The organism is Paenibacillus polysaccharolyticus (assembly GCF_900102085.1).
GTDB classification, from domain to species: domain Bacteria; phylum Bacillota; class Bacilli; order Paenibacillales; family Paenibacillaceae; genus Paenibacillus; species Paenibacillus polysaccharolyticus.
In genome coordinates this window covers 1-57,671 of record NZ_FMVM01000022.1, presented here as the reverse complement: position 1 = coordinate 57,671, position 57,671 = coordinate 1, and the positions used below count along the sequence as shown (strand labels likewise).

At 45.3% G+C, this 57,671-nt stretch carries 45 protein-coding genes, 1 tRNA gene and 1 riboswitch (1 of these 47 running past the window's edge); of the genes, 10 read left to right on the top strand and 36 right to left on the bottom strand.

What is annotated here, in order from left to right; translation table 11 throughout:
• Window positions 1-730, bottom strand: the 5' portion of a protein-coding gene (locus tag BLQ13_RS24915; RefSeq protein WP_090924401.1) for a sensor histidine kinase. 1,064 nt of this gene lie to the left of the window's left edge; the window shows 730 of its 1,794 coding nt (coding positions 1-730); it begins with the start codon at window positions 728-730; the stop codon falls past the left edge of the window.
• A 516-nt stretch (window positions 731-1,246) separates the two neighbouring features.
• Between BLQ13_RS24915 and BLQ13_RS24910 the strand changes: the two genes are divergently transcribed.
• Complete coding sequence (locus BLQ13_RS24910) at window positions 1,247-2,662, top strand: hypothetical protein (protein ID WP_090924437.1); 1,416 nt, start codon at window positions 1,247-1,249, stop codon at window positions 2,660-2,662.
• Here the strand turns inward: BLQ13_RS24910 and BLQ13_RS24905 are convergent.
• The 4 genes from BLQ13_RS24905 to BLQ13_RS24890 all read right to left on the bottom strand — a co-directional run bounded on the left by BLQ13_RS24905 (window position 2,655) and on the right by BLQ13_RS24890 (window position 6,668).
• Window positions 2,655-3,266, bottom strand: a complete 612-nt coding sequence (locus BLQ13_RS24905) for a DUF4269 domain-containing protein (RefSeq protein WP_090924400.1) — start codon at window positions 3,264-3,266, stop codon at window positions 2,655-2,657. The two genes, BLQ13_RS24910 and BLQ13_RS24905, sit on opposite strands and share 8 nt — an antisense overlap.
• Window positions 3,263-3,475 (bottom strand): YwbE family protein, encoded by a 213-nt coding sequence (locus BLQ13_RS24900; protein WP_090924399.1) that lies wholly within the window; start codon window positions 3,473-3,475, stop codon window positions 3,263-3,265. Before BLQ13_RS24900 ends, BLQ13_RS24905 begins: the two co-directional genes overlap by 4 nt.
• Window positions 3,476-3,766: 291 nt before the next feature.
• Window positions 3,767-4,558 (bottom strand): polysaccharide deacetylase family protein, encoded by a 792-nt coding sequence (locus tag BLQ13_RS24895; protein ID WP_090924398.1) that lies wholly within the window; start codon window positions 4,556-4,558, stop codon window positions 3,767-3,769.
• Window positions 4,559-4,637: 79 nt separating this feature from the next.
• On the bottom strand, window positions 4,638-6,668 hold the full coding sequence (locus BLQ13_RS24890; RefSeq protein ID WP_090924397.1) for a Na+/H+ antiporter: 2,031 nt from the start codon (window positions 6,666-6,668) through the stop codon (window positions 4,638-4,640).
• A gap of 208 nt (window positions 6,669-6,876) precedes the next feature.
• Between BLQ13_RS24890 and BLQ13_RS24885 the strand changes: the two genes are divergently transcribed.
• The gene (locus BLQ13_RS24885; protein ID WP_090924396.1) at window positions 6,877-7,176 is read left to right on the top strand and encodes a hypothetical protein; all 300 of its coding nucleotides are present in this window, start codon (window positions 6,877-6,879) and stop codon (window positions 7,174-7,176) included.
• A gap of 101 nt (window positions 7,177-7,277) precedes the next feature.
• On the opposite strand, the gene BLQ13_RS24880 is transcribed toward BLQ13_RS24885, so the two are convergent.
• Window positions 7,278-7,760, bottom strand: a complete 483-nt coding sequence (locus BLQ13_RS24880; RefSeq protein ID WP_090924395.1) for a MarR family winged helix-turn-helix transcriptional regulator — start codon at window positions 7,758-7,760, stop codon at window positions 7,278-7,280.
• A 286-nt stretch (window positions 7,761-8,046) separates the two neighbouring features.
• Here BLQ13_RS24880 and BLQ13_RS24875 point away from each other — a divergent pair, with 286 nt between their 5' ends.
• Window positions 8,047-9,177, top strand: a complete 1,131-nt coding sequence (locus BLQ13_RS24875) for an FAD-dependent monooxygenase (protein ID WP_244159455.1) — start codon at window positions 8,047-8,049, stop codon at window positions 9,175-9,177.
• A gap of 106 nt (window positions 9,178-9,283) precedes the next feature.
• On the opposite strand, the gene BLQ13_RS24870 is transcribed toward BLQ13_RS24875, so the two are convergent.
• The 11 genes from BLQ13_RS24870 to BLQ13_RS24825 all read right to left on the bottom strand — a co-directional run bounded on the left by BLQ13_RS24870 (window position 9,284) and on the right by BLQ13_RS24825 (window position 27,383).
• On the bottom strand, window positions 9,284-11,863 hold the full coding sequence (locus BLQ13_RS24870; protein WP_090924394.1) for a beta-mannosidase: 2,580 nt from the start codon (window positions 11,861-11,863) through the stop codon (window positions 9,284-9,286).
• 20 nt (window positions 11,864-11,883) lie between these two features.
• On the bottom strand, window positions 11,884-13,485 hold the full coding sequence (locus BLQ13_RS24865; RefSeq protein ID WP_090924393.1) for a helix-turn-helix domain-containing protein: 1,602 nt from the start codon (window positions 13,483-13,485) through the stop codon (window positions 11,884-11,886).
• Complete coding sequence (locus BLQ13_RS24860; RefSeq protein WP_090924392.1) at window positions 13,482-15,299, bottom strand: sensor histidine kinase; 1,818 nt, start codon at window positions 15,297-15,299, stop codon at window positions 13,482-13,484. The genes BLQ13_RS24865 and BLQ13_RS24860 overlap by 4 nt, the downstream gene beginning before the upstream one ends.
• 30 nt (window positions 15,300-15,329) lie before the next feature.
• Window positions 15,330-16,205: a carbohydrate ABC transporter permease gene (locus BLQ13_RS24855; protein ID WP_090924391.1), complete on the bottom strand. Its 876-nt coding sequence runs from the start codon at window positions 16,203-16,205 to the stop codon at window positions 15,330-15,332.
• 15 nt (window positions 16,206-16,220) lie between these two features.
• Window positions 16,221-17,102 (bottom strand): carbohydrate ABC transporter permease, encoded by an 882-nt coding sequence (locus tag BLQ13_RS24850; RefSeq protein WP_090924390.1) that lies wholly within the window; start codon window positions 17,100-17,102, stop codon window positions 16,221-16,223.
• Between the two features lie 151 nt (window positions 17,103-17,253).
• Entirely contained in the window at window positions 17,254-18,567 is a 1,314-nt protein-coding gene (locus BLQ13_RS24845; protein WP_090924389.1) for an extracellular solute-binding protein, read from the bottom strand.
• A 294-nt stretch (window positions 18,568-18,861) separates the two neighbouring features.
• Window positions 18,862-20,958: an acyltransferase family protein gene (locus BLQ13_RS24840; protein WP_090924388.1), complete on the bottom strand. Its 2,097-nt coding sequence runs from the start codon at window positions 20,956-20,958 to the stop codon at window positions 18,862-18,864.
• 493 nt (window positions 20,959-21,451) lie between these two features.
• Window positions 21,452-22,168 (bottom strand): hypothetical protein, encoded by a 717-nt coding sequence (locus tag BLQ13_RS24835; protein ID WP_090924387.1) that lies wholly within the window; start codon window positions 22,166-22,168, stop codon window positions 21,452-21,454.
• Window positions 22,168-23,016 carry an ATP-binding cassette domain-containing protein gene (locus tag BLQ13_RS24830; RefSeq protein ID WP_244159458.1) on the bottom strand — a complete coding sequence of 283 codons (849 nt, stop codon included), beginning with the start codon at window positions 23,014-23,016 and terminating at the stop codon, window positions 22,168-22,170. The genes BLQ13_RS24835 and BLQ13_RS24830 overlap by 1 nt, the downstream gene beginning before the upstream one ends.
• A 23-nt stretch (window positions 23,017-23,039) precedes the next feature.
• A complete protein-coding gene (locus tag BLQ13_RS28605; RefSeq protein WP_167375840.1) occupies window positions 23,040-23,216 on the bottom strand; it encodes a hypothetical protein in 177 nt (58 codons plus the stop codon).
• Window positions 23,217-23,558: 342 nt separating this feature from the next.
• On the bottom strand, window positions 23,559-27,383 hold the full coding sequence (locus tag BLQ13_RS24825; protein WP_090924385.1) for an LAGLIDADG family homing endonuclease: 3,825 nt from the start codon (window positions 27,381-27,383) through the stop codon (window positions 23,559-23,561).
• Window positions 27,384-27,610: 227 nt separating this feature from the next.
• Here BLQ13_RS24825 and BLQ13_RS24820 point away from each other — a divergent pair, with 227 nt between their 5' ends.
• From BLQ13_RS24820 to BLQ13_RS24810, 3 genes are all read left to right on the top strand, one after another.
• Window positions 27,611-29,371, top strand: a complete 1,761-nt coding sequence (locus BLQ13_RS24820) for a DEAD/DEAH box helicase (RefSeq protein ID WP_090924384.1) — start codon at window positions 27,611-27,613, stop codon at window positions 29,369-29,371.
• A gap of 5 nt (window positions 29,372-29,376) precedes the next feature.
• Window positions 29,377-30,522, top strand: a complete 1,146-nt coding sequence (locus BLQ13_RS24815) for a YqhG family protein (RefSeq protein ID WP_090924383.1) — start codon at window positions 29,377-29,379, stop codon at window positions 30,520-30,522.
• Between the two features lie 129 nt (window positions 30,523-30,651).
• Window positions 30,652-31,605: a hypothetical protein gene (locus tag BLQ13_RS24810; RefSeq protein ID WP_090924382.1), complete on the top strand. Its 954-nt coding sequence runs from the start codon at window positions 30,652-30,654 to the stop codon at window positions 31,603-31,605.
• 116 nt (window positions 31,606-31,721) lie between these two features.
• Here BLQ13_RS24810 and BLQ13_RS24805 read toward each other — a convergent pair whose 3' ends face one another.
• Window positions 31,722-31,919 (bottom strand): YqzE family protein, encoded by a 198-nt coding sequence (locus BLQ13_RS24805; protein WP_090924381.1) that lies wholly within the window; start codon window positions 31,917-31,919, stop codon window positions 31,722-31,724.
• 193 nt (window positions 31,920-32,112) lie between these two features.
• Between BLQ13_RS24805 and BLQ13_RS24800 the strand changes: the two genes are divergently transcribed.
• Window positions 32,113-32,862 (top strand): N-acetylmuramoyl-L-alanine amidase family protein, encoded by a 750-nt coding sequence (locus BLQ13_RS24800; RefSeq protein ID WP_090924380.1) that lies wholly within the window; start codon window positions 32,113-32,115, stop codon window positions 32,860-32,862.
• Here the strand turns inward: BLQ13_RS24800 and BLQ13_RS24795 are convergent.
• From BLQ13_RS24795 to BLQ13_RS24725, 15 genes are all read right to left on the bottom strand, one after another.
• Entirely contained in the window at window positions 32,837-33,709 is an 873-nt protein-coding gene (locus BLQ13_RS24795; RefSeq protein ID WP_090924379.1) for a divergent polysaccharide deacetylase family protein, read from the bottom strand. The two genes, BLQ13_RS24800 and BLQ13_RS24795, sit on opposite strands and share 26 nt — an antisense overlap.
• Window positions 33,710-33,821: 112 nt before the next feature.
• On the bottom strand, window positions 33,822-34,628 hold the full coding sequence (locus BLQ13_RS24790; protein ID WP_090924378.1) for a Nif3-like dinuclear metal center hexameric protein: 807 nt from the start codon (window positions 34,626-34,628) through the stop codon (window positions 33,822-33,824).
• Between the two features lie 31 nt (window positions 34,629-34,659).
• Complete coding sequence (locus BLQ13_RS24785) at window positions 34,660-35,553, bottom strand: carbohydrate ABC transporter permease (protein ID WP_090924377.1); 894 nt, start codon at window positions 35,551-35,553, stop codon at window positions 34,660-34,662.
• A 12-nt stretch (window positions 35,554-35,565) separates the two neighbouring features.
• The gene (locus tag BLQ13_RS24780) at window positions 35,566-36,489 is read right to left on the bottom strand and encodes an ABC transporter permease (RefSeq protein WP_090924376.1); all 924 of its coding nucleotides are present in this window, start codon (window positions 36,487-36,489) and stop codon (window positions 35,566-35,568) included.
• Between the two features lie 81 nt (window positions 36,490-36,570).
• On the bottom strand, window positions 36,571-38,106 hold the full coding sequence (locus BLQ13_RS24775; RefSeq protein ID WP_090924375.1) for an ABC transporter substrate-binding protein: 1,536 nt from the start codon (window positions 38,104-38,106) through the stop codon (window positions 36,571-36,573).
• Window positions 38,107-38,303: 197 nt separating this feature from the next.
• Window positions 38,304-39,917 (bottom strand): helix-turn-helix domain-containing protein, encoded by a 1,614-nt coding sequence (locus BLQ13_RS24770; protein WP_090924374.1) that lies wholly within the window; start codon window positions 39,915-39,917, stop codon window positions 38,304-38,306.
• Window positions 39,914-41,695 (bottom strand): sensor histidine kinase, encoded by a 1,782-nt coding sequence (locus BLQ13_RS24765; RefSeq protein WP_244159454.1) that lies wholly within the window; start codon window positions 41,693-41,695, stop codon window positions 39,914-39,916. The genes BLQ13_RS24770 and BLQ13_RS24765 overlap by 4 nt, the downstream gene beginning before the upstream one ends.
• A 112-nt stretch (window positions 41,696-41,807) precedes the next feature.
• The gene (locus tag BLQ13_RS24760; protein ID WP_090924373.1) at window positions 41,808-42,623 is read right to left on the bottom strand and encodes an alpha/beta hydrolase; all 816 of its coding nucleotides are present in this window, start codon (window positions 42,621-42,623) and stop codon (window positions 41,808-41,810) included.
• Window positions 42,624-42,650: 27 nt separating this feature from the next.
• Window positions 42,651-44,120 carry a sucrose phosphorylase gene (gene gtfA, locus BLQ13_RS24755; protein ID WP_090924434.1) on the bottom strand — a complete coding sequence of 490 codons (1,470 nt, stop codon included), beginning with the start codon at window positions 44,118-44,120 and terminating at the stop codon, window positions 42,651-42,653.
• Window positions 44,110-45,087, bottom strand: coding sequence for a carbohydrate kinase family protein (locus BLQ13_RS24750; RefSeq protein ID WP_090924372.1), 978 nt, complete (start codon window positions 45,085-45,087; stop codon window positions 44,110-44,112). The genes gtfA and BLQ13_RS24750 overlap by 11 nt, the downstream gene beginning before the upstream one ends.
• Before the next feature lie 119 nt (window positions 45,088-45,206).
• A complete protein-coding gene (locus BLQ13_RS24745) occupies window positions 45,207-46,178 on the bottom strand; it encodes an alpha/beta hydrolase (protein ID WP_090924371.1) in 972 nt (323 codons plus the stop codon).
• A 192-nt stretch (window positions 46,179-46,370) separates the two neighbouring features.
• Window positions 46,371-47,363, bottom strand: coding sequence for a LacI family DNA-binding transcriptional regulator (locus BLQ13_RS24740; protein WP_090924370.1), 993 nt, complete (start codon window positions 47,361-47,363; stop codon window positions 46,371-46,373).
• Between the two features lie 86 nt (window positions 47,364-47,449).
• Entirely contained in the window at window positions 47,450-48,274 is an 825-nt protein-coding gene (locus BLQ13_RS24735) for a carbohydrate ABC transporter permease (protein ID WP_090924369.1), read from the bottom strand.
• Window positions 48,274-49,155, bottom strand: a complete 882-nt coding sequence (locus tag BLQ13_RS24730; protein WP_090924368.1) for a carbohydrate ABC transporter permease — start codon at window positions 49,153-49,155, stop codon at window positions 48,274-48,276. The genes BLQ13_RS24735 and BLQ13_RS24730 overlap by 1 nt, the downstream gene beginning before the upstream one ends.
• A 117-nt stretch (window positions 49,156-49,272) precedes the next feature.
• Window positions 49,273-50,619: an ABC transporter substrate-binding protein gene (locus BLQ13_RS24725; RefSeq protein WP_090924367.1), complete on the bottom strand. Its 1,347-nt coding sequence runs from the start codon at window positions 50,617-50,619 to the stop codon at window positions 49,273-49,275.
• Window positions 50,620-50,984: 365 nt separating this feature from the next.
• Here BLQ13_RS24725 and xynC point away from each other — a divergent pair, with 365 nt between their 5' ends.
• Complete coding sequence (xynC, locus tag BLQ13_RS24720; RefSeq protein ID WP_090924433.1) at window positions 50,985-52,670, top strand: glucuronoarabinoxylan endo-1,4-beta-xylanase XynC; 1,686 nt, start codon at window positions 50,985-50,987, stop codon at window positions 52,668-52,670.
• 187 nt (window positions 52,671-52,857) lie between these two features.
• Here the strand turns inward: xynC and BLQ13_RS24715 are convergent.
• Both BLQ13_RS24715 and pelA read right to left on the bottom strand, forming a co-directional pair.
• Window positions 52,858-52,942: transfer RNA gene (locus BLQ13_RS24715), tRNA-Leu, on the bottom strand.
• Between the two features lie 202 nt (window positions 52,943-53,144).
• Window positions 53,145-54,098: a pectate lyase gene (pelA, locus tag BLQ13_RS24710; RefSeq protein ID WP_244159453.1), complete on the bottom strand. Its 954-nt coding sequence runs from the start codon at window positions 54,096-54,098 to the stop codon at window positions 53,145-53,147.
• A 375-nt stretch (window positions 54,099-54,473) separates the two neighbouring features.
• A riboswitch (cyclic di-AMP (ydaO/yuaA leader) is annotated at window positions 54,474-54,605 on the top strand.
• Window positions 54,606-54,610: 5 nt separating this feature from the next.
• Here pelA and BLQ13_RS24705 point away from each other — a divergent pair.
• Window positions 54,611-55,075: a C40 family peptidase gene (locus BLQ13_RS24705; protein ID WP_090924366.1), complete on the top strand. Its 465-nt coding sequence runs from the start codon at window positions 54,611-54,613 to the stop codon at window positions 55,073-55,075.
• A gap of 125 nt (window positions 55,076-55,200) precedes the next feature.
• Complete coding sequence (locus tag BLQ13_RS24700) at window positions 55,201-55,899, top strand: hypothetical protein (protein ID WP_090924365.1); 699 nt, start codon at window positions 55,201-55,203, stop codon at window positions 55,897-55,899.
• An 86-nt stretch (window positions 55,900-55,985) separates the two neighbouring features.
• Here the strand turns inward: BLQ13_RS24700 and BLQ13_RS24695 are convergent, their stop codons facing one another.
• On the bottom strand, window positions 55,986-57,545 hold the full coding sequence (locus BLQ13_RS24695; RefSeq protein ID WP_090914695.1) for an IS1182 family transposase: 1,560 nt from the start codon (window positions 57,543-57,545) through the stop codon (window positions 55,986-55,988).
• Window positions 57,546-57,671 lie beyond the last annotated feature (126 nt).

Here is a 57,671-nt window from a genome sequence, read left to right as displayed (position 1 = left end):
AGATGACCTGATACGGACTCTCCAAATCGGTCAAATGATCGCCGACCAGCTTGATCTGCCCCTTATTTAACGTAGAATCAGATAATGCTCTGCCATCAGGTGTAACGATCACCGCTCCACCTCTGTCACCTGATTCAGCAAACTGTTGTGTGTCATTCAGCGCATTCATATCGACCAGTGCGCCAGCATAGAACTGCTGATTGATACGTACCGTTTTCACAAGTGCATTAAATGATCCTCCGCGGACGATGCTCCATTCCGGCCTTTGGATATCCCCTTCGAGCTGCCGCATCTGTGCAGGCATATTGCGCTGTACCACCGATTTTTTAATATCATAATTGCCCGCGGTTGCCAGCAACAGGTCATCATTCACCGCATCATACAAATAAAAAGAATCGATAAGATTATAGAAACCGATATCGGTCATAAACTTGTTCATGATTCGCTGCTTGGCAATGATGTAATCTCCGCTTCCGTATTCAAGAAAAAACAGCGAGATAATATCAGGGTCACGCTCACCCAAGCTGTATAAATATCGATTGGTTTCCTGTAATACACGCTCATTTTGTTCCACGTTTTTGGCCAAATGATTCATATTGGTGAGGGATACCTTATCACGTACGACCTTCATGGCATACACATTGTTATAGTACAACAGCATAAACAGCGGTAGCATGATTAACGTAAGTCCCACAATAAATTTAAAGCGTAATGAACGGATCAAGTTCATACATTAACGTCCTTTTGATTCAGGCTGGCTGAATTTTTTCTAATTTCTACCTGAAGATGGCATGTATATTGTAATCACCTCAGTTTGCCGTTGTCTATCAGGTTCGGTGACCCACGGATGTGTGTTATCGTGACTTGCTATAGTCATAGTCGCCTGTCGTGTGTTTGCTCGTTTCACTCATATAATTCTCTGGATGTAAAAAAAATCCTGCTCTATAAGTTGAACTAAAGACGTTTACACCGGGGCACTCCAATGACAGAATAACCTTCCAATCGCTGTTATCCCCAGATTTTTTGATTCCCTTTTATTAATGGGAAAATCCGGTGATAAAGGCGAGCGCTCCGCTTTTCCAGGTTTTTTCTGTCCTCTCCGTTTTTGTGTAAATGAATAGTTCAATTTATAAAAGCAGGACATATCCTTAGATAATCACCACCTCCTTGAACATGCGGGTCTGACATGCATAGGATATAGCATTCCCAGGATCGATGACCAGGGATGCAGGAGGCTGTCATCATGATGAATATTCAACTAGTCCCGTTGCATTATGTGTATCTGGCATTTATTGTCCTGATTATCGCTGTCATGGTTCGGCGCAAAGATACAACCATTATCTGTGTCGCAGGCATTATGACCATCGGACTGCTGGCAACTGAAACATTAAATGGCTCCGTCACCGGGGTTTTTAACAGTTTTATCTACGCAACGAAGGAATTGTTAAGTACAATCTTTATCATCTCAATTATCGTGGCGATGAGCCGTGTTCTGATCCGCACAGGTATTAATGAAATCATGGTCACACCGCTCACCCGATTTATTCGCACGCCTCAAGCTGCATACTGGGGCATTGGACTTATCATGATGGTCGTATCTTTATTTTTCTGGCCATCTCCTGCAGTAGCCTTGATTGGAGCAGTACTTTTGCCGGTAGCGGTTCGCGTAGGTTTACCTCCGATTGGAGCCGCCATTGCAATGAACCTGTTTGGGCATGGCATTGCCTTGTCAGGGGATTACATTATCCAAGGAGCTCCCAAACTTACTGCGGACGCAGCTGGTCTTCCAGTTACGTCAGTGATGGTTGCCAGTGTTCCTCTCGTCATAATCATGGGCATAGTATCTACTCTTACCGCCTTCTGGATGCTTCGCAAAGAAATGAAGCCCCCCAAATGGAAGGAACAGGAGTTTGCTCCACGGCAGCAGCCGGCGTCTAAGTCACAGTCAGAACCAAATGAGTCTGCACCAGTTACCACATTGCCTCTTCGTCTGAGAAAAATATTCGCTATACTCATTCCGTTGTTATTCGCACTGGATGTCGTACTGATGTTTGTGCTGAACCTTCAGGGCGGGGATGCAACGGCACTAATCGGGGGAACCGCCGTCGTTATTCTGATTGCTGTTTCCATTGCTGCACACCGCCATAACGGATCAGAGGAAACGACTAATTATCTTATCGAAGGATTCCAGTTCGGATTCAAAGTATTTGGTCCGGTCATTCCGATTGCCGCATTCTTTTATCTCGGGGATGCTGCTATAACGGAGTTATTTATGAATCCACTTCCTGAAGGGTCACACGGGATCGTCAATGATCTTGGCGTTGCATTTGCGGGGATTGTACCAATGAATGGAACCGTCGGGGCGATTACGATGACCGTCACTGGAGCTGTAACCGGTCTGGATGGCTCTGGTTTTTCGGGAATTTCCCTCGTAGGTTCCATTGCTGCCATGTTTGCAGGTACGACAAACTCGGCTCCGGTACTTACCGCACTGGGCCAGGTAGCCGCAATCTGGGTTGGCGGCGGAACGTTGATTCCGTGGGCATTAATTCCGGCTGCCGCCATTTGCGGGGTCAGCCCGTTTGAACTTGCGAGGCGTAATCTGAAACCGGTTATCAACGGATTAACGGTAACTACAATTGTAGCTATCTTTCTCATTTAAATGTGACGCGTGAATTGGCAAAGTCCCACAGCTCCGGTTTCTGCAGACTGGCTAGATCTCTCATTGCTATGTAAGGATCACCCTCTAACCCTAGTACATGGGCGAAGGCAGGCTCTGTTTTCCACCCTGCTCGCTTAAGTCTGCGGATCTCGCGTTGCCCTGCCTCTCCCCATAACTGCAACAAACTCCATTCGACCTGCATATGTAAGTAGGCATTCTGCTGATCGACAGGAGTTGCTTGGGCAAATATTTCAACAGGCCATAATCCCAAGCTCAGTTTACATGTGACATATACGTTCTGACCTAAGGCATGATCTCCGAACGTCCACTCTGTCCTTCCGTTCACCGCAATGCTCTCTAGTTGCCTAGCCATCTTAACTTGGAAAGCGTTCAGATCTTCTGAATAACACAGGATGTCCAGATCACTATCAGGAAGATGCACGTCAATCGGTACCGTCCCCGCAGGGAACGCAGCGTGGGTAGAAAGCATGAAAAGTAGTCCGCTCTCGTGCAACACACGGTAAGCATCTTGTTGCTGTTGATTGCCAACCGACAGGTGCGTCATTACTTTTTCGGTTGTATCCAGCCTCCCGTTCACACTCATTGCGGATGATTTCCTGCAGAAATTACTTGTTTCACTCGCCCCACTTGACCGTTTGTCAATCTCACCTTGATTCCATGAGGATGTGAAGGAGATTTGGTTAACAGATCCTTAACGATTCCTCTCGTGAGTTTGCCACTGGATTGATCCTGTTTCAGTACGATATCGACCTCTAAACCAGGTCTGATGTCAGCTCTCTTTTGTCCATTCAACTTGTTCACCTTCTCTATTAACATAATACTGTCTGATATAAAGACTTTATCTATTGTAGACGTTTCGATTGTAAAACAAAAGCCTAGAACTTATTTCCAATCAATTTGCAGCATACCCGCCAAACCGAGGTTCAATGAATAAATTCACGACAAACAGCCGCAAAGCATTATTGGTTCAGCTTGATTGCGGCTGTGATTAGCTTAGACTTACTAAAAAATCTTACTTTCCAACGCATTCTAGGTGCAGCTGATTTTACAGATGAATCTTTCAATCGCTCTCAATCGCCTGCACTACGGATGCTTTCGTGGTAATGAGGACGACACCCCGCCCTTGGCAGCTTCACGAGCTTTCACAGCAAGAAGTTCAGATACGGTAACAAATTGATAACCCTGTTCCTGCAGTTTGGGCAAAATCATTCGAAGAGCATCAATCGTATGGGATTTACTTTCCACTTTGTCATGAAACAAAACGATGTCTCCATTACGAGCATTATTTAATACTTTGTTTGTAATCGCTGATACACCAGGTAGAGCCCAGTCTCGAGTATCCTGATGCCAAGACCATAATACGATCGTATAGCCCTTCTGCTTCGCCGCCTGAATCACCATATCGTTATAATACCCCCCAGGAGGTCTGAACAACAGTGGGCGCTCCGCACCAGCATTTACAATCGAAGCTTCTGCCTCTTGCATGTCTTTCAAGTACTTATCCGCTGTTGTTGAACGAACCGCATACGTGTGTGCAAATGTATGATTTGCGATCTCATGTCCTTCACGTTGCTCCTGCATGACGATGTCAGGAAATTTCTCTGCCCACTTGCCGAGTACAAAAAAAGTTCCCTTCGCATGATACTGTTTGAGCAAAGCTAAAATCTGCGGTGTCTGAACAGGGTCTGGTCCATCATCAAAAGTCAGAGCGATCAGTTTGTCCTGCGTGGGGACTTCCCATACGATCTCTCCCCGTTCTTCATAATACTGACGGTTCTTCTTCACTGGCTTGGCATACGCCCAACTTGTCGAACTGCCAAGGATTGTTCCAGTCAGTATGAACAATGCGATGAATCGGGTAGCTTTCAGGTTCATGTCATATCCTCACTTTGAATTTCATACGTCAAACTCTCCGTTAGCATTGCCCGATTCATGCGAACTCATGAATAATCCATTAATCGTTTTTAAGAGCTGTTGCCTCTACATCATTGATATAACGACGTAATCTGGCTGCAACATCGCGTGTAATCTCTCCGTTCTCATACAGCTGTTGTATTGTATTGCGTTGCTCCTGAATAGCTACCATCTGAAGTTCCAGTTTATCCTGATTAAACGGATCTTCCGTCGTCTTATCCTGATTCCATGCACGTAACTTTGCGATCACCCGTTCATATTTAGAAATAACCGCGAGAGCCGCCACACGATTGGAGTCATTCATATGTGCCCGGATGGCTTTGATTGCTGCCTGAGAGGTACGTAGCTTCACCTTGCGGAACAGTTCGGCATTTTCAAGCATAAAGGGCTGATCTGGTTTGCTGGTACGGTTGGTGAACAGTTGACCCAGCATTCGTCCAATCTCATTGAGCGACGCCAGCAGTTGAGTGTTCGTCCGGTTGGAGAGCATCATCTCCTTACGATCCAGCCAGTTATCACATTTGAAAGCCGCTTCAGGCCCAAGGGCATTTTCATCCATCATCACTTCAATCTCTTTGCGCTCAGCCCGGGTAGCAATTAGATTGATCGCTGTTTCCTGCTTCTGCAATGCTTTACGATTATCTGCTGTAAACTGCCCTGTCGCCTGTTTAATATATTTGGACAGGTCAGACACAACGGCCAGTGCGGCAGCTTTATTTTCATCGTTCATTTCAGACTTGACTGCTCGAATAGCGGCATTCAGCATAATGTCCTGTGCTCTGCGTTCAGATTTCTGAGGTGTATTTTCATCGGAGGATTTCCCCTCTTCCTTGGCTAACACAGGTAACAACGCGCTCGCCGCAATCAGAGAGAACAAAATAACACCAGCCGCCAGAAAAATAATTAAATCACGTTCGGGAAAAGGCGACCCGTCCTGAAGCACAAATGGAATCGAAAATGCTCCAGCCAGTGTCACTGCACCTCTTACTCCCGATAGAGAGAGAATAGTAATCTCCTTGAAGCGTGGTTTGCCAATAGCGGACTTCGCACGTAGACATTCATTGACTTGCCAGAACAGATAAATCCACAAGAAACGTAACAACACAAGTAGAACGGAGATGATCAGTACATAACCCAGCACCTCGAAGTTATTGAATGATACGTTAACAAAGATCTTACTAAGCACATCGGGAACCTGCACGCCGAGAATGACAAACACCAGACCATTCAATATAAATAAAATAACAGACCAAGTGCTCGCAGACACCACTTGCATCTTAATCTGAACCGATTCTGCCCGGTCACGCTCAATCGCATGAATGATCCCGCCTGCAACCACGGCCAGAATGCCTGAGACCCCGATCTCTTCACTCAAGAGGTAGATGACGAATGGAGTCAGAATCTGAAGCAACATATGAATCGTTACATCTTCCATGCCCAGTCTGCGAATCCATACCCCGAGCCGAATAAACAAAAAAGACATGAGCGCACCAGCAAGCAGACCTCCTACGGCAATGATAATGAAACTGAATGTGGCTTGAGTGAGTGAGAAAACACCCGTAACCGTAGCTGCGATAGCAAATTTAAATGCAACCAGGCCCGAAGCATCATTCATTAATGCTTCTCCTTCAAGAAGTCTATGTATACTTTTGGGCAGATGTACACGTCCGGCCATGGCACCTACAGCAACTGCATCTGTCGGAGAAAGAATGGCCGCAAGCGCAAATGCGGCAGGAAGTGGAATGGTCGGAATCAGCCAGTGTATGGCATATCCGGCAACAGCAACCGTAACAAATACCAGTCCCAGTGCAAGCAAAAGAATCGGCGCTCGCAGATTCCATAGTTCGTTCCTTGGTGTTCTTTTTCCATCGTTATACAATAAGGGCGCAATAAATAGCACAAAAAACAATTCCGGATTCAATGGTAGATGTACACCTGCTGGTAGCAGGGCTACAGCTACTCCCAGTGCAATCTGAATAAGCGGAACGGGAATAAAAGGGACAAACCGGTTCAACACGTTAGATAGACCGATCAGTCCGAGTAGTGCAAGTACCGCAATGAATAGTTCCATGATGACAACCCTTTCCGCTATATAAGTCATGAATCGTTCGTGATGCCTTTATTTTAACAAAAGCATTGATGTTTATAACAAAGTTTTCATATTCATTTACCCACTTCAATCATGCTGATACACATCGTGCCGAAACATTTTGATTGAGTTCATATATAAGATGTACAATATGTTAAGGACATACTCAGTCGGAAAGGAACGTTCAACTATGGCTTTTGGGATTAAACGGCAAGAACTTGCAGCTTGGAAAGAACAAGTCGCTCGCGGTGAAATCGCCTATCTCACTCATTTCTGGATCGATTCCAGATTTCCCGGCATAACCAGTGTCACCAAAGTGGGCTGTGCAGACCTTCATCGCCTGGAACAATGGTGTCGTGAACACGGGTTAGACCCGCGTTATATTCACCGAAGACAGCCCTTCCCTCATTTTGACTTAATGGGCAGTCGGCAGAAAGATATTCTTATACAGGAAGGCTTGAACGATCATGTATCTCGCTTTCATCTATAGCTATAGCTCTGTTATAACACGCAAAACGCCAGTCTTCACATATTCATACCCGGTACCGGGTACGAATGCATGAGGACTGACGTCTTCAGGTGTCATATGCATTAACGATAGGTCTGCTCGAAAGATTTCATATTTTCCAGCAGCTTCATTTCTATTTTTTTGAGCATGCCCAGCATTAATTGCTGTTCTTCCTCCGTAAGCGCTTGTAACAACTCCCATGTCATGCGGCCACGATTAGCATTCAACGTTCTGGCTAATTGCTCTCCCTCATCCGTTAAGGACAGCCAGACGATTCTGCGATCTTCCTCGCTGCGTTCACGTTGAATCAAATTTTCGCTTTCAAGTTGATTAAGTACAATCGTCGTAGCTCCAGAGGACAGACTAAGCTGACGCGCAACATCAACTGCCATGCAGCGTTTTTCACGTAAAATCATGCCCAATATATGGCTTTTTGTTGGATTCAGCTTGCAGTTCGTTTCTGACTTTTGCTGTTGATCCAATACTTTATTTTTATATCTGAAGAAGGCCTCCAACAATTGATCAACGTTTGCCAATTGCGAGTTTCGCTCCGTATTCGGGCTCATATCCGTTCCTCCTGCCTTTCATTGTAACCTGCCTTATATTGTAACATATTTACACACATTTGGTTGTGAAAAAAAAGAGTGCCTAGTGAGCAAAATGGTTGCGTCCCTTTATGTTGATAAAAAAATTGAATTTGGCCTATTGTATATAAAGAACACTTTGTTTATAATAACGTATATCCAATAGGTTACTTTTAGTTACTTAATAATTTAAATAAATCTGTTATCATAAAGTAAACTTCCGTCCACTACTAGATTTTCACTACTATATAGCAAGGGAATAATGTACATGAAATTGATGAAATCTCAGACAAACGATACACTCTACACGGATGTCTGCATTGTCGGGGCAGGGCCCGGAGGCGCCTTGCTTTCATATTTGCTTAACCAGAAAGGTATCTCTACATTACTCATTGAGCGACAGCCTCATCTGCATAAATCATTCCGTGGAGAACTGCTGAATGCAGATGGCGAAGCTATTTTGAACAAACACGGATTATATTCCCATATTCAAGAGCAGGGCTTGTTGCATCTAGAGCAGATTCAATATTGGGAAGAAGGAAACATCATCCATACCATTAACCCCGATCCAAGCAAAGGGGAGCATCATGTTGGCGTTCACGTACCACAAGATCATCTCCTCGAAGCGATTACGGCCCAGACTGAAGCGCTAAGCCCGTTATATCAGGTTCGCTTCAATACAGTCATGACCGGGTTGCTTCGGGACAAAGATGGTCATGTTGTTGGCATTAACGTGCGTCAAAATGGTGTTCCTGCCTCCATTAGAGCATCTGTCGTTATTGGAGCTGACGGTAGATATTCGGCGGTGCGCAAACATGCCGGCCTTGCACCCGAGATTCGCAAACACGGCTACGATCTGTTATGGGCTCGTATTCCTGCCCCACCAGGATGGGAACCTGCCGTTCGTATGGCAAGTATGGATGGGCAACAACTCGCGTTATTTTCACAATACGACGGTTATGTACAGATTGGATGGAACATTCCCGAAGGAGGATATGCTAAGTTGCGTGAACAACCCTTTGCTCCTTTTGTAGGCAAGCTGGTAGCAGCTTTCCCCTGTCTTGCGGATTCTGTCGCTGCGCATATTAAGGACTGGAGTGACTTTGTGCTACTGTCTGTAGAGAGCAGTTATAGCTCCAAGTGGGCGGAGGATAATGTCGTACTCATTGGCGATGCTGCTCATACGATGACACCTACAGGAGCATTTGGCTTGAATGCTGCGCTTGAGGATGCCGATGTTCTTGCCGAACTGCTTATGCAGATGGCACAGAATAAATTCACATCTTCCGATGTGCTACAGCAACTGCAGGTCATTCGTGGCTCCAAAGTACAGCAACAACTGGCACGCCAAGTGCACATGGAGTCCTCTTTTCAGCAACGGTATGAATCCTTTCGCTGATTGCGAATCCATGAATACACAACATCAGCGGATTTCTTTTTTCGTGATATATTTTTCGGTTCAATCTAAAAAACCTCCACGCCAATGGAGGTTTTTCTGGGTTAAATCAAGCCTCGCTTGCATTCATCGCACTTACTCGCAGCTCTTTAAGTGGTAAAGCTTGCATCTCTGGATGCTGTAGCGTTACTGTGCGGCTCTCTCCTGGCAATAGATCAAAATAGTTATCACTGAATCGAACCCGGCCAACCGGCAACTCCAGCTTCACCATACGTGCAATGGCGACACTCGCATTAACGGTTACGGATTGTTCTTCCTCGTTTACATGAACGCTGAGCCGTGAGTGCGGTAACATCACATCTTTGGGATCACGCAAAAAGTAACGATTCATGGGTGCAACAAACCCTTCGGCTTGCAATTCCACCATCACTTCTTCCGCCCGTTTGGTTCCAAGCACTTCGGCTTCCTCTAAAGCTGTGATCTGCATAGATGACTGAGCGGGCACCTTCACTCCATATGCTGAAGTGTACAGTCGCTCTCCAGTCAGACCATAAACATTCAGTCGAAGTTGTCCTCCCACTTCATCCTGTGTATCATTAACTACCCATACGTTAAGCGAATGTCCTGGCTCATGCTCGAGCGACAATAGTACAGGATGAAAGAACGTTTTGGCATAATAAAAGGAAGCCTTCGGCAGCAGTTCATAATCGATCATCGACCAGCTTGTTCCCGGCCAGCTATCATTCAGCTGCCATACCAGCGCACCGCTGTTACGGTCATTGATTCGCCTGAAATGTTCAATGCCATAGCGTAGACCCTCTGCCTGAGTCAACATAGAGAAGTCCATGTATTCCTCTATATTTCGTGGAATGCCCGTGTACCCTTCCATCAGCAAAATACCTTTCTGATGATTCGTATCCTTATTACGATAGGCCATTTCGGGACTCCCCCAGTAAAACTGGCCGGCAGGTATATTTTTCTCCAACGTATACCGATTAGCTGAAGCATGCATGCCAAATTCACTGCTGAACAGTGCTTGATCCTTTTTATAATTTTTGAACGTGACTCCTTCAATGCTATAGTCCAGCACAGGTACTTCTCCCTGTTTCCTCGGGTATACAGAACCGTGCCACACTTGCCAGTTGTGCCGATCTCCGGTATCCGGGTCATTCGCATCCTGTCCATGATCTGCGCCATAAGGTGAAGAAGGCCAGTACGGCCTGGACGGATCAAGCCGCTCCAATGCCTCAGGAATCAGTTCGTGGTAAATCTGTTCGCCGTAGAACGGACTTGTGATATCACCACTAGCCGTTTTCATGTCATACAGCCAGTCGATTTCATTGTTGCCACACCAGATCGCCAGCGAAGCCCGGTTACGTAAACGAAGTACGTTATTCTCGACCTCTTGCTGTACATTTTGCATGAAGTCACGATTGAAATCCGGAAATAAAGCGTTGGCAAAGGCAAAATCCTGCCAGACAAGTACCCCTTGCCGATCACATTCGTCGTAAAAGACTTCTTTCTCATAGATGCCGCCTGCCCACACACGCAGCATGTTCATATGTGCTTCAACAGACAGTTCCACAAGCTCGCGGTAACGTGAATTCGGAATCGTTCCAATCAGCTGATCGGCAGGTATCCAGTTTGCTCCCTTGGCGTAGATTTTGACCCCATTCAGGATAAAAGCAAACCGTCTCTCTCCCTGCTCATTATGCAAAGCTAGCTCAATCGTCCGTATGCCATATGACTGACAGTACCGATCCACTGCTATATCATCTGCATACAGCGTAACTTCAAGTGTGTACAGATAGGGTTCCCCCAGATCATGAGTCCACCATAAGCAGGGATGAGCCACATCTAACGTTACATCTGCTTTCCCCTGTTTTACAGGCAAAGAAATAGCGCTGGCTACAACCTCTCCTTGCTGATCCAGAAGACGGATATCACAAGTGGTCACAACTGGCTGTGTCCGTTCTTGCTTGCTACGCAAAGATAAAACAGATTGTACCTCTGCAGTGACTTGTACTTGAGCCTGTTCCTTGCTTACGGCGTTGGTTCGGGCATACACATGTTGCAGTTTGGCAATCTTGCTTCGCTCCAGACGGACCGCTCCCCAGATCCCTACCGTAACGATGCGCGGCCCCCAGTCCCAGCCAAAATTCATAGCCGCTTTACGCAGCCACGGGCGTTCTTTCGTATACGAAGACCAGTCAAACGTCTCCTTCTCACGATGATGAAGATGAAGCGGGTCAAAGCGTACCGCAATCGCATTCCAGCCGCTTCGCACCAGACGGGTCACATCCAATGTATGAGACATCAGCATATTAGCGGTTTTTCCAACCTCATGTCCATTGACATATACCGTTGCAAACGTGTCCAAGCCTTCAAACACAAGTTCAATACGTTCCTCGGAAGATGCACCCGCGTCCAAATTAAAGGTGGTGCGATACCACCACTCCTTCTGCTCGATCCAGCGACTCTTGACATCGTTATGTCCAAAATAAATCGGATCTATAATGCCGCGCTCTGCAAGTGCCCCATGAACATCACCAGGCACAGTTGCCCCGATCCAGAATCGGTCATCCAGCGCTGCAGCGGCAACATCCATTGCTCGCTTTTCTTCAACCTCGTAATGTTGTATCTTCCACTGTCCTGATAAATCCTGACTTGTACGACAAACGTTGACCATTGTACTCCTGCTCCTCCCGTCTAGCTGCCTGAAGATTTAAATGCAAGTGCCTGCTCCCGGTATTCACTCGGTGTTTTGCCTGTATGCTTTTTGAACAGTCTGCTGAAATACTTCACATCCTCATAACCGCTAATTGCTGCGATTTCACTGACCTTTGCCGGAGACACAACGAGCATATCCATTGCCCGCCTGATCCTCATATCTGTAACAAAGTCACCAAAGGTTACACCCATTTCTTTTTTAAACAATTCACTAAGATGTCCTGGATGCAAATGAACCTGTCCGGCCACCTGCTGCAAGCTAATATCCTGTGCCAGTGCATTTTCAATATAACCTATCGCTTTCTGCACATGTGCGGCCTGCCCTTGTCCCATACGACTGTGATATGCCTGCATCACATCATATAAATGGTGGAACAATTCATCCCCGATCTCTGCCGGTTTCTTGTCGGTTTCAGGGGTCCATGGCTCAAGCCTGGAGGGTTGTTCCCTTCCAATCGCTTGAAGTGTTCGCGCTAGCCAGCGGTGTCCTGCAATGATTACCGAATGTAGACAAGCTACATATGATCCTGGTGTGACATCAGGTTCTGCAATCAACCTCGTAATCAGTTCACGTATCCATGTTGTAAGTGTGACTGGATCATTGTCCATGAGCAACGTACCGAGGGTAGTCTCCTCCTCATGTGTCAACACCGTTTTGCCACCTCGCCTGCCGTTAACCTCTTGATATCGCCACACTTTGGTATGCAGCAGTCCACGGTACTGTAAAGCTAACAACGCCGTTTGATAACTACGGTGCAATTCAGAAGAGTGGTTAACAGGTTCACCAAGCACAGCGCGAAGTGAACATTTCAACCATGCCTCCATACGATCTATGCCTTCCTTGATCCTGTATACGCTTACTTCATTTTCGGAAGCCACAGGTAGAACACAGACAATATATTGTTTGTCAACCTGAGCAATCGTTCCTGGGAGCACTTCTTCAATCATATTCTGCACTGCAAACCGGAGCAGCGCATCGGAAGAGCGGCCCCAACCCTCTGCCTCAATCACAACAACTTGCCTGCTCACAGGCCGTTTGTCGCCACTAACTTGCTCTATGGATTGAACGGGGAGCGCATGTTCCTCATCAAATGCGAGAAAGGATGGACAACTCCCCGAATTCGTATGACCTTCGATCACCCATCTGGCAAACTTCCTCTCCCGGTTCTCACGTAACAATTGTCCCTCACGGGACTTCTCTGCCCATCGTTCTGTAATTCTTCCTTTGGCCTGCAGCACCGTTTTGATGATCTCTTCCGGTTTGCTCGTTTTCAAGAGATAGTCTGTGACTCCATTACGGATCGCTTGCTGGGCGTAAGAGAAATCATCGTAACCCGATAAAATAATGACCTCCAGCTCCGGAAGCAGATGCTGTGCTTCTTCCGCTAGCTCCAGCCCCGACTTGCCGTTCATTCGAATATCGGTCATCAAAATATGCGGGCGTTCCTCCGCTAGTCGAGTTAAAGCCTCCTCGGCAGAAGCAGCTGGCGGAAGAATCACAATGCCAAGTTCATGCCAGGCGATCACACTCGCGAGCCCTGTGCGAATGATGACTTCGTCGTCCACAATCAATAATCTCATGGCGATTCCTCCAGAATTGGAATGGAGAACGAAATTCGGGTGCCCCCACCCTTTTTGCTGTGTATTTCAAGTAACGCATCCGTCCCATAGTGAAGAAACAGTCTTTCGTTTACATTACGGAGACCATACCCTCCATCGGACAACGACTGCCCCAGTTGCTTCCCTTGGGAATGACTACCCTGCGGCAACATGTTACTCTCATCCGCGGGGATAATACTGGCCCGCAATTGCTCCAATTGTTCCAGTTCCATGCCCGCACCGTCGTCCAGTACCAAAATGTTCATGCGCTCAACCGCGGAATCCTTCTGAATCATAATCGTTATCGTGCCTTGGTTTCCTGCCTGTTGAATCCCGTGAATCATCGCATTCTCCACCAGTGGCTGTAGCAGAAGCTTTAACATCATTCGTTGCTCCAATGCAGGATCAACAATATAATGCAGCACGAATTGATCCGGAAAACGAATCGACTGTACCCGTACATAATGACGGATATGCGCAATCTCCTGGGCAACCGGGCAGTAATCCTGTCCCTTATTCAAACTGATTCGTAGAAAATCACTTAGTCCCTCTACCATATCCGCGATCCGGTTTTCTTTGGACATCAGCGCGATCCAATGAATGGAGGAGAGCGTGTTATACAGAAAATGAGGATTAATCTGAGCCTGGAGTACACGCAGATCTGCTTCTTTTTTGCGAGCTTCCCCACGAATGATCTCTTCCTTAAGCGATTCAATATGTGCACCAAGCAGATTATAACTTTCCCCAAGCTTGCCAATCTCGTCATCACTTTCTGCTCGAAATAACGGTAAGGGACGCTTCGGGTCAACTCGAGACAAATGTCTGGTTAATACAATCAGCGGCCCCGTAACCCTGCGAACCGTGAACCAGACCAAGCCACCGCTGATTAACGCTGACAAGGCAACCGCAATTGCTGTCAAAATGATAATGTAACTATTCTCTGAACGGTATTGCTCGTAAGGAACCATACCAACCAGCGTCCACCCCGTCAGTTCCTCAGGGTAATAAAGGACCGTACGTTTTCTTTCTTCCTCACCATACGTAGTCGTCCCACTATGCCCCTTCTGAATGCGCGTAATCAGTCCCGGTTCGAGATCAGATACATGTAGCCCAAGCCGGGATTTATCCATGGAGGACAGAACCTCTCCTGTGTTGCCAATCAGTTCAAGGCTACCTTCCCCTCTACCCAGTCCAAACGCCGGCCATCCTTTAGAGATCGCATTTTCATTTAAACTGATGCTAAGCCAGCCGATGGGACGATAATTGTGGATGCTGCGAATTGGCCTGATCAACGTAATGACGTTTTGAATTCCAGAATAATTGCGAACGGGATATACACCCGTCCACCTTTTATCCGCGTTTCCACTAGGGAGAGATGGGGAAAACAGACTACCTCCATCCGGTTCATACCAAGTGGCCGTGGACAACGCAGCATCAAAGCGTCCAGGATAAATGGCAATGTTCGCAATGTACTTTTTGGATGCGGCCAGATTGGTCATTCGGCCCACAATATCCAAGCGATCGGCTTCATGATCCTCGTCGCGGCTTAGATATTGCTGAATATCCCGTTCTCCAATGAGGAAAATCGATAAATTCTCCGCATCCTGGAGCATATAACGAAGATTCGCTTCCACTTGTTTCAACGTGTCCATCCCGGACAGCTTCGTTTTTTCCTCCGTAATGCGTGAGGCGAACAGGAAAGCAAATAGTCCAAGCGCTACAAGTGGCACAATCATCGAAGCTGTGACAACCACGGATAGTTTTCGTTGCAGTGATGATGTAAGCCAGCGAACCAACTCTGTTCCTCCTTTGGATGCGCCCCTCGCTTACCCTTTGACTGCACCTGCTGTCATACCCTTCATCACCTGTTCCTGAAAGATTAAATAGACAATGATCGTAGGAATAACCGATAGGGTCATGGCAGCAAGCGTTAGACCATAATCGGTCTGATATCCATCTGCAAAGTTTGCAATGGCAAGCGGTAACGTTTTCAATCCTGTCTTATTAATAAATACAAGGGCAAAGGAAAAGTCGTTCCACGCATGTAAAAAACTCAAAATGGTCACCGTAGACAGTGCAGGAAGCGACATGGGAAGCATAATTCTGGTAAAAAGTCCCCAAAGTCCGGTTCCATCCATAAAAGCGGCCTCTTCAATATCGCGCGGAATGCTGACCAGATAAGCTGTCAACACAAAGATTGCCGTTGGCAAGGCAAACGCAGTATACGGCAAGATCAAAGCCCAATACGTATTGAGCAAGGACATCTGTTTCATCAAAATAAACAACGGAACAAGTGTACTATGAATAGGAATGAGCATGCCTACAACGAAAAACGTCATAATCAGCCCTTTCCAGCGAAACTGGAATCGTGCCAGAATGAATGAAGCCAGCGCCGCGATAAACAGCGTCAGGATCAGCGAGCCAATCGATACGGTTAGTGAATTGCCAAAGGCCGTTCCGAGCTTCGAGCTTTCCCAGGCATTTGTAAAATTGGCCACATTCCAGTGTGCCGGTAGACCAAAAGGTCTGCTGTAGAAATCCTCATTTGTTTTGAACGCACTAATCACAAGCCAATAAAACGGATACAATGTTAAAATACCATAGACCGTCAGCAGCGTCCAAAAGATTCCTTTACGAATCTGCCGAATGGAATGCCCTGCATGGCCTCTTGGTGTTGATATCGTCACAGGTGTTGTTCGCATGAGCGTGCCTCCTTTCTATCCGTTTTCTTTACGCTTCCGACTGGTCACCCACTGGCTTGTTCCGATGAGTAACAAGGAAATCAGAACAATCGTTGTAGAGATCGCACTACCAAAACCATATCGGTACGTTGTAAACGTAGAGTTATACATATACGTAGCGAGCAACTCCGTTGCGTGAGCTGGTCCACCTTTGGTCATGATGTAGACCAGATCAAAGGACTTCAGACTACCTGAAATACATAAGATAATGGCAACTTGTACCGTGCCCCAAATCATCGGCAGAGAAATAGAAACCAGTTTGCGGAGTCCAGATGCGCCATCTATTTTGGCTGCGTCATGGATTTCACCCGGGATGTTCTGCAAAGCGGAGATGAAAATAATCAAATACAGTCCAACAAAACTCCAGAGCAAGGGTGGCACAAGAGAAAATATCGCGATCTTTGCATCGGACAGCCATTGCAGCTTCCAGCTCTCCAGCCCTAGTGCATCCAGCAGGAAATTCAAGATACCGATCTGTGGATGATAGATATACTGCCAGATCATGCCGATGACCACGGTTGACAATACCATCGGCAGAAATACGGCCGAGCGCAGAAAGCGCTGGAGCGGGTTGCTTTTGTGTAACATAACTGCCAACATGAGTGCTAATGGAATCTGACCAAACACCGAAGCCAGCACAAAAATGACATTATTTTTCAAAGCCCGCCAAAAGATCGCGTCATTCCAGATTTCCACATAGTTGTTCAGGCCAATATATGTCGATGCACCAATGCCAGACCAGTTAAAAAAGCCGTAATATGCAGACCACACAACAGGCACAAACACAAACAATGCATAGATAATAACTGCCGGAGCAAGCCCCAGCATAATAAAACGCCGACTTTGCAATGCGTTCAATGGCTTCACTTCCCCTCGTATTGCCTTTCTAATCTGTCCGGTAACGGACGTTAATCTCTTATCTAAAAACCCCTCCCCTGCCGGGAAGGGGAATGAACTGTACTTTACTTTATTTAGGTTAGGTTAATCAGCCCCAGAAGCAGGAAACAACCTATTGTTTTATCGCATTCGCTTGAGCTGCCTGAATTCGGCCTGCAATATCTTCCGCTTTGCCGCCCATCAGCAGCTCCTGTAACCCGTTATTAATCACCTCAACCGTAGCCGATCCCAGTTTGGAATCGTATACCGGCGTAATCTTCACTTCCTGCATTAGATCGTACAATTCTACAAACAACGGATGAGCTTTGGACTTATCCAGATCAATCTTATAGCTGACCAATGTACTGCTGTCCAGCGTAGCTTTTTGACCGTCCGGACCAGCCAGGGCGTAGAATAGCTCCATCGCGGCGTCTTTTTGAGCACCACTCAACTTTTTGCTAACACCAAGACCCGTTCCTACAACGCCTGATGTTGTTCTTGGTTCACCTTTGCCACCTTCAACTGGAGGCAAAATCGTAATATGTGTATTTTTCAGCACCTCTTCCGGTGCATTGTTAACGAGGTTGGCGAGCGCCCACCCACCGTTCATGACCATCGCCGTTTTCCCTTGAAAATAAAGTTGCATCATCTGGGTTTCATCAATACTGTTGAATCCGTCTTGAAAAGCCTTCATGTTTCCAAGCTCCTGCATTTTCTTCAGCGCTTCAACAAATTGCGGATCAGTGAAACTTGCACCATCCTGAGCTACGGCTTTCAAAAACCAGTCCGTACCCGTCACCCGATCAGCCAGCGTACTGAAAATGGTAGACTGGGCGACCCAGTTCGTTTTATTACCGAGAGCCATCGGAATGATTCCTTTTTCGTTAAACGAAGCAACCGCCTGTTCCAATTCAGTCCACGTTTCAGGAACCTTTACGTTATTCTCTTTGAAGAGTGCCTCATTGTAATAAATAAAAGAGCTGGGCGCCAGATTCATCGGAACGGAATAAATATTTCCATCTACTGTGTATCCATCCAGTGCATTCGGAATAAAATTGTCTTTCCATTCCGGCTTCGCATCCAGATCTGCGTTGATCGGCTGCAACAGATCTCCTTTTACAAACTCCTTGGTCATTGCATCCGGCCACATCACGAAGAGATCCGGCATCTCATTGGCTGCTGCAACCGTACGTAACCTTGTTTTGAGACCGTCCGTAGGCAAGCCTTCATCCACCACTTCGATATCTGGATGCGCGGTACGGAAATCTTCAATAATTTTACGCATCGCTACCGCTTTAGCGTCTTGCCCTGTCCAGTTATGCCAGATGGTCACGGTGACTTTGTCACTGCCGCTACCACCTTCGGAAGAATCACCGCTTGAGCACCCTGCCAAAATGACGGCGAATAAGGTTAGTGCCGCTATGCCTGAAAACCATTTTTTCCACATCGTTATACTCCCCCTTGAGCACTTAATATCTGTATTGTAAATGGTAACGCTATCATAACGTAAGGTGACGATCCACGGATGCAGGGGTGAATAATATCGGTTCCCTGTTTACATATCAAAAAAAGCCCTCCCTGGGCAATGTCATGAAGTCAAGACTAACTTCAATCCCATTGCTCTCAGGGAGAGACTTTAAAATTGGACGTATACTGCATGTGCTGAACATGTATTGCATGATTCAAAGATATAATAGCTGGATAAGTTCGTATTAAAGGATTCTATATGTTAATCGTTCGGTTATTGAAGACTGTTTTTCACCAATGCTGCAAAAGCTTCAGAACCTTCGGCGGTCAGATGCACCCCGTCTTTTTCAAAATATTCGTCGTGCCCTTCACTAGCCTGATTCCAATCAATAAGAGAAACATTACTGTAACTGGAGGCTGCATCCGTCAGAGCCTTGTTCACCGTTCGCTCCCAAGGACGCGGCACACGTACCGTGACAAGATAAACCCGTGTTTTATCCTTCAATCCATCAAGTACGGACTTTAAATTTTTGGAATTAAAGGAACCGTTCGTTCCAAGCTCAAGCACCACCTGATTGCCCATTTGCTTGTTACGCTTCAAATCCCTCAGCACATCTCCAGCCTGCCACATCTGACGGCCGACATGGCCATCTACGTACACGCCGGATATGCTCTGCTCCAGATAAGGCTTGGCATCCAGAATAACGGAATCTCCGATAATTGTATATTGGACTTTTTCATTCTTAGTGACAGGTGTCGCAGGTTTATCCGTTGCCCCTGAATCCGTTGCATCGGTTGTGCCTTCATCTGGTTTCGAACCCGATGGGTCGGTTTCTTTGTTTCCTGAATCAGATGAATTGGAAGCAGGATTATTGTCAGGATTAGAGGGCGAGTTGCCCTGATCCCGGCTATCGTTGGATGAATCGTCCGGCTTGGCCGATTTAGACCCATCTGTAGATGCAGTTCCAGGCTTGTGACTCCCATTCGTTTTCCCGTCTGACGTAGACTCCGTACCTGACTGAACAGATGGATTCTTTTCCTCGGAATCCGAAGGTTTTGTTGTAACGGGTACAACGTCCTGACCCTTTTCTTCAGCAGACTTTTCGCCATTGAACACCGTGGACAGGGACACCGAATGTGAATCTGAATTGGCTGCTACTGGCAGTACCGTCTGCGATATGGCATAACATAGTAACAGGAACGTCATCAGCAGGCCTGTTCGTTTCCACCATACCTGACGGGGAACGAAAGAGGTACGCCCTCTTCCCCACAGTTTTGACAAGGAATCCCGAAAACCGTTATAACGAATCGGGTTTTCAATATATTTTAGCGACATCGATGCAAGTACAACCGTTGCAACGACTTGTAGCAACATACGTACAGGATGTGCACCGCCTGTATTTACAACAGGACTGGTCAGAACAATAATCGGATAATGCCACAGATATATTCCATACGAACGTTCACCAATCCAGCGCAATGGTTTTGCCCCAATAATCCTTGCCAGCAAAGACGAAGGATGGGCAAGTACTGCCACCAGCAGGGTTGCGGCAATCGCTTGTATCACCATGCCCCCCTGATACAGGAACGAGTCGTATTCGCTCGTATTCAGCATCATATAGATTAGCACCGCTAAGGCAGCAATTCCTGATACGTCCAATACGAGTCGATTCATCGCAGGCAATGTGCCAGACAGCTTCCGGCTTGGCCAGACTACAGCTAACGCTGCCCCGGCAAGCAAGGCAAATGCACGGGTATCTGTTCCATAATATACACGGCTCGGGTCCAGATCCGGGTTGTACATGATGGCCATGGCGCCAGCTGAAAGTTCAGCTGCAACGACAATGGAGACGACCAGCCATCCCTTTCTTTTGAACAAAACGATCGCTGCAATTAACAGAAGCGGCCAAAGCAGATAAAACTGCTCCTCAACAGCCAGTGACCAGAAATGTCCAAAAGGTGATGGTGGACCGAAACTTTCAAAATACGAAACATGGTGAAAGATATACCACCAATTACTTATGTACGTAACACCGGATAAGATATCCCCTTTGAGTGAAGCAAGCCGGGACGAGTCTGTACATAACAGCCAGAGCATCACAACCGCTGTCATGGTTAGCATGCCAGGCAACAACCGCCTAAACCGCCTTAACCAGAAATCTCCAAGCGCAATGCGCCCATGTTCCCGCCACTGGGATAACAAAATATCGGTAATCAGATAGCCTGACAGAACAAAAAATATACCTACACCGAGCAGCCCGCCCGGAATGAAATCCAAATTTAAATGATAAGCAATCACGCCAAGTACCGCGATGGCTCGTAAGCCATCCAGTCCGTTCATATGCCTCTTTTTTTTCACTGATTGTGACATGCGCGCCCCTCCTTGTTACTGCGAGTCCACATCCATCGAGATCGGGGCATCCTGTTACACTGGCTCATTCTAGTTGTTATTAACATACGTATTGCACCTTCCATCTTTCATTTACAACATAAAGAAGACGAACTGCCTATAGATTTAGTTGTATTGATTGTGAATCTAACTTATATTTTCTCGTGATTTCACGATTACGTTTAGCATTATACGCCTCAAAACAACTTCATAATTGACAAGAATAGTTACAAACCCGTTTAACCGATGTAACCTTTTCTGCCAGCATAATCAGCTGTAAAATCATACTCTATATTTAATGTTTAATATAGTGCTTTTCATCGACTGGACATAATTACCTGAACTTATTCAATAGAAAAAGGCCGCCGACTTGCTCAGCAGCCACTATCCATTATAAACCTAACTCAGAGCGGATTGAAAGTTTTGCTTATAATTGCTTCTTCCTTCCTAGGACTCTAGAGGTGGAACGAGAATATCAATGCATTGCATCCAGCTTGCGTCTGTGAATCATTAAAACAAATAATCCTGCTGTAATCGCACCATATACGAGCGGTATAATTATTACCATTAGCTTCTTAAATAGACTTTGTGCATCATAATTAATTAACACATCTATAGTACTACTTAGAGGAGGCAACAGATAAATCATTGGTGTAAATCCGTCTGGCAACATCTGTTCTATACCTTGCACAGAAAGTGTAATAACAATGAGCACACTCAGCATTAAAAAAGACATGACGCGGGAACGAACAAACTTAGAACTAAACCAGCAGGCTAAAGCAATTCCAAGCCAAGATGAAACCAAATGATAAATCAGGGCCATGCCTAGCTCTTCAACACTCGGAGTTCGATCAAACTTTTGAAAAATGGCTGGGAAAGAAACGGCATACAGAGCGAGTGGAATCGTAAAAAGCCAGCAATATAACAATTTCGCAACATAAAGTTTTACCAAACCGCCACTATGCAACACCGTAACCGATTCCTGATTTGTCGTTTCCATATCAATCAACGCATAACAAATGACAACAGAAATAATAAAAATAAATGTTGTTGAAAATGCATAACTAGCCATTACTGGATTCGGAACGACACTGTATACGAAAATAATCCCCATAAAAAATACAAAAGTAGCCGGACCATAGCGATAAGAACGCATGAAACAAGTATGTAAATATGACAGTAATGAAATCATTAGCCTAGCTCCTTTCTCGTTAGACTAACAATCTCTCCACCTTTATTTATAAATTCGGGTAAAAAACTACGATAATCTTTATACATAAAAGTCATGACCATATAACCATTTTCACTTCTTTTATATGTAATATCGGGGAAAAATTCAAGAAGATGATCAACAACGCTTAAATCTATGCTGCCTTCCAGCTGAAAATATACAACCTTCTGCTCAGAAGACGTATGTATACTCTCCTTACTCAGTCTTCCTTGATGAATCCAGTATGTGTTGCTTTCCAATTGACTTGCTAATAACGGATCGTGCACCGCTGCCAAAATCGATGTCCCTTCTTCCTTAATTTTGTTCAGAGAATGTAGCAAATGCCCTGTTGACTCTTCATCCAATCCTGAGAAAGGCTCATCTAATACCAGAAGGTCTGGCTGCTTAATCATAGCTTGCATTACATTTGTTTTCTGCAACATTCCTTTTGAGAAATGACTCATCTTCAACTGATCACTCTGTTCAAGACGAAACAAATCATGCAACTCCTTGATACGTTCTTTCAATTCTTTCTTAGTCATACCTGATATTCTGCCCATATGTGTCAGATACTCCGTCGAAGTCATCCTTAGTTTCGATAATCGATCCGGGGTATATCCAATCACTAGATTCGTATGCTCAAGTAACCTTTGACCCGACGTTAATGGAATTAATCCACTCACCATTCGGAGCATCGTACTTTTCCCGGAACCGTTGTTTCCTCTTATAATAATGCAATCTCCTTGGCTAATCACAAGCGATACATCTGTTAAAATTTCTCGGCCGCCGTATTTCTTAGAAGCTTCTTTTAATGTTAATAACGCCTTCATTGTCACCTTTCCACCACCCTTTACTAACGATCCCGTTTTCTTTCTAATGTGATCCATGAATAGTAGAGCATCCAAAATAGAGGTGGAAATAGAGCTACTGCAATATATCGATGGTGATATGGGAGCGTAAAAATGGTACCTACTGAGATCGGCACGATCAGAGCAAACAAAAACAAGTACTTTTTCCAATGTTTATTCATGATAGATGCTACCTCCTTCCTTCGTCCAGAACCTGACATGAACATTCATTTAAACGGAATATGTACCTCTTTTAACTGGATTTGTAAGAACACCGTCCTTATTTTAACATATTTAAGATTAAAGGGATGTCTAATGAATAAATAATTCAGATGAAACTAGATTCAATGTACACCGTTGACTAAAGAGACCTAAAGACGTCTAGGCAGTTCAATTGAAGTCTAGCAACAACAAAAAAACGAAGTGCTGGTATGTCAGCACTTCGTCTGTACACTTTTTAGGTTGAACATCCCTGTTCAGGCTCATTAGAGCAACAATTTACTCTAGATTTGTTCTGGAATAACTTAATTACACTTGCTGTATCCGCAGTTACTGCATGTTTTGCAGCCCTCCACATTGATCAAGGACGCCGAGCCGCATGAAGGACATAAGTCGATAGATTGCATAGAAGTCTTTTGCCCCTCACCTCCAGCATCGTCCAGTTGTGAGGTCGGTGTCTGCGTGTTCAGCAGAACTTCCTTTGTATTGTTGCTGCTGTTCATACGCTTAGCACTGTTCGGATTCTTCACTCCAATATCCTCATTCATCTGAACATGGCTTTCCAACGCTTTCGCGACGGCATCCGCAATGGATTCCACACGGTTAGCTCCAAAACCAATAGCCCCTGAACCTCCGATGCCTTTCAGATGTTTGATAAGCAACTCCACCTTATGACCATGATAGCCATATCGCAGGAATAGAGAGCACACCCGGCCCAGTGCCTCCGCCATCGCAAACACGTCCGAGCCTGCCTTGCCTACGTTGAGGAAAATCTCACCCGGTGTTCCGTCCAGATCATTAATCGTAATGTAAGCCATGCCAAACGGCGTATGCATCTTATACGTTGCTCCGCGCAATACTTGTGGACGGCGTTTATATTGTTTATCCACCACACCCGTAGTCTGTTCTCCCAAGTCTGGCAAGCTGGACTCTCGCCCTGCATACACCGGATTTGCTACCGAAACGGACTCAGCTACCTGGCTGTTGAATTCCTCTTTATCCGCATTCTGCTCTTCAATAGCTGAGGTGTCTTCTTTCTTCGAAGTAGAAAGTACTTGAACATCTCTACTGCCGTCCCGATAGATCGTTACCCCTTTACAACCTAGATCAAAAGCTAGCTCATACAGCTCTGCCGTATCCTGCACCGTAAAATCAGCCGGACAGTTTGCCGTTTTTGAGATCGAACTGTCCACCCACTTCTGAATGGCAGCTTGCACGCGAATATGATTTTCAGCCGAAAGATCCATCGCCGTCACATAATAATCCGGTAGGGATTCACCAGGATGTTGCTCCAGCCACTCCTCGGCAATCGGCACAAACTGTTCATCATACCCAAGACGGCTCTGGCGAAAATACTTAAAAGCAAAATACGGCTCAATGCCAGTCGATGTGCCCACCATCGTTCCGGTACTTCCCGTAGGCGCCTGAGTAATCAGCGTCACGTTACGAATTCCTTTTTGACGGATCGCCTCTCCAACCTCCGGGTACGTCGCCGTCATCTGTCTCATAAATCCACTCTGTAAGTAAGGTTCTGCCTCAAACGCCGGGAACGCACCTTTCTCCGCGGCAATCTCCGCTGAAGCGAGATAGGCTTCCTTTGCCATAAATCCATACAGTTTATTGAGAAAATCTAGCGATTCAAGACTGCCATAACGGATACGCAGTTTGATCATCAGCTCAGCAAGTCCCATGGTGCCTAGCCCCACCCGGCGTTCACGCTGCTGATTTAATCGATTTTCTTCAAAATGATACGGCGTCGCGTCAATCACATTGTCCAGAAATCTTGCCGAAATGCGCGTCGTTTCCGCCAGCTCTTCCCATGCCACATCGTGGTTTGTTTCATCATAAAATTTGGACAGATTGATTGCTGACAAGTTACATACGCCCCAGCCTGGAAGGCCCTGTTCACCACAATTATGAGCCACAACTCCACCAGCAATCAAGGAATGTGTAACTGGCTCTGTTATATCATATACAGTGACGTATTCTCCTTTTTCCAACTTCTTCACTCTCGACATAAACTTTTCTGACTTTCTTGACGGTCTTGCAATTCGCTCTAGAGCCTGTTGTTTCCTCGTAACATATTTAAAACCTATTTTTTCTTTGAAGCAAAGTAGATTGTTACCTGATATTATCAACTCGTAGAAACCCTTACTCTGGTAAGTCCTAAATTCTCCACCTTTTGTTGTGTAATTGAATAAAGATTGTGAAGATTTAGGTCGAGCATAAATTGAACTATTGATTCCATAATTCAATAACAGCAACTGAACACCTTGTAACAACTTTTTAGAGCTAGAAGTTAATCTTGCTGTTCGATGCATTTCATCTCTTTCATATACAGTACCATCAGCGCTAAACAAAGCTTGTAAAAAAGCTGTCACTGTTTTTTTCGAGGATGTAAATATCAACTCGGGAACCACTTTCTCCGGTCCTTTTGCTGAAGTTACTCCAATACTCGCTAGTTGTGAAACTAAGTTTTTCCTCCACCAGTAAACTTGTTTTGTTCCATTTGTTCTTTGATAGATCTTTGCCCTTATTCCTGATATTTTCTCACCGACATCTATAAGATGCGGTATCACCTCTTCATCGTCAGCTCCAAAAACCATGCCTACTTCCCCACGGACAGAAACCCATCCATCACCAATTAACCACCCTAAAAATAATCCCCATTCCTCTCCAAGTTGATCTTCTTCTGCAAATCCACCTTCAGCTGACTGAATATAAACATAGTCTTCAGAGTCTAGGTTCTTGGCTTGTTTCCACCCAAAATTAGTGTACAACTGATGCTCAGGAGTCACACTAATTTCAATTCCATTTTGTAGATGTATTTTAATGGTCTCTTTCTTTCCAGTTGGAAACACTGTTGCTGATCTCATCTGTAATCCAGGTATTTCGTATGAACGACCGCCAACAACTTTGGCCTTTTCGATAAGTCGATTATCCGTACCTACCATAAAAAACTCTCCTGTTTTTCTTCTATACAGATCTTCAATTGTTATAAGTCCATATTGGGTAGCTATTCTTGTTTTAGGATGGAAGCAAGGATTAGTACAGATGATCGGATTAAAATACCAGCTGTTGGACATCTGGTTGTAATACTCCATAAATACCACACCGGGTTCGGCTGATTTCCAGGCGGATTCAATAATCGTATGCCATATTTCTCGTGCTTTCACGGTACGATACGGAATAATGTTACGGCCTGACGCTTTCCATTTGCCCAGATCCCCATCCCACTCCGAATCATAGTCCGGGTCACTCGTATCGGGAAAAACAAGCTCCCAATCACCGTCCTGCTTCACAGCCTCCATGAACGCATTGCTTACGCAGACCGACAGATTGGCATTGGTCACTTGCCCCATCGTTTGTTTAACCGTAATAAAATCCAGCACGTCCGGGTGCCAATCGTTCATCATCAGCATCAGCGCACCCCTGCGGCTACCGCCTTGTTCGATAAGCCCCGTCGTATAACTGAACAAACCGCCCCAGGATACCGATCCGCTGGACGAGCCGTTCACACCTTTCACCACAGCCCGCCGCGGACGAAGGGATGACAGATTGATACCCACGCCACCGCCGCGAGCCATAATTTCAGTCATTTCGGTCAACGTCTTCATGATGCCGCCCCGGCTGTCTTGCGGAGAAGGAATGACATAACAGTTAAACAGCGTCAACTCATTACTGGCCCCTGCACCTGCAGCAATACGTCCACCAGGAACCAGTTTCCAGTCATCCAGCACCAAGCGAAACTTCTTCTCCCAAACAGCCTGTTGTTCAGGTGTCGATTCAACAGCTGCCATCGCTCGGGCAAGACGATCCCACATCTCTTCCGGTGTTTTCTCTATCGTAAGTGTCAACTTTTCCACATGGGTCTCGATGATCGTATCGCTACGTGTCCGCACTTTAACTAGTTGTGCCTGCCGTTCAACAATCTCACCAACTTCCTTCACCGGAAACTTGGGATCACCTTTCGTTAATACAAGTACAATATCTCCGACTTTTGCATGATTTGAATCGGCGTCCTTCCATGCGTACCGATCCAGAAATATTTTCTCGCTGAGCCCTTCCAGCTTATGTTTGTTCTCATGATGCTTCACTTGTTGGTTCGTTCCTGTATTGTTGGATGCCATCTCTGCAATCAACCTCCCCGAATAAACCGTTCATTTTAAATCAAGTGCTGTCTTTGAGAATAATTTATGCCTATATACTACATGTAGTGATTTATAACCATTATACTACACTATATGTTGATTTTCTATGTGATCTATATCATAGATCCTCTGAAACGGGTTATGAACTTGCCTTCCTTCGTCCATACTATTACCTACGAATAACACAAGAACGGAGAGGAAGCATCATGAACCGGAAACATCCGCATCATATGAATCAACCTGTAGCTGACTTACCTGTTCCTCTTGAGTTTGATCGAAGCTGGCTGGAACAGCTTGAATCTCGTTTGGACAAGGGCGGTCCTTGGGGGGATTACCGACTCTTTCAACTCGGTATTCAGGCTGAAGAAACGAATCTCATTCCGAACTTTGACGAAATTCAATGTCTGAAACATTTGCAAGATCTGACCCCACTTCCTCACCAAATGGATACGGCACGCAAAGTATTATTCGAAATGTCAGGCCGAGCCATTCTCGCCGACGAAGTAGGTCTGGGCAAAACGATTGAAGCTGGCCTGATTTTGAAAGAATATATGGTTCGTGGTCTTGTATCTAAAGTGTTAATTCTTGTCCCCGCTTCTCTGGTATTGCAATGGGTACGTGAACTCAATTCCAAATTTGGCATCCCGGCAGTTGCACAGAAAAAGGCTTATTCCTGGCAAAATGACGTTGTTGTTGCTTCTATGGACACTGCCAAGAGAGACCCGCACAAAGATATGTTACTAAGTATGGACTATGACATGATCATCATTGATGAAGCACATAAACTCAAAAATAAAAAAACAACCAATTATCAATTCATGCTGCAATTACGCAAAAAATACTGCCTGCTACTCACTGCTACGCCTGTGCAGAACGACATGAGCGAGCTTTTCAATCTCATTAACCTGCTGAAGCCCGGTCAGCTTGGTCGTCAAGGCGATTTTGCCGCCAACTTTGTCGTCGATAAACGTGTGCCCAAAAATCAGGAGCAGCTCAAAGATGAGCTGTCCAAAGTCATGATCCGTAACAGGCGTGGCGAAGGCCCCGTGCAATTTACAAAACGCAACGTCTCTAACGTGGATCTGCAACTTTCGCCTGAAGAGCAAGCACTCTATGACGGGGTAACCTCGTTTGTCAAAGATCAATACCAGGAAGCAGGCGGCAACCTTAGCAGCATGCTTTCCCTCGTTACGTTGCAACGGGAAGTCTGTAGCAGTCGGGACGCTGTGTTTGTAACACTCGTCAATCTGTCCAAAAAGCTACCATTGGATTCTCCACTGCGGGATAAAATCTGGGAACTGGTGGCTCATATCAAGGCGATTAAAGAAAATACAAAAGCCGAAAAAACGATGGAACTGATTCGAGATATGAATGAAAAAGTCATTATTTTCACGGAATACCGAGCGACGCAGGAATACCTGCTGAATTATTTTCGTAACAACGGGCTAACGGCTGTTCCCTATCGGGGCGGGATGAATCGAGGCAAAAAGGACTGGATGATGGATCTTTTCCGTGGCCGTGTTCAGGCGATGATTGCAACGGAAGCTGGTGGTGAAGGCATCAACCTGCAATTCTGTCACCATATGATTAACTTTGATCTACCGTGGAACCCGATGCGCGTAGAACAGCGGATTGGCCGGGTTCATCGGCTCGGTCAGCAGAATGACGTTAACATTTTCAACCTGTCTACGAAAGGTACGATTGAGGAACATATCCTGCATCTGTTGCATGAAAAAATTAATATGTTCGAGATGGTCATCGGTGGACTGGATGTCATTCTCGAACGGCTGGAGAAAAAGGAATCGATCGAAAAGAGTCTGTACAAAATTATGCTGGAATCGCAGAACGAAGAGGATATTCGCCGTAAAATGAACTCGCTCGGACAGTCGCTGAACACAATTCAGCGCGAAGTTGCTGACGAGGTGCCTTTAATCACCAAACTTGATCTTCACAAAGGGGGCAACTGATATCCATGACAATGTCACCGCATGAGATCCAGGCTTACGTCCTGACTTATCTGGAAGCTTTGGATTGCCAGATCATGGAGCGGTCACCTGCTCATGTGACGGTTAAATTATCACCTGAAGCAGACAAGGCATTAACGAACCGTCCGTATTACTGGGGATTTGTGGAGCGTGTAGGGGTGGAGCCTGAGACCATGTCATTTACTTTTGTTTTTGACCCGGAAGCTTATCAGCAGATCACTGAGGCGGCGGAAGCCAAGGCCAAAGCGTCTCAGCCTGTTCAAACGCCACCTGATGCTCCGAAAGAAACGATACTCGGACGTTATTTTGGCATCACGCCTTCCATGCCGCAGCTTGGTCCCGGACGCATTCTGCGAGAAGATGTTGTGTATGGTAGCCGCAGATTACAGCAGATATTTGCCGCAGCCCGCGAAGGTGGCGCCTTCGTAAACCTGTTTGAACAAGCCGCCAAACGCCAGATCAGGGCCACATCTCCGGCTGTGTACGAACCTTGGCTAGGGGTTTGTTTTAAAGTCGAGTTTGCTTGTGACCTGAAACGGGAGGAATTACACTTCCTTGGCATTTCACTAAGATCGGGTGAAATCATCGAAAAGTTCGGAAGCAAGCTGAGCCGGCGTGATCTCAGTCCAAGACTGGCTGAAAATATGCATGCCCAGTCACCGAAAATTTCGCTCGCTGATGCAGGGGCTACTCTCGAATCACATCTCACCGCTCACTTAAGCAGGCTCGATTATAGCTGGGCGGAAAAAGCGAAAGAACGCCTGCAACTCGAACTCGATGTGGTGGACGCCTACTATGAAGCCGTACTGCGAGAAGACATGCCTGAGGTTACTGAGGTTACTGAGGTTACTGAGGTTACTGAGGTAACTGAGGTTGAAACGGTTCGTCCTGTTCTTAATCGGGTTCGCGGCATATTAGAACCGGTCCCATCTGACGTGGAAATGGCCGCCGAATCTACAATACAACAGACGCAAGATGATGTAGACCCTGAGCAAGAAAAAGCAAAACAGGCGGTCATAGATCGTGAAGCGATGAAACTGCAGTATGAGAACAGGCGAACTGAGATGATCTGGCAATATGAGCCGAAGGTGAAGGTCACTGCCATAAGCAGCGGCATGTTTCACTTAAGATAAGACGAAGACACTACTTTTCCTGCAAATGCTGGCAAAAGTAGTGTTTATTCATAACCGTTGAACCGACAGGTTGCAGCACCCTTTGCACCCCCTATCCTCTACAATGAAGTCAGGAAGAAGGTGTTTACGATGAAAAAACGGCCCCGGTCAAAACGACGAAATATCGGGCATTGCCTATCGGTCTTCTTGAGCATGATCATCTGCTTTGCTCTTCTCTCCATCTGGCCGACGACTCATGCAGCGGCACCAACTAACAGGTTTGCACCCGCTTCTGTAGAGCAATTCGCGCAACTGCAAGTGAGCGCACTTGGTACCTCCAATCCAGATTGGCTTGCAGCGAAGCTTGAATATTATCCATTAGGGCCAGGTAACCATGGCTGGTTTGTGCATGCCAGCATTCAGGACAAGCCCGTTGGATATATGATTATTTCCACAACTCCGCAAGGGGAGCTCCTTCTCAGTGAGTATGGTCAGGGAGAACAAGCACTATATAATAACGAGCTACTAGGACAGGCTCTGGAACGACAGGGTTTGAATATGAAAATATTACAAACTGCTGGTGATAAGATTACACGTCGATATGCTGCTCCTCTTTTGGCTTATTGGAAAGTGGAACGTGTAAATCATCCCGCGATGTACATTGATGCATCCAATGGAGACTTGTTGCCGGCTGATCGGTTAGAACGTGTAGAGACTGGCTCTGGAACGAAATTTTTCAACTTGAAGGAGTTGCAACAACAGATAGCCATACCTGAACCAACAAGATTTCATACGAGTCCTGTTATTCTACAGCCTGCTTTTGACCCTTCATCTCAACTAACCTGGCTGATATCTGAACCTCTGCAACCCTCTCAAGTGAAGCAACAGCTTCAGCAGAACCATAGTGAAGCCCTTGTCTTCTCAGCAGAAGAATGGAATCTGTTCTACGGTGGTCCTTTGCCAGTAAGCGGATACCAGATATGGAGTATTGCAAGTTCAACGTTTGATCTTTACGTTGGTCTTGGTGGTTTTAACTCCACACAACGCTTCATTCCCTTGAACAAACTTTTGCATGATGGACATTTCTACAAGATTAATCCTTAGCACATGCACTCATAATCTTTCTTATAACTCAAAATGATTCATAAAAAGACGCATCCTAATACAGGATTGCGTCTTCTTGAATTGGCACTCGTGTTCATCTTTTTTAAGGAAGCGGTTCAACTCTTCTCTGATCTTCGTTTTTTCTTGTCTACCCATAAGGATACCGCAAATGGAATCATGCCAAACCATTTCATGGACCAGGGTTCTTTCCTTCTGCTTTGTGCTCTCCGTTCCTTTCGCTCATCCTTCGGCGTGTCGATGTAATGTACCACACGTTGCGTAATATATTTAACCAGTTCATCACTTTTAGCCATATAGCAGCCTCCTCTTCTTCCGCACATTCGTGATCTAACGTTATCCCTATTGTGCGCAAGACGTGATTGAACTAAACATTTTTTTGTGCAAATAGCGTATGAAATGATCTAAAATGCACAGTCTAATGCCAAAGGTATCCATCCTGCCTCTCTTTTACTTCGACACCTACATCTTGAAGGAGTGTGTAATTCGATGCTTAAGCTAATACTGGCGATTTCTACAGTTCTGCTGGTCAGTGTTTATTCTCTTTCCGGTCTCTCTTACGCTTCCGTGCTGATTCGCCAGGACCCTTCTGCCAATCTGCCATCCATCATGCCCATTACCGACGGGGATGCTTATCGCTCAAGCCATCACGCTTTTGCAGCACCTGTTATCCTGCTGGATGTTGGGCATGGTGGTATTGACGGAGGAACATCCGAAGCAGGTGTTCTGGAAAAAGACATTAATTTAGCGATCAGTCAAAAGATATACTTACTGCTTCGCGGCAAAGGTTACACCGTCATCATTAACCGTCTAGGTGATTACGCACTTAGTGATGAGAACCGTTGGTTAAACAGTCGCTCACGTCACATCAGGGATCTCGCACAGCGCAAAAGCCTTAGTGAGGAAGTCAGCACCGATATCGTCGTTAGCATTCATGCCAACTGGAGCCCTCGTTCAGCTACGCACGGCCCGGTAGTGCTTCATCAGAAAGAGGGCCGAAGTTATCTGCTGGCACAATCGATCCAGGATGCCATGAACCAATTATGCGGTACACACCGTGAAGTGGTCTGGGGCAAACCGTTTTACATGCTAAATTATGTGAAACATCCGGCGGTCATTGTGGAGACCGGATTTTTAAGCAATCCAGCCGACCGGGCCAGAATCAGTGACCCGGCAGAGCAAAAGCGAATTGCCCAGTCGATTGCGGATGGTATTATTTATTATCTGTCGGTAGTGTAGGTGCGGCCTGCCAGTGCCATACATCCCTTACCATATCACCGATTCCTACAAACTGAACTTGATTCTGCAGGCGGGAGACCGACTCCCGTATCACTGCCGAAGTATTCATGCCTGTATGACCGACATGACCAATGACAACACAGCTTTTCTTCTCAACTGCTCGCTGAGCAGCCAAATCAAGTTGCTTGCGAATATGTGCCTTTGAATTTTGATCATCCAAAAAAATGTCATTGCCCACAGGCGGCATATTTTTGGCTATGGCAAGATCGCCAACCACGGAACGAAAATTCGTACGGCTATCCACAAAGAAGAGGCCGCGTTCCAGGCATACATCCAGTACAATGGACATAATGCGTTTATCCGATGTGATTTTAGAACCCATATGATTGTTCATGCCGATGGCATAAGGCACATCATCAATTGCCTTCTCAACCCGCTGGCGAACCTGCTCATCTGTCAGATTGGATGTAATTGCCCCTGGGCCAAGCCACTCCGGTTTTCCTTTTTTGGGTTCCATCGGCATGTGCACAATCACATCCATCCCTTTCTCATGTGCAGCAATTGCATCCTTCTTCGTTGTTGGCAAAAAAGGCATCACAGCCACAGTCAGCTTCACAGGCATATCGAGAATTTCTGCTGTGCCCTTCATATCGTTGCCCACATCATCGATGATGATGGCCATTCGATTGAACTGAGATGATGATGAAGCCGGCTCCGGTAACATGGCTGGCCTGGCAGAAACCCCAGTTCCTCCTGCTCCAATAACAGCTATGATGAAACACAGGAAGAACCGCATTTGAAACGTTATTTTAACCGAATATCCCTGTTTCGCTTGATTTCGTATCATATCCTGCAGCCTCCTACAAACGTGGTGTTCTCATTGTTTGATTTCAGACGCAGTTCTATGTAAGCTCCCTTTCCCAATTCATTCTAGGAACATCTGAATGTTGTTGATTGTGTTACAAATATAGGAACGGTTCTTTTGCATCGATAAAATGAACCGGAATATCCCCTACAAGCGGCTGTAACCATCCCGCCATATGTTTCATTCCCCATTCTTCGCTTCGTTCATGACCGATGACTAACATAGCCTTATTTAACCCAAGCATCGATGCATCATTAACATACGCACACAACGTCCATTCCGTGATTTCTCCGCAGATCATCACGTCCAGTTGCTGTTCTTTCATCAGTTCCATCGGCATCGATTCCTTGCCTAATCCCAGACTTCCACCTCCCACAAGGATTCCAATGCGGGAACATGTCATATCCGGGCTTCCCACTATTTGCAGTACATCCATCTTTAGCTTTTGCTTTAACTCATGAGCCAGATCAACAAGCCGCACGGGTTCAACTTCGTAGATCCACGGATAATCAAAATCGACCTGGTTTGACTCCCAGCCCAGCTCCCGAATTAGACCTGTGTAGATTCGATCTGGCTTCGCCATGTGCATATAATCATGATATCTCCAGATCGACATTCCGTAATCCTCAATAAGCTTGCGCTTGGCTTCATATACCGGATCTTGCTGTATCCAGTCGAGCTGATCTGCCCCGGTATAAAAGGTAGGCTCATGTGTAATAATCAGATTAGCTCCTGCTGCATGAGCCTGCCGAATAACCTCGACCGTTGCCATATACGTCGTCACAATGCCTGTCACTACAGTGTCCGCTTCTCCTGTAACAAGAACATCGCCCGTTGGTGATAGACGCTGATCTCCACAGGAATCCTGCATAACCGTCTCCATCACTTGCTGTACATTCACGTGGATTCCCCCTACAATTTTAAAATGGTTATCAACCTTTAACTGCACCCACAATGATACCTTTGGTCAGGTACTTCTGAAGGAAAGGAAATACGACCAGAATAGGCAATATACCGATAATCGCCATCGCCATGCGGACTGCCGTACTTGGCAGATCAGCAGCATTGGCCCCAAGCATACTGCTGGCCTGACCTGACTTGAGAAACTGAATGTTATTCATCAGACGAATCAGCATGTTTTGTATTCCATAGTACTGGGGCTTCGTAATAAAATAAAGGGCGTTAATCCAGTCATTCCAATACGCCAGTCCCATAAACAGTCCGACTGTTGCCAGTACAGGCACAGACAGAGGTAGCATCATACGGTAGAAAATACGGAGCTCTGAAGCTCCATCAATCTGAGCGGATTCGATCAATTCAACAGGTACATTATTTTTATAAAAATTTCGAATAAGCAGTACATAAAATCCATTCGTTAATAGATTCGGGATAATCAGGGCGGCCAGTGTATCTTTGATCTGAAAGTATTTCGTCCACAGAATGTAGGAAGGTACAATTCCTCCGCTAAACAACATCGTGAAAAATACAATGAACGCCAGCACATTGCGATATTTGAAATCCTGGCGCGACATCGGGTAAGCCAGCATGCTGGTAATTAATAGTCCCAATGCCGTTCCCAATGCAGTAACAAGAAAAGATACACCGTACGCCCGCACAAATGTAGAAGCAGAAGACCACATGTATACATAAGCATCTACGCTCATTTTTTCAGGAAAGAAACTGTAACCGTTACGAATTAACGAGGACTCTTCCGTAAAGGATGCCATGATGATCAGCATAAATGGTAGAAATGCCAGTAACGTAAACATAACCATAGCGACGATGGAAAACACATGAAAAGCGCGTTCACCTTTAGTTTGTATCACTCGTGTTTCCCCCTAAAATAATGCATTTTCAGGATTTACCTTTTTGACAATTGCATTCGCAGCCATGACCAAAATGAAACCCACAACCGATTGATACAAGCCAGCAGCCGCTGACATCCCAATATCATTGACCTGCATTAGCGCCCGGTACACATACGTATCAATGGTCTGCGTTGTGCTGTACAGCGCTCCGGCATTCATCGGCACCTGATAGAACAAGCCGAAGTCGGAGTTGAATATGCGCCCAATGGACATCAGGGTCAGTATAATAATGGTTGGCTTCAATAAAGGTAGCGTAATCATGCGAATCTGCTTGAGTTTGCCCGCCCCGTCGATCTTGGCCGCTTCATAGATACTTTTGTCAATCCCGGAGATAAAGGCGATATACACAATGGAACCGTAGCCAGCTGTTTTCCACAATTGTATAAACACGAGCAGATAGGGCCAATACTTGGCCTCGGAATACCAGTTAATCTCTGGAATACCAAGGGGTTTCAATATTGAATTGTTAATAAAACCGCTGTCTGCATTCAGGAAGGCAAACACGATATAGGACAGAACCACCATCGAAATCAGGTTAGGTAAAACAAGTCCCGACTGGAACAGCTTAGACCAAACGCTTTTTAACAATTCCGACATTAGAATTGCAATCAAGATCGACAGCATCGTCCCCAGTACGATAAACGCCAAATTGTATAACAAGGTGTTGCGAGTCATAATCCAGGCATCACTCGTCTGGAATAAAAATTTGAAATTATCAAAGCCTACCCAATCACTTCCGAATATGCCCTTGGCATAGTTCACATCCTTGAACGCGATAAAGATACCGGCCATTGGCAAATAATTGTTGATTAGAAAATATAACAGACCAGGAGCAGCGAGCAGCAGTAGCGGCAATGTTTTTCTGAGCCCTCCGGATTTGGTTTTCACAGTCATCGCTCCATTCTCATCCTTAATGCAAAGCGCTGCATTGCTTCTTAGCTATACAGCGCCCCACATTAAACGTTCATCCACGTTTTATTTCTTCTGCTGCGCGATCCACTCATCCAGCTGTTTCTGTTTGCTCGCAATAATATCCGAAGCTCCCGCATCATTTAATGCTTTTACGAATTGAGGAATCGTCACATCAGGATCAAGAACACCCGTTACAAGCGCAGGTAAAAATTGATTGACCACATTGGTAACAGCACTCATTTGTGTCTTCACTTCACTCGGATCAAAGATAAATCCGAAGTACGGTGAGCGCTCTGTCTCCTTGTTCTCCTTCAGTTTCAACTCCACATCCGACCAATTCACGCCCTCCAGCTGGTATTGCAATGATTCCGAGCCTACAATTCCCGTGCTCAGCATCGCTGTATACGGAACGGTAGATGCATCCATGCCATCCGGGAACTTCACATGATGCTCGTCTACTTTGACATAGTCCTCGCCTTCAATACCGTACAGAATCGTATTAATCAACTGCTGATCAGTATACAACATGTTCAGAAACTTGACGGAGCCTTCGGGAACCTTGGTTGTACTGGACACCATCCAGCTCACCAGATTAACTGCACCGGTATCAAAGTAGTACGGCACCAGACGTTTCATTTCGAGGTTTTTGCCCGTTTGTGCACTCAGCGCTTTAGCTGCTTCCATCCCGCTGTATCCGCCCAAGAAGGAAAAACCGCGCCCTGAAGCAATCGTATCGGAGAAAGAAATGGATGTCGTCGCGGCATCTTTCTCCAGAAACCCTTTTTCAAACCAATTTCTCATCATCTTGGTGCCCTGTTTGAATGCATCTGTGTCATAGAAATTTTGAACTTTTCCGTCATTACCTACAACCACACCAATACCGGTTGTATCTGACAGGAAATCGATCTTGTGCATCCCTTTAAGCGCCAGAACGAGATTGGTATCACTTGGATTCACATTGACTGGACCGAAGGGAATCACGTCTGGATGTTTTTGTTTGACTGACTCAAATACAGCCGGCAGATCATCCAGTGACGTCATTTGATCCGCTGTAAGACCGGATTCCTTCAGCATGTCGGCATTGTATACGATGTTGGTTGGCAGCGACATGCCTTTATTTACCGGAACACCGTAAATATGTCCGTCCATCGTGGTTGCTTCAAGCAGATTCGGACCAAAGTCTTTCTCCAAAATCTGCGTCAACTCTTTACCATATTGCGGCAATAGTTCCTCCAGTGGGTATAACTGATTTTTGGATGCATAGTTCGTGAATTGCCCCAACGTTGTGAACACATCCATTTGCTCACCACTTTGTAGTGCAAGATTTACTTTTTGAGCATAATCAGCCGGACCATATAGTCTGAAATCCACTTCAACCCCGATTTTCGGAACGGTAATGGCATTGATTGCGGCTGTAACTTTACTGATATCATCGGGAATACGGTTAAATGAAGGCATGGCGAACACCACTTTGTCCACCTTCTGTGAACCGTTCCCTTCTTGCGCACTTGAAGATGAAGATTCCGTTCCGCATCCCGCCAGAAGAGAACCGCAAAGCACCAGTGACAGCAGGGAACCCCATAATCTCTTTGTTTTCATCTTGCTTCATGACCTCCTTATGTCGTGCTTGTATTCGTTTTCATTTTATAAAATTGGAGCGATTACAGCTTTAACAAAAACGGTCTGTTTTTTCGTAAAAACGGTTTAAATTTTGCATCAGTTCAGTTAAAACAAAAACCCTGCTTCAAAATGAAGCAGAGTCGTACATTATGGGCAAATGTCCCTGAATTCCAACGTTAAACTCCATTTTTCTCCCGGTCATAACTTTGTCTGGATCTGTAGGCGTTGGGCGTTTCTCCTGTAAGCTTTTTGAAAACGGTAGAAAAGTATGAAATCGTTTCGTATCCGGTTTCCATCGCAATCTGTCCGATACTCAGGCGGCTTTCAATTAACATCAGTTTTGCCGCTTTAATTCGATAGTCATTCAGATATTCCTTCATCGTTAGTCCCGTTTCTTGTTTGAATACCTTCGCAAGATAGTCCGGCGTTAGAAATACACTAGCAGCCACTTCATCACGATTTAGATCCTTGGTGTAGTTGTCGTGTATATAACGCATCGCTTTATCGACGATGCCTTCCGAACGTTGACTTTCCTTAATCGTTTCGACTGTACGTTCTGTGACAAGGTGAGCCCATTTCATAAAATCAAAAAGGCTGTGCTCCGATTTAACATACAACTGCTGCGCAAGCTGATCCGTAAATAGCTGATGTGCCTGTACGTTTTTCTTAGCCAAAATCGCATAAACCACTTGAAGGAAATCCTCACGTATCACTTGCAACGTTTCAGCATGCAGCTGGTTTTTGGCAACGAGTTGTTCCAAATCTTTTTTCAACCGGTTCACAATCTGGGCTTTCTCCCGCTCGATAAACAAGCTGGTATACATCTCTGTATCCAGATCATATCGTTCCGGTTGTTCTCGTTGAAATACGGTATGCTGTCCATGAACTTTGCCTCGAAACATCACATTTGAATGATCCATGCGTTCCAGTTCTGTCTTTACACCAGACAGCTCGTTAATCGGTTTCGCCTCGCTAATATAACAGGTTCCCATACATTTCAAGTATTCATTCATCAATTGAATCAGCAATGTAGCTCGTTCTTCTAGTTGAACCTGGCTAGTATCATCTTCGTCCAAAATAACAGCAACATACAACATGCTATTTTTCTGATAAGAAACAATCCGGTCATACTCAAGTCGCAACAGCATAATTTCGGAACTGAGATTGGCAAATGCATATCGAAACGTACTTTCATTCCATTTTTCATCGATCTCGGATAAAAATACACTTGCAAGCACCAGCACATACGACTGCTCTGTCTTGATCGTCAGCTCCCGTTTAAGAATCTCCCCCTGAATCAGATCGAGCCGGGGCGAGATGGTAGACATCAGAATATCGGTCCAGAAGCTGGCCTCGACCAGTCCTTTATTCTTTAGCCACGCCATGCCGAATTTCTGATACTCTCCCATCTGCCTTCTCCACTTCAATCCACCCACCGCCTTCATGACAGCTGCCTCAAGCTTCTCCTGATTCAAGGGTTTGAGCAGATAAGAGTCCGCATTAAATGAAATCGCAGTGGAAGCAAAGTCAAAACTCTCGTGACACGTAAAAAATATAAATGCACAGTCATATCCTTGTTCCCTGATCCACTGAATCATCTCAATTCCCGAACCTCTCGGCATCTCAATGTCACAAATGACCAAATCGGGAATACCTGCGGCAAACAACGTCTGTGCATCCAGAACACAGTGAGCCTGTGATACTTCGTTAAAACCATATGCTGTCCAAGGGATAAGTTCTGTTAACACCTGAACTGTAGGGATATCGTCGTCAATCAACATGCACTTCATCCATTTCCCCCCACTCTAATGCTAGACTCAGAAATGGACACCGGAATCGTTTCGTTTGAAACAGGTATCCGTATTTTGATTTTGGCTCCTGAAGATTCCCCTCCGCTCGACAGCACCAGCAAATGATCCTGTTTGTATAATAACTGCAACGTTTTATGAATATTTGCGATGCCTACGTGCTCACCTTCATACCCTGCCCTTACGGATGTTTGGAATTGTTGAAGCCACGCTTGCGGGAATCCTTCACCGTTGTCCTCAATCACGATCTGAACATAAGCCCCATCATCTGCTGTCCGCTCCATGTGTACCCGGATAAAGATAGATAACATTTCTCCATACGTAAGGGCATGTTTGAAGCAATTTTCCACAAATGTCTGAATCAACAGTTGCGGAATACGAATATCACCCGCTGCCGCTTCCAGGTCCGTCATATAAAAGATCTGATCCGGGTAGCGAATTTCCTGCATACGAATGTAATTTTCAACATGCCCCATCTCTTCATCAACACTGACAAGCATCTGTTCCGCCTTGAACATATAACGGAGATGCTGGGATAACATCTGGATCATACGCCGAATTTCTTCATTCCGGTTTTGATAGGTGAGACTGGAGATGGTAGATATGGCATTCAGATAAAAATGAGGTCTGATCTGCATCTGTAACACTTTCAACTCTGCGCGACTCTTCTCAATTTTCTCTTCATAGGATTGAATCTTCAGATGTGTAATCTCATGAACCATCGATTGGAATGCATGGAACAGTTTCATAAATTCAAGCGAATATTCTCTGGAAGGAGGAGGGAATAACGTCTGTCCTTTTTCAACTTCTTTGGCAGCTCGGACCAATTCCAGGATCGGACGAAGCATCTCCTTGGTGATAAATCTCATGACAAGCGGCACGACGACCATGGAGACGACACCTAGCACGATGATCAGCCATTGAATTAATTTCAGTCCGGAAAATACACTTTGTTTCGCAACGATATTGGTCATATGACCGAATTCGGCAATCGGTTTGCTCACAAAAAGGTAACGACTACCCAGCTCCTGCTCGGTCGCTGCCAAATCCTTTGTTATTGTCATGACATTTCCACTGACCGTTGTCAGAATACGACCATCTTGACCACTTAACATAAATTGGCTGGCTGAATCTGCTTCCCGACTTGTGCGTGAAAGTAAATGATCAGCCTGAACAAACGTCCCAAAGCTCACTTCCCCGTACGTGATACATTTGAACAAATAAAATACGTCGTTCACTTGTACAATGCTCCACTGACCTTCCTTATGATCCTGTATCTGAATGTCCCGCCAGTTCTGGTGCTTCAAAAAGTCCGATAAAGCCAGTTTATTCGAGGAATTGATCCGATTGCCAAACAAGGTCAGCAGTCTTTCATCACGTGCAATTTGAACAAACATGCCATCGCTGGCATAATTATTTGTCATTTTGGACTTGAGCGCGTTGATCAGCCGCATTTCTTTAAAGTAGTCCCCTTCGTGACCAGAACGTATATATTGCTCCCCATAGTCCCTGGCGAAATCGGCTTGATTCTCGAACACCTCCATCAGGTCTTTGGCGTAGATATCCAGGTTATTATGAATAGATTCCGTGTAGATCGCCAGTGTGTGTTCCGAATTGCTAACGATGTGATTCTGAACCACTTGGAGCGAATAAATGTTGCTCAAAAGAAGAGCTGCGAAGAGAATAACCAAAATAACCGTGATCTGGGTGTACAGTCTGAATACGATGCTTCTGTTACGGAATAAGTATTTTCTCTTCATGCGTTCCCTCTTCTCTTGTCTTCCGTGCTTGACCGGATAATCAACCAGCCCCTGAACAGTCGCTGATGACACACGACCCCCCAGAGGCTTGGTACAGATCTATGATAAACGCTTATTCGTTAGGCCGTCTGCCCTGTCCTGCCCATTCCAGTGCAAGAGCGATATAGACATTCCAAAAATCCCAGTCATGCACCCCCGGACTCTCCGTGTAGGTCACAGGAACATGCTCACGTTGCAGGAAATCCCGAAAACGTTGATTCACATCCAATAAAAAGTCCTCGGTGCCGCAGGCCATATAAATGTCAGGGATCGACGCGCCCTTTTCCTTTAACTGCATCACCAAAGCTTCCGGATCTTTATCACTACCTTGCAGCTGGCTCAGATCCCCGAAAACCCGGCTGAAGTATTTATAATCCGCTACTCCGTCAGAGTAACCCGGCTGCGCATTCGCTATTTTGTAAGGTAGAATCGCCGAGGAGAGTGCAATGATGCCACCGAAATGCTCTGCATATCTCAGACCATTCCGGATCGCACCATACCCTCCCATCGACAATCCGCCGATATATGTGTCCTCACGGCGCATAGAGAGCGGAAATAACCCGCGTGTGAATTCCACCAATTCCTTGCCTACATATTGTCCGTAAAGATCACCCTTATCTTCATCATCCAGATAAAAATGATTTTCACCTGCCGGCATAAACACAGCGAACCGGTGCCGGTCAGCAAGCTCGCGAATACGCGAGAAGGTGATCCAGTCCCACTGGCTGCCAGAGTATCCATTCAGCAGGTATATAGACTTCAGCGGCTCCTGTTCGTTCGCTACTTCGGACTGACCCGGAATGACAGGCAAGTCTAAAGGTAGCAGAGCATTAAACGATACCTCTCTGCGCATGCTTTTTGAGAAAAAGTTCACCTGTACTGTAGCCATTTTAGCAATTTCCTTCCTGATTATGGTTTAGATCCGATAAGCTTCGAGATGCCCTGACGGGTCCGTGTAGTGTATCATGGATTGATACGTTTGGAGGTCAACCGTCAGACTGCACTGTTGCCCTTCCAGCTTCCAGTTCAGACAGAGCTGATTATCCGGAGAATCCAGAACGCTGAATTCGCCCTGAAAAGCCTGATGGCTGTTGCGGAAACGGATCAACTCCATAAGACGCTGCACCACTTTTTTGTCCAACTGCTGCTCGATATCATCCATTGTGTAATTCTGACGATTAATCTCTCGACCTTCACCCGTTTCGGCTACCCGTGCCAGATCATTCTTCCCAGCGAACAGTCCGACATAATAGACCTGGGGAATGCCTGGTACAAAAAACTGAATGGCACGCGCAGCCAGATAAGCATCATCATCCTCGTTCAAAGCACTGTAATATGTGCACCTGATCTGATGCACGTTGAAACCATCCTCTGACTTATGTTTATCTGACAGAATCAAGCTAAGGTTGGCTCCCCGCTCCAGACAGATATCCACCAGCCGCTGCGCCTCATCTGTGCGTATCAGTCCATCAAGGTCGGGCTTGACCGGAATGCCGTCATGACAGTCCAGCATGGTGAACTGATTGGCAGGTCTGTCCGCCAGATAATGACGTAATTCCCGGCTTGAGCGGTTGACTAACGTCTCCAGCACCCGGTATGGCAATATAAAATCATAAATCCAGCAGCCAAAATCGGCCAGTTTGTACTGTACACTGTAATGGGCGTGAACCTCCGGCAACAACTCGATCTCCAGTTCGTCCGCTAGTGACTTCACCCAGTCAAGGAAAACGTAAATATCCGGTTCAACAAAGAAACAACTGGTCCCCAACTTCTTTATAACATAGCCAACGGCATCCAGTCTCACAATTTTGACATTGTTACTTTTGAAGTTCTCAAAAAATGAACGCAGCAGTTGCTGTGTGATCGCCGCACGTATATCCAGATCAATCTGCTCTGAGAGGTCTGTTTTGCCAAACGTTGTCCATACCTTCTCCTCTTCACCGCTCTCATGGATTTTAAACGTAGAGTAGGGGGCCTCACGACGCAAAAACATCTGGTCAATATCCTTCTGCACAGGCACTCCATCCGTCCAAACCTTATCCAGAGTCAAGAAGAGATCGGCATATTCGGATGATCGGCCTTTCAGCAGAAAATCCTGAAAATAAGGCGACTGCTGTGAAATATGGTTAACCATCAGATCAACCAGTATATCCGTATGTTCACCAATAGAACGAATGTCGTCCCACGTACCAAAGGCAGGGTCAATCTCCAGATAAGTTAATGGAGCGAACCCGCGATCCCCTGATGAAGGAAAAGGAGGCAGAATGTGCACTCCCCCTGAAAAAAGACCAGCCAGTTCGTTCTGAAGCAAATGATTCAGTGTACTCAGATTGCCACCAAGCGAATCCGGATAGGTAATTAACTGAACCTGATTTTTAAGCAAAATGCTCCCCCTCTTCCAGTCCATACTGTTCTCTGATTGCCCCCAGAGCTGGCAGTTCTACAATCGCACCGTGATACTTCAATTTGTACGCGCTTACAGCAAAACCCGATTTTAATGCTTCCTGAACTGTGTAACCTTTTACCAGACCTGTATAGAACCCTGACCAGAACGCGTCACCCGCTCCTGTAGTATCTACAACCTTCGTTGCACAGGTCGCAAATTCCACTGTTTCTTGGCCATTCGAAACCAGTGCTCCCTCTTCACCTAACGTCAGAATGACCAATCGTGCCCCTAACGCTAGAAAATGTTTCAGATGTTCCTCGGCAGATGCTTCACCAAAAAGACGATCTGCATCATCCTTGGAAGGTTTAATGAAATCCACCTGCGGAATAATCGATTGCACATAAGCCGCACCATCTTCTCCCGGTTGCCAGATCATCTTATGGAAATTGGGATCAAAACCGATCAATACACCATGCTTCCTTGCTTCAACAATAACCTTTTCAATGGTTTCTCTGGCAGGTTGGCGAGATAACGGCCAGCAAGAGAAATGAACGATTTTGGAATTGCGAAGCCATTCCACGAGAGTTGCCTCAAATGATAGTTGAAAATCAGCCGCCCGATAGAAAATCGGGACAGGTGTACCCTTGCTTTTGCTAACAACAACCATGCTTGTCGCTTCATTAACGCGCCGAACCCCGCGAGTATCCATGCCTGCTTCATTCAGACGATTCAGCAGAAAAGTGCCGAATCCGTCCTCCCCTACAGCTGAGACGATATGCGAACGGATACCCAGCCGATTGACATTAATGGCAATGTTGGAGGGTGAGCCTCCAACAAAACGCGTATACCCGTCAGAACCCAGATGATCACCATATTCATTCGATATCATGTCTACTAACAGTTCCCCTATGGCCAAGAGATCATTGAAGCGATCCTCCAGTTTCATCCGTTCATCCAGCCCAATCATCCTGATTCCTCCCTAAACCAATCACGGTATTCATTCAAAAAGCCGTCACCTGACTGACATGACTCCTTTATTGTAGGGCTATCTGCTGTACAATACTTTCATTAAGACGATCACTTTTTTCAAAAATCAGAGGTTGCCCTCTCCGGTTCACGTTTTAACGCCTGAGCTAAACGCTCAATATACTCCGTTCGAATCAGCTGACTACTCTCTGCCTCGGGAGCAACATGCTCTGAAGCATGATAACACCCGGGATACAAGTGAAATTCAACCTTAACTCCTGCTCTGGACAGACGAGACACATACTCTAAGATCTCATCCCGGAACAGATCCAGCTCACCCACGCAAATATACGCAGGCGGCAGGCCTGTAAGATCGGTAGCAAGGCTGGGAGAAGCATATATAGGAACTTCAATGTTGAATTGGTGTCCGAGATACATCTTCCAGGCCGCTACATTATGCGCCCGATTCCATATCGAAGGATGTGTCATCTCATAGCTGGACGATGTGCCATTCCGATGATCCAGCATCGGATATAGCGGTAGCTGAAAGCACAGTTCAGGCCCTTTGCGATCTCTTGTCAAAAGGGTGAGGGCTACCGCCAGCCCGCCTCCTGCACTGGCTCCCCCAACGGCTATACGCTTCAGATCTATGCCTCGTGCCTCGGCTTCTTCTGACATCCATTGAAGTGTGCTATAACAGTCCTCAAGTCCTGCAGGATAAGGATGTTCGGGTGCCAATCGATAATTCGGAGAGACAACGATGCAATCAGCTCGAATCGCAAAATCCGTACAGAGCTGGTCATCCCCTTCTGGACTTCCCAGAATCATTCCTCCCCCATGAATCCATAGCAGTGCCGGCCTCTCTTGTGTATTCTCATGTACAGGTGAATAAATGCGCAGTTGCAGTTCGTTTCCATCCGATCCTTGAATATACTCATTTACGATTTGAACTGCGTCTGAAGTCTGATCAACTTGTGCTGCATTCAGATCTGCATTTGTACGTGCTCTCATCAGGTCTTCAGGCAGCTGTATAACTTCAAGTCCTAACAAACCCGCCCTTAGCTCCGGTGCAACCCTGCTCATAAAATCCATTCTGTATCCCCCTGTCTCGATCTAATGTTTAATTAATGAAGCTATAGTCATGAACGATATAAGTTGAACAATCGATATATACAAGAACATTATTACGAAAAATATAATGAACAAAGATATGCTTACACCTTATATATCAACCGGTTGACATATATAGCAAACAAGAAGAGTGCTTTCATGAAAGCACCCCTTCTATGTCGTTTCCCGCTCAATCAGCTGGACTGGGAACAGGTTTGTACCCGAAGCAATTTCTTCTCCCTGAATCTGTTGTAGAACCAAGCCGATGATTCGTTCAGCCATCTCCTGTATTGGCTGCCGTATACTACTCAGACGTGGACTGAGCAGAGAAGCGATTTTCACATCATCATAACCGATAATTCGCATATCCTCAGGGATACGTTTTCCCGCCTGGCGAGAAGCCTGCACAGCTTCAGCAGCGATGACATCACTGCTCGCAAATATACCATCAACGGCTGGATGCTGCTCCAGGAAGCCTATGATCTCCTCTTGAATCTCCAGCTCATCCCCGGCTGAAGCATCCAGTTGCAGATGAATCGGTTCAAGTCCTGCATGCTGCATCACGGCTTCATATCCTTGTGCTCGGCCATTTGCCAGCAAAGCGACATGGTGTGGCCCTCCAATCCCTCGATAGAGAAAGGCTGGCTGGCTGCAATTTTTATCAAGGAGTAGCTGCGTAGCCAGCCTGCCCCCCATCTCGTTATCCGAAGAAACGACCGGAATGTTGTCGGCCACTTCACGATCCAATGAAACAATCGGAAGATTCAGATTCAGGTAATGCTGTACATCAAGAACAGAACTGCCTGTAATGATGGCATCCACCTTGTTTTTTTTCAACATATCAATATATTTGCTTTCTTTACTAACATCTCGATTGGAGTTGCACAATAAAAGCTTATATCCAGACTTGTCCGCATAATACTCCAGATGATAAGTCATCTCACTGAAAAAAGGGTGGGATACATCTGGAATGATCAGACCAATCATATTCGATTTTTTACGAAACAAAGCTCTGGCCATCTCGTTGGGTTGATAATCAAGCTCTTTCATTACCCGATAGACCTTTTCGCGCGTTTCTTCGCTAATGTATCCTCTATTATTTAATACGCGGGACACGGTTGTAACCGATACTCCTGCTTTTTTGGCAACATCATCAATCTTGGGCATAACCGTTAACCACCTTGCTCTTTTTAATCCATTATAAGCTTAATCGTTTTCCATTTCACTCCAGTTCACTTCTTGGTACTTCAGTGCTATTTCAGTGCCCCCTCTGTAATCCCCTTGATAATCTGTTTTTGCAGAAGCAAATACATGATCAGTACCGGAATAATCGTCATAATCAACCCAGCCATGAGCGGCGCATAATCCACTGAATAGGACGAGAAGAAATTGTACGTAGATAGTGGTAATGTTTTGTGCTCCGGCGATAACAGCACCAGGCTTGGTAGCAAGTAGTCATTCCAGATCCATAACACATCCAGCACAATTAATGTCACAAATACCGGCCTTAACAAAGGAAGCACAATCTGGAAGAACGTCCGCATACGCGAACTCCCTTCGATAAAAGCAGATTCTTCGAGTTCATAAGGGATACCCTTGATAAATCCATGGAACGTAAATACGCCAAAAGGTACACCGAAACCCAGGTACATAAACAGCAAGGTTATTTTGGAGTCGAGCAGACTCATATTGCCGTATAACATCACCAGTGGGATCATTAAAACTTGAAACGGAAGAGCAAGTGAAGCCAGCATCGCATAGAAAAGAATGCCATTCACACGCCATTTAAAACGAACAAACAGATACCCCGTCATGGATGAGAAAAAAAGAATCAGCAACACGGAGCCGACGGTAATCAGCAACGAGTTCAGAAATCCATCCAGAAAATTCATATTGTCAAATGCACTGACATAGTTGTCCAGTTGAATTCCCGTTGGCAACGATAACGGATTTTCTACGAACTGCTGGGTCGATTTGAATGAGTTCATAATAATCAACAAAAACGGCGTGAGAAAAAGAAACAGCAACACGTATAGCAGTATTTTTTTCAACGAAGGAAGGAATTGGCGGATCGACATCAGGACTCGACCTCCAATCTCTTCAGCAGATACGATTGCGTCAACGCAATAATGGCGACTACGGCGAAGAGCACCACAGCCTCCGCTTGGCCGACCCCGTACTGGTTAGACAGAAATGCCTTTTGCACGATATGATAGGTCGCGAGCTCCGTAGAGTTAAACGGCCCTCCTTTGGTCAACGCAAGGTTGATATCATAGGTCAGAAACGAACGGGAAATCGAAATGAATACACAGATCACAATGGCTGGAATGGTGAGCGGTAACATGATCCGGCGTATCGTTGCCATGCGGCTTGCCCCATCGATGCTGGCAGCCTCGAGCACATCATTCGGAACCCCGGCAAAGCCGGCAATATAGATGATCATGAGATAACCAATCAATTGCCATGACGTTGTGATGACGAGCGCCCAGAAAGCTGTGTCTGTATTGGTTAACCAGGATGTTTCAAACCAGGACCAGCCATACTTTTGCCCTAAGTAAGGAAGTACTTGTGAGAACAAAGTCTGCCAAAGATATCCGAGAATGATGCCCCCAATCAGATTGGGTGTAAAAAAACCAGTGCGAAGCCATTGCTCGCCTCTCCCACCACCCGTCAACACCAGAGCAATAAAAAAAGCAGCAGCGTTTGCGATAATGACAGTGAAAAATACATATTTAAGGGTAAACCATAATTGAGTCCAGAACACGGTATCCTGCCAAACCGCGATATAATTGGATATACCAATAAATGTGTTATCCCCGGTACGAACATCCCAATTGGTGAACGTAAGGTACAATCCAACGATAAACGGGATCACAACCACTGCGAGAAAAGCGACAACGGAAGGAGCTCCAAACAGTAAGAAGGTTCCCGCGTTTCTCATCCGTATTTTTCTATCCATGTTGACCTCCTGTGGTTCCCTTGGTAACGGCTTGACGAAAGATTTGATGAACGATTTGGAACAATGGAGGATGCGCCCCCTGTATGGATGCACATCCTCTTTCGAACGTTTATAATTCTATTTTCCTGCCTGACTAGCCCAGTAAGCTTGCACTTCCTCTGCCAGTCCATTTCGATCAATTACACCTGCCAAATATTTTTGCATAGATGCACCTGTCTTTGCCCAATAATCCTGTGGTAAATAATTAATCACACTGATATTCAACACTTTACCTTGGTCTACGTAACTACTCACTGCTTCAGATAAAATGTTACTGCTTTTCACTTTGACGTCTTTGTATGGCAGTGCCAGCCCCATTTGCGCTACAATCGCATCCTGCCCCTCATCACTCGTCACCATCCACTGAATGAATGCTTTGGCTGCAGTCTGTTGTTCTTCCGTAGAACCTGAATTATCAATAGCAAAGAGTTTCGGTTCACTGTAAGCTACTTGAGTATTTCCGTAATCTTCAGGGTTGTTGCTAATCGGAACAGGGATAATGCCAAACTCTTTGTCGCGGCCTTCCAGATTACCTATAACAGCCCATGTCCAGTCACCCATGAAATAAAAAGCCGCATCTCCTTTGGCGAAATCTGTACTATCCTTGGTGTAATCTGCCACGAGTGGATCTTTACTACGTGCGTTGTATTTTTTCAGCAGATCGAAGGTATCGATTAATCCGTTAAATGCAGCATTGTCCGCGAGCTTCGAAGTTCCATTTTCCAAGTCTTTTACGAACTTACGATTGTCTTCCACGTTCTTAGATTGAAGAGAATAGGTCAGTCCCAGATAATGCGCTCCAAGTGACCAATCTGCGCCATGAAGCATGACAGGTGCTTTGCCAGCCGCCTCTACTTTTTTGAAAACAGCTTCCAGATCGTCACGAGTTTTAATGCTGTTTGGATCAAAAGAGCCACCCATCGCCTCTTCTACAACCCGTTTATTGTATAAAAGGCCATACCCCTGTGCTGTCCAAGGGATACCCAAAAACTGACCATCCAGTAGCGCTCCATCTACCGCACCAGGCTTCGTTAACCCTTCATACGTTGACTTTTCCGAATCCAGATTGAGGAATTTGTCTTTATATTGCAAGATTGTGCCTGCATCCAGATTGGCAATGGTTGCCGGATTGCCTGAAGCAAGCAAGGATTGGAACTTTTCCAGCTGCGCTCCACCAATCGGGGTAGGAATAAGCTCAATGGTTACCTCCGGATGCAGCTCATGATACGTCTTGAACAATTTCTCAAAAACACCGTTGACTTCTGCGGAGGTATTAAAAAAGGTCAATTTCACCTCTTTTGTAGCCCCTCCAGCCTGTTTGTCAGAGCCCTTTGCTGAAGAATCCGTTGTTTTACCCGAGGAACAGGCGGTAATGACCAACATCAGTATCAATACGCCAACAAACGGTACCCACGTCTTTTTCATTTCTTAACTTCCCCCCTGATGTTTGTTATGAATGCGTTTACATTTTGAATACAGCTTTATCATAAACGCTGATGATTCGATATGTCAACCGGTTGACATAAATTTTAAACAGCGCTGTTATCCTATGAAAATAGCATTCGAGTCAAAAAAACATAAAAAATTACAAACAACTGCAATATATCGGGTATTTTTCACAGGAATAATATAGTAGAATTTACAAAACAAAACTTTTTTCTCGTCAAAATATCTATTAGAACTATTTCTGAGAGGATGTGATGCCCCTTTTCGAAGTTATGCCGAGAGATTTATTTTCTTGTCCAAGCTTTCGCAAGTCACTTATATTGAGGAGAGTGAACACATTGAAGATGAAGTTTAAATTTAAAAAATCAGTCAACCTTTTGTTAGCCTGCTTAACTGCTCTACCACTGATGTTAACCCCAACGAACGTATCCGCAGCGAGTGACGCCAACATTAACTTATCCTCAGAAAAACAAGTAATCCGTGGCTTTGGCGGCATCAACCATCCGGTTTGGGTTGGTGACTTAACTGCAGCACAACGTGAAACCGCTTTCGGAAATGGTCAGAATCAGCTAGGATTCTCTGTACTCCGAATCTGGGTAGACCCGAACCCCAATAATTGGGCTCTTGAAGTTGCTACAGCCAAACGTGCGATTGAAAAGGGAGCTATCGTTTTTGCCTCGCCTTGGAACCCTCCAAGCAGCATGGTTGAGACGTTTAATCGAAATGGTGATACCAATGCTAAGCGGTTACGTTATGACAAATACGCTGCTTACGCACAACATCTGAATGACTTTGTAACATTTATGAAAAATAACGGCGTGAATCTGTATGCCATATCCGTTCAAAATGAACCGGATTATGCCCATGACTGGACCTGGTGGACTCCACAGGAAATCCTGCGTTTCATGAAAGAAAATGCAGGTAGCATCCAAGGTACCAAAGTCATGGCTCCAGAATCCTTCCAATACCTCAAAAACATTTCCGATCCAATCCTGAATGATCCACAAGCACTTGCTAACATGGACATTTTGGGAGCGCATTTGTACGGAACACAGTTTAGCAATTTTGCCTATCCTCTCTTCAAACAAAAGGGTGCCGGTAAAGAGCTCTGGATGACTGAAGTATATTATCCGAACAGTGACAACAATTCCGCTGACCGCTGGCCGGAAGCGCTGGACATCTCCTACCACATGCACAATGCAATGGTTGAAGGCGACTTCCAAGCCTATGTATGGTGGTATATCCGCAGATCATATGGTCCAATGAAGGAAGATGGTACGATCAGTAAGCGTGGATACAACATGGCTCATTTCTCCAAATTCGTTCGCCCGGGCTATGTGAGAGTAGATGCTTCCAAAAACCCGGATACAAACACTTTCGTGTCTGCTTACAAAGGGGATAATAAGGTCGTTGTCGTAGCAATAAACCGCAGTACGTCGGCAAAAAGTCAACGCTTTGTGTTGCAAAATGGTAATGCATCCACTGTATCTTCGTATGTAACAGACAGCAGTCGTAATCTGGCAAGTCTTGCACCAATTAACGTGTCCAATGGCGCATTCACAGCTCAACTCCCAGCACAGAGTGTAACCACATTTGTTGCTAATATTACTGGCGGCAACGGTGGCGGCAATGTAGGCACGGGCACCACATATGAGGCCGAAACAGGAACAACACTTACGGATGCAGTCATTGAAACAGCTTATCCGGGCTTCACCGGTTCTGGATATGTTAACTTCAACGCTTATACAGGCTCCGCAATCCAATGGAATGATATCAATAACACAATCACAGGCACCAAAAATGTAAAGTTTCGTTACGCTTTGGAAAGTGGTACGCGGACTCTAGATATTTATGTTAATGGCACAAAAGTACTCAGTAATGAGCCCTTTACTCAAACAGGAAGCTGGTCTACTTGGGGTGAAAAAACAATTCAAGTGCCTATGAATTCAGGTACGAATACACTCCGAATCGTAACAACAGGCACAGAGGGACCGAACATTGATAACATTACGGTGACAGCAGCATCATAAGTTATCTGATTTTAAACCTTTTTTTAGCTGGGCAAAAAGTAGCCAAGCTCCCATGTTGAATAGACCTAAGTTGCTCTACTCGTCTATTTTGAGACAATACTGTAATTAAAGACTGTTGATTGTTCTTTATATCATTAGATAGAAAAAGACCTCTTAGCAATAGCCTAAGAGGTCTTTTTCTATCTAATGCGGTCGAGAGGACTCGAACCTCCACGGGGGGTTAGCCCACACGGACCTGAACCGTGCGCGTCTGCCAATTCCGCCACGACCGCATATATTGTGTCTTTCCAATCATTATCGGCGACAAGAAATAATATACCACGCGTAGTTTAACATGTCAACACATCTATTCATCACCAAATAAGTGCGAAACAGATATGTATCCGATTCGCACTTATCAGGCCTGCTTCAGATTAAGCTTATATATCCGTAAGTAGTGGACTTATTAGAAAATTCGGTTAAATAAACCATTTTCTACAGCTTGGACGGCCAGTTGCCGTACCATGCATAACCGCCTCTTCTTTCCTTTTCTATATCGCTCAGCTTATATTTCACAACGCCATCACGTCCCACAAAGATCGGTTTGTCCGTACCGAGTTCATAGAAACGTGCCCAAATCGGTGATGCACTGGAATCAGCAATAATTCGGCTATCCCCATTCGCTCTCTCATACCGATATCCTGTAATTTTCACTTTATTAAACCAGGCTTCGGCACCTTTGATAGATGCAGTAATTCTTGAATTAGCCGGTCTCGTTTTCAGAAACTTCACAATGTTCACGCTCTCACCTGCAGTTAATGAAGGCACTTCATAGATTCTGGCTCCCGCAGGTCTAAGTGAACTGGAATCATGCTGTTGTCCCCAAGCCGTTAACTTCCCACCCGATACCACCTGGGTATTCAGGATAGCATCGACTCCTTTGGAAACTGCATTTTTACTGCGATTTGCAAGAGAACTGTCGATAAAGGAGAAGTTCCCCTTACGTCCTGCGACTTCATCAAGCATGTACATCACATTAATCATCGCATCATCATTATAGGTAATATGTTTATGATAGCCGGAGCTTTGATAGACTTGAGGCCAACCGCCATTGGAATACTGCATATTAAGCAAAAAGTTGATGCCCTTGACCGCTGCAGCAGAGTATCGCGGATCATTTGTTTTTTTGAATTCACTTGCTAGCCTTCTGATTTCTGAGTATGTAGCTTTGTTATCGATCGTTGATTTGGCCCATTCACCTGACGTCTGACTGTAATCTTTTCTCCAGCCTCCATCGGGGCGCTGATTCTTTAAGATATCGGACATACTCGCCGTTGTACCGGAAGCATCAGCTGCCGATACGGTCGGTACAGGAAGGATAGCCATTCCCGCTACGGAGAATACCATAGAACACGCCAGTACAAATGTTACTAATTTTTTTGCTTTCACTCGACAACACTCTCCCCATTCACAAATTTGATTACTTATATCACATATATTCCAATGAAAACAATTTAAATACAAATTATGTATTTAATATGGTTATAATATGCAATAAATATATTTTTGTCAATATATGCAACAAACCAAAAAAATTTGTTAAACAGAATGGTTTCCTTTTTAGCTCATAACAATCTTGTTTATTATCCAAGTTCTCTCATATGAAACACAAATGACTTTTTTGTAATCTTTAACTCCCTAATTTCAACAAAATGATAACTAAAATCGATAATTCCGCTAACATTGAGGCTAAATGAACACCTTTAAACAGGTTTGACAATTACGCATTTATGCAATATAGTTTCAAATAGTTACAAAAACTTAATTATTCATTTGCCGAGTTTCAGGATTGAAAACGGGGGAACCATTTTGGGTGAATTATTCTTATACATAGGAAATATAGGGAACCTTCTACCGAACCCTTAGCTAACTCCGTAGGCATCGAAGGGAGAACATTGATTTTGAAAAAACTGATTATTTCCATTTTTGGGGCTGCTGTACTATTTACATCCGGGGCAACAAGCACAGAGGCAAGCACAATTAATACGATGGTTAACAATATGACAGGCATCCCGTACAAATGGGGCGGCACAACCATGGCTGGCTTCGATTGTTCCGGGTTTATGAGATATCTTTTCAACAAATATAGCATTGAGCTCCCTCGCACGTCGCAACAACAAGCGAAAGCCGGAACACCTGTCTCCAAAGCAAGCATTCGTACAGGAGATCTGGTCTTCTTCAACACAACAGGTAGAGGCATCTCACATACGGGAGTATACATCGGTGGAGGTCAATTCGCACATGCCTCCAGCAGCAAAGGTGTCAGCATCACCAAGTTGTCCAATCCGTATTTCAATGATCGTTATGTAACCGCAAGACGGGTGACAGGTCAATTTATGTATAACAAAATGTTGGGTAAACTTTAATGCTACATGTTAAAGAAAGAAGCAGCCACAAAGGTGCTTCTTTTTTTATATCCATTTTTTGTCTTCAATTGCTTCCCTCAAATCCTGTAAAATATTTAAGGACATGAAAGGAGAACAGACAAAAAATGAAGAAGATGATGTTCGTTTTAAGTTTTGCTGCTTTAGTATTCACAATCCTAGGTTGCAGTAACGGGAATGCAAACGATTTTCGAGATTTTTCTTGGGGCACCAAGATCGACAAGGTCATTTCAACTGAAAAAAAGAATGGGAACGCTACTTATGAAGAGGACAACTTTTATGAACATGAAAAAAGCATTACATACTCTAATCTAATTGTTCTTGGTAAAAAAGCTGACGCTACATACGTTTTTATTGATCTTTTAGATAATACAAGCCGCCAGGATCTAATGAACGAAAGTAATACATTGCTTAAGGAATTAGAAAATCCAGAAACGACAGAATCAAGGAAAGAAGAAATTTACAAGCTTATGGATCAGAGAATAGAAGAAATGAAAACTGCAGCAAGTTCATATCCATTGGATGACTTCTTACTGCGACAGGCATTTTATCATTTTGACACGTTAAGCAGCCAAGAATCCGATGAAATCCTCGCAGAGCTTACTCAGAAATATGGTGAGCCGAAGATCGAAACCTTTGCTAACTCCCTTATTTTTCTTTGGGAAAATGATCGCTCAAACATCGAATATGACACAGGAAGATCCAGAATAATGTATAGTGCAAAATACTCCATCATGGAGCAATTTGCAGATGTAGACAAGTACAACAAGAAATCAAACAGTAAAGAAAGTAATGATGAACTTTAAAAAAAGGGGCTGTCTCAAAAGCCTTTAAAACGAACATCGGTGAAGAGAATGAACACCGATACGTCCGAACGAGACCAAGCAGGGGTTCATCCTGCTTGGTCTCGTTTACGTTTTTCCGCCATTGTCGCTTTTTTGAGCAGATTATGGGCAAGGCAAAGCCACCCGACCTCCAAGCTTACTTTTTGCAAGCCGCGAAGCAGGAATCTTCGGAATCCCCGATTGTTTTTCATGTGTCCAAACACGCTTTCAGGCTCGATCATGCGCTGAACGGAAAGACGATATCCTTCCTCGCTGCGCAGGCGTTCTCGCATCTCATTTTTTTGCCGCAGGTAGGTCAGGCTTATAGCAATTTCCCGATCTCCTTGCGCCTTGGTGCATGTCAATTTCATGGGGCACTGGCTACAATCTTCGCTCAGGTAATGACGGGTGCGAATCGGGTAGCCGCTCTCCGTCACTGTCCGACGTTCCACGCGAAAATGTAATGTCTGTCCAGCCGCACAGGTCCACGTATCTGACGTTTCGTTGTAACTCCAGTTGTCTACTTTATCCATAGCTCGCTGAAAAGCCCTTGTTTTTTCCTTGTGATATGTCCCGTACTTCACGATACCCTGAATGTTTTTTTCCTCCAGATAACTGTAATTTTCCTCACTACCATACCCCGCATCGGCAATGACGGTCTCCGGTCTTCGGCCTAGCATTTTTTCCAGATGATCCAGATGGGGTTTCAGGCATTTGGTATCCGTGGGCCGCTGGTGTACGCTGTAGCCCAAAACAAACTGATTTTCTGTTCCGATCTGTACATTGTATCCAGGCTTCAATTGACCATTCTGCATGTGATCTTCTTTCATTCGCATAAACGTCGCATCCGGGTCAGTTTTGCTGTAGCTGTTCCGCTCACCCGCAGTTTGAAGCTGATGCTCATATTTTTGCAGCCGAGGCAGCAAGTCCTTCCGCAACTGGCACACCGCTTTCTTCAGCGTTTTGTCCTTGGGTTTCTCGCTGAGTTTTTCTTCTAAGTGCTTTACGGCTTGCTCCAGCTTTTCCGCCGTGAGCGCCGAGGCTTCACCAAGTTCAGGCAGGTCGGCCCCAGTATGAGCGGTATCCTCTTCGTGTTCTGCCTCTTCGATGGCTTGAAACAGGGTATTTACTTTTTCTTGCAGCTTGGCCTGATGCTTGACGACAGCTTTTTTCCATACAAAGGTGTAGCGATTCGCACTCGCTTCAAGCTTGGTTCCGTCCAGAAAATAGTGATCTAATGACACATATTGTTCTTGAACCAGCAACTCCAAAACACGGGTAAACACGGTTTCCAGAACCTCTTTCATCCGCTCGGAACGAAAGCGATTGATGGTACGGAAGTCTGGCTGCTGTCGCCCGGCGAGCCACATGAACATGATATTTTCGCGAACCGCCTTGGCGATTTGCCGGGAAGAATAGATGCGCTGGGTGTAGGCGTAGATGATGATTTTAGTAAGCATTTTAGGATGATAGCTATGACGGCCACCACCAGGGTATGCGGCGGAGAAAATGGAGTCGCTAAGGCGATGAACTGCCTCGTTTACGACACGCACGAGGTGATTTTCGGGGATATCTGTCTCTAAATCCATTGGCAAGAAAAGTTGATCCATGGTATATTGAATGTACAAAGAAACCGTCTCCTTTTGTAAATGGTGGGTCGCACTTCCATTTTACCAAGGAACGGTTTCTTTTTGTTGCATAATTTTGGAGAATGGGACTATCCCAAGTTTTTTTACGACTTATGGGACAGCCCC

Coding starts and splice junctions, on each gene's coding strand:
- BLQ13_RS24835 (WP_090924387.1), bottom strand. CDS start 22,168: ATGATTTCATTACTGTCATATTTACATACTTGTTTCATGCGTTCTTAT.
- BLQ13_RS24700 (WP_090924365.1), top strand. CDS start 55,201: ATGAAGAAGATGATGTTCGTTTTAAGTTTTGCTGCTTTAGTATTCACA.
- BLQ13_RS24885 (WP_090924396.1), top strand. CDS start 6,877: ATGGCTTTTGGGATTAAACGGCAAGAACTTGCAGCTTGGAAAGAACAA.
- BLQ13_RS24825 (WP_090924385.1), bottom strand. CDS start 27,383: ATGGCATCCAACAATACAGGAACGAACCAACAAGTGAAGCATCATGAG.
- BLQ13_RS28605 (WP_167375840.1), bottom strand. CDS start 23,216: ATGAATAAACATTGGAAAAAGTACTTGTTTTTGTTTGCTCTGATCGTG.
- BLQ13_RS24770 (WP_090924374.1), bottom strand. CDS start 39,917: ATGAAGTGCATGTTGATTGACGACGATATCCCTACAGTTCAGGTGTTA.
- BLQ13_RS24725 (WP_090924367.1), bottom strand. CDS start 50,619: ATGAAAAAGACGTGGGTACCGTTTGTTGGCGTATTGATACTGATGTTG.
- BLQ13_RS24760 (WP_090924373.1), bottom strand. CDS start 42,623: ATGGCTACAGTACAGGTGAACTTTTTCTCAAAAAGCATGCGCAGAGAG.
- BLQ13_RS24820 (WP_090924384.1), top strand. CDS start 27,611: ATGAACCGGAAACATCCGCATCATATGAATCAACCTGTAGCTGACTTA.
- BLQ13_RS24795 (WP_090924379.1), bottom strand. CDS start 33,709: ATGATACGAAATCAAGCGAAACAGGGATATTCGGTTAAAATAACGTTT.
- BLQ13_RS24855 (WP_090924391.1), bottom strand. CDS start 16,205: ATGCGAACAACACCTGTGACGATATCAACACCAAGAGGCCATGCAGGG.
- BLQ13_RS24875 (WP_244159455.1), top strand. CDS start 8,047: ATGAAATTGATGAAATCTCAGACAAACGATACACTCTACACGGATGTC.
- BLQ13_RS24740 (WP_090924370.1), bottom strand. CDS start 47,363: ATGCCCAAGATTGATGATGTTGCCAAAAAAGCAGGAGTATCGGTTACA.
- BLQ13_RS24735 (WP_090924369.1), bottom strand. CDS start 48,274: ATGTCGATCCGCCAATTCCTTCCTTCGTTGAAAAAAATACTGCTATAC.
- BLQ13_RS24810 (WP_090924382.1), top strand. CDS start 30,652: ATGAAAAAACGGCCCCGGTCAAAACGACGAAATATCGGGCATTGCCTA.
- BLQ13_RS24765 (WP_244159454.1), bottom strand. CDS start 41,695: ATGAAGAGAAAATACTTATTCCGTAACAGAAGCATCGTATTCAGACTG.
- BLQ13_RS24775 (WP_090924375.1), bottom strand. CDS start 38,106: ATGAAAACAAAGAGATTATGGGGTTCCCTGCTGTCACTGGTGCTTTGC.
- BLQ13_RS24730 (WP_090924368.1), bottom strand. CDS start 49,155: ATGGATAGAAAAATACGGATGAGAAACGCGGGAACCTTCTTACTGTTT.
- BLQ13_RS24880 (WP_090924395.1), bottom strand. CDS start 7,760: ATGAGCCCGAATACGGAGCGAAACTCGCAATTGGCAAACGTTGATCAA.
- BLQ13_RS24905 (WP_090924400.1), bottom strand. CDS start 3,266: ATGAGTGTGAACGGGAGGCTGGATACAACCGAAAAAGTAATGACGCAC.
- BLQ13_RS24895 (WP_090924398.1), bottom strand. CDS start 4,558: ATGAACCTGAAAGCTACCCGATTCATCGCATTGTTCATACTGACTGGA.
- BLQ13_RS24750 (WP_090924372.1), bottom strand. CDS start 45,087: ATGATTGGGCTGGATGAACGGATGAAACTGGAGGATCGCTTCAATGAT.
- BLQ13_RS24815 (WP_090924383.1), top strand. CDS start 29,377: ATGACAATGTCACCGCATGAGATCCAGGCTTACGTCCTGACTTATCTG.
- BLQ13_RS24865 (WP_090924393.1), bottom strand. CDS start 13,485: ATGAGATTATTGATTGTGGACGACGAAGTCATCATTCGCACAGGGCTC.
- BLQ13_RS24805 (WP_090924381.1), bottom strand. CDS start 31,919: ATGGCTAAAAGTGATGAACTGGTTAAATATATTACGCAACGTGTGGTA.
- BLQ13_RS24890 (WP_090924397.1), bottom strand. CDS start 6,668: ATGGAACTATTCATTGCGGTACTTGCACTACTCGGACTGATCGGTCTA.
- BLQ13_RS24800 (WP_090924380.1), top strand. CDS start 32,113: ATGCTTAAGCTAATACTGGCGATTTCTACAGTTCTGCTGGTCAGTGTT.
- BLQ13_RS24910 (WP_090924437.1), top strand. CDS start 1,247: ATGAATATTCAACTAGTCCCGTTGCATTATGTGTATCTGGCATTTATT.
- BLQ13_RS24840 (WP_090924388.1), bottom strand. CDS start 20,958: ATGTCACAATCAGTGAAAAAAAAGAGGCATATGAACGGACTGGATGGC.
- BLQ13_RS24830 (WP_244159458.1), bottom strand. CDS start 23,016: ATGAAGGCGTTATTAACATTAAAAGAAGCTTCTAAGAAATACGGCGGC.
- BLQ13_RS24745 (WP_090924371.1), bottom strand. CDS start 46,178: ATGGATTTTATGAGCAGGGTTGCACCGGAGCTAAGGGCGGGTTTGTTA.
- BLQ13_RS24845 (WP_090924389.1), bottom strand. CDS start 18,567: ATGTGGAAAAAATGGTTTTCAGGCATAGCGGCACTAACCTTATTCGCC.
- BLQ13_RS24780 (WP_090924376.1), bottom strand. CDS start 36,489: ATGACTGTGAAAACCAAATCCGGAGGGCTCAGAAAAACATTGCCGCTA.
- xynC (WP_090924433.1), top strand. CDS start 50,985: ATGAAGTTTAAATTTAAAAAATCAGTCAACCTTTTGTTAGCCTGCTTA.
- BLQ13_RS24870 (WP_090924394.1), bottom strand. CDS start 11,863: ATGGTCAACGTTTGTCGTACAAGTCAGGATTTATCAGGACAGTGGAAG.